Source organism: Streptomyces sp. NA04227, from assembly GCF_013364195.1.
Lineage (GTDB): Bacteria > Actinomycetota > Actinomycetes > Streptomycetales > Streptomycetaceae > Streptomyces.
Map to the genome: position 1 here is coordinate 2,138,208 of NZ_CP054918.1, position 57,671 is coordinate 2,195,878.

Genomic DNA, 57,671 nt, shown 5'->3' on the forward strand with positions numbered 1-57,671 from the left:
GGGCCGGTGATGGACCGGGACGAGGTGGACCGTGCGCTGGCGCGGCTCGGTGCCGAGCACGAGGCGGTGGAGACCTCTCTGCTCGCCCTCCAGGACCATGCCGGACGCAGGCTCCTGGAAGGCGCGGAGCTGACGGGTGTCACGGCCGAGCGCTGGGCGGGCGCCGATGCCGCGATCACCCTGCTGTGGTCGTACTTCGACGCCTACACCGCGGCCCTGCACGAGGCGCGCGAACTGCGCGGCGCCAAGCGCTGGCTGACCCGCGAGGACTTCACCGAGCTGACACGCAGACTGCGCGGCCAGAGCGTGACCGTCCCCGGCGGGGCGGCCTCAGTGCCCGCCGCGATCACCGGCGGGGCCGCGCTGAGCGAGAGCTTCACGCTGGGGCAGCTCGTCGACCGGATGAACAAGCTGTACGCACACTCGCTGGACGTCGTCGTCGCCTCGGACGCCGTCTGGTCCGCGCTGCCCGCCCGGATAGACCTGCTCTCGGCCGAACTCCAGCGCACCCTGAGCCTCGCCAACTCGGTGGGCGTACGCCCCGGAGAGCACCCGGCGGGCGACGACCTCCAGCGCATCGCGCGGACCCTGACCTCGCTGCGCGGCCAGGTGGTGAGCGATCCGCTCGCCTTCTGGCGGCCCGCCGAGGGCAGTTCGGCGCCCGGCGGCGGACGGCCGGACACCGAGCGCTACGACCGTCAGGCGCGTGCCCTGGAGGAGGTACGCCGGGACATCGAGGCGGTGCTCGCCGTCCGCCAGGACGCCGAGAGCCGTCTCGCGCAACTGCGGGACCTGCTCTCGCGCGCGGACCGCACGCTCGCCGAGGCGCGTACCGCGCGCGGTGAAGTGCTCGCGAAGATCGCCGCGTTCGACGTGCCCGCCGTCTCCGGACCGGCCACCGCGCTCCAGGAACAGCTCGCCACGGCCGCCGACTACCGCAGGAACGGCCAGTGGAACCGGCTCTCGCCGCTCCTGGAGAAACTCGAGGTCCGCGCGGAGGACGAACTCCAGCGGGCCCGCGAGTCGTTGACCGCGGTGACGGCACCGCTGGCGGTACGCGCCGAACTGCGCGGCCGCCTCGACGCCTACAAGGCCAAGGTCGCCCGGCACGGGTACGCGGAGGATCCGTTCCTCATGGAGCGCTACGACGCCGCGCGCCGCATGCTGTGGAGCGCGCCGTGCGATCTGCGCGCCGCCGAGGCGGCGGTGCGGCGCTACCAGCAGGCAGCGGCCGAGGCCTTGGAACCGAGGGTTCCCGAACAGGGCGGACCCGTGGACCGGAAGGGGGAATCATGAGCGGACAGTCGTGCCAGCGGCCGGGCTGCCCGGGCGCCTACGAGGACGTGGGCGGCGGTGAGCTCTACTGCGACACCTGCGGGCTCGCCCCCGTGGTCTCGCCCAACGGAATGGTCGGCTCCAGTACGACCGGTGTCACCGGGGGCGGCCACGGCGACGGCGGCTCCGCACCCAGCGCGCGGGCCTCGCACTCGTCGCGCTCCTCGCGCGCCTCCTCCCGTTCCTCGTCGCGTTCGTCGACCTCGCGGCGCTCGGTCTCGGGGCGGCTCTCGCGCGCCCTGTCGGGCCGTTCCTCCTCGCGCTCGGTGTCCGTGCGCAGTTCGGGCAGCAGCAGCGGATCCTCCGGGCGCGGCAGGCTCGGCGTCGGCCTGGTGCAGGTGCCCGACGTGCCGCGGCCCGATCCGCGCGCGATGGTGCAGCAGAACCCGGAGGTCCCCGAGCGCAAGCGGTTCTGCTCGCGGGGCGACTGCGGGGCGCCGGTGGGCCGTTCGCGCGGCACCCGGCCCGGGCGCACGGAGGGCTTCTGCACCAAGTGCGGGCACCCGTACTCCTTCGTGCCGAAGCTGAACACGGGCGACATCGTGCACGGGCAGTACGAGGTGGTGGGCTGTCTGGCGCACGGCGGGCTGGGCTGGGTCTACCTCGCCATAGACCGGGCGGTCTCGGACCGCTGGGTCGTCCTCAAGGGCCTGCTCGACACCGGTGACCAGGACGCGATGGCGGCGGCGATCTCGGAGCGGCGCTTCCTCGCCGAGATCGAGCACGCCAACATCGTGCGCATCTACAACTTCGTCGAGCACCTCGACCAGCGCACCGGCTCCCTCGACGGCTACATCGTCATGGAGTACGTCGGCGGCAAGTCGCTCAAGGAGATCGCCAACGGCCGCCGTACACCGAGCGGCAAGCGCGACCCGCTCCAGGTGGAACAGGCCTGCGCGTACGGCATCGAGGCCCTGGAGGCGCTCGGCCATCTGCACAGCCGCAACCTGCTGTACTGCGACTTCAAGGTCGACAACGCCATCCAGACCGAGGACCAGCTCAAGCTGATCGACATGGGCGCGGTGCGCAGGATGGACGACGACGAGTCGGCCATATACGGCACCGTCGGCTACCAGGCCCCCGAGGTCGCGGAGGTCGGCCCCTCGGTCGCCTCCGACCTGTACACGGTGGCCCGTACGCTCGCCGTGCTCACCTTCGACTTCCAGGGCTACACCAACGTCTACGTCGACTCGCTGCCGGACCCGGACAGCATCGAGGTGTTCCGGCGGTACGAGTCCTTCTACCGGCTGTTGGTACGAGCGACCGACCCGGATCCGGCGCGCAGGTTCGCCTCCGCGCAGGAGATGGCCGAGCAGCTGACGGGCGTCCTTCGCGAGGTCGTCGCGCTCCAGTCGGGGCGCCCGCGTCCCGCGCTGTCCACCCTGTTCGGGCCGGAGACGAAGGTCACCGACACCGAGCTGTTCGCCGAGGTGAACGGCAACGTCTCGCGGCTGGGTCTGCGGGAGGCGCCGAAACGGAGGCTCCCCGGGCTCAAGGGTTCCGCGCCCGCGGCAGCGTCCGCCCAGCTCGCGGCCCCGGCGCCCGGCACTCTCGTACGGACCCTGGACACCCCGGCCGCCGCGCTCGCGCTGCCGGTGCCGCGCGTCGACGCGAACGACCCGAACGCCGGGTTCCTGGCCGGTCTGGTCGCCTCGGCGCCGTCCGAACTGCTCGCCGCGCTGCACTCGGCGCCCTCGGCCTCCCTCGAACTGCGCCTGCGCGAACTGCGGGCCCGGCTCGAAATGGGTGAACTCGCCTCGGCCGCCTCCTCGTTGGCGGAACTGGAGAGCGGCTACCCGGACGACTGGCGGGTGGTCTGGTACCGCGGGGTGACCGCGCTGGCCACCGGCGACCACGAGAACGCGGCGCTGTCCTTCGACGCGGTCTACGACGCCTTCCCCGGTGAGCCCGCGCCGAAGCTCGCGCTCGGGGTGTGCGCCGAGGTGCTCGGGCAGCTCGACAACGCGGCCGAGTACTACCGGCTCGTGTGGACCACCGACCCCAGCTATGTCAGCGCGGCCTTCGGCCTGGCGCGGGTGCAGCTGGCCGTCGGGGACCGGCAGGGCGCGGTGGCCAGCCTCGAATCGGTGCCGGAGTCCTCGATCCACTACACGGCGGCGCGGGTGGCCTCGGTCCGGGCGCGGCTGCGGCAGCGGGTCGGGGTGCCGGAGCAGCAGCACGGCGCGGGCATGCCGATGCCCTTCCTGGCCGAACTCACCGCGGCGGCCGTACAGGTGGAGGCGCTCGGCGGCTACGGCCTCGACGCGGTGCGCCGCGAACGCCTGTCCACCGAGGTGCTGGGCACGGCACTGGACTGGATACTGTCGACAGGCCAGGGGCAGGGCGCCGCGGGAACGCCGGGCGGTCAGCGGACCGTGCTGCTCGGCAGTGAACTGGACGAGCGCGGACTGAGGTTCGGTCTGGAACGCTCGTACCGCACCCTCGCCAGGCTCGCGCAGCGTGGCGAGGAGAGGATCGAACTGGTGGAACGGGCAAACCGTTTCCGTCCCCGGACGTGGGTGTAGTGATGCCGCAGATGGACCAGCCGGCAGCCGGCACGACGTGCCCGAACTGTGCGGAGCCCGCCGAGGCGGAGGACAGATTCTGCGGTGCCTGCGGGCACGATCTAGCGGCGAGGGCGGCTGTGTCCGATCCGGACGACCGCGCGACGGTCGCGCTGTCCGTGACCGGCTCGGCCACGGCGCACGAGCAGGGCGGCACCGCCCGGGAGCACGAGGGCGCCGGGGGCGCGCACGCGGCCGGGACCGAGGTCCAGTGGCCCGAGGCGCCCGAGGTGGACAGCTCCGACCGTCCGGTGCCGGTGCACGACGGCGGTGAGCTGCCCGGCCTCGACTCGGGCGGCGACGAACTGCCGCCCGGCGAAGGGCAAGAGGAGCAGCGGGAGGTACGGCACGACCTGCGCGCCGGGTCCGCCGGGCAGCCGGAGGGCGACGACTACCCACTGGCCGCACCGGCTCCGGCCGATCCCCGGATCAGCGGGCCCGCGGCTCAGGAGACGCCCGCCGCCGGGACCGTCGTGGGCGGGAAGGTGTGTGTGGCCTGCCGTCTGGGCCGGGTCGACACCGACGGCTACTGCGAGAACTGCGGCCACGCCCAGCCCCGGGAACGCGACCATCTGGAAGAGGAGTTGGGCGCCGTCGCGGCGGTCAGCGACCGCGGCCTGCGCCACCACCGCAACGAGGACGCCTTCGCGGTGTCCTCGACCGCGCTGCCGGACGGCTCGGAGGCGGTCGTGGCGGTCGTCTGCGACGGGGTGTCCTCGGCGACCCGCCCCGACGAGGCCTCGCTGGCCGCCTCACGGGCGGCGAACGAGACCCTGCTCGCCGCGCTCCCCCGGGGCACGCACCCGCAGCAGGCCATGCACGAGGCGATCCTGGCGGCCTCCGAGGCCGTCAACTCCCTTGCCGCACCCGGCGAAGGGCACAGCGACCAGAACGCGCCCGCGTGCACCCTGGTCGGCGCCGTGGTCGCCGGTGAACTCCTCACCGTCGGCTGGGTCGGCGACAGCCGCGCCTACTGGGTGCCGGTCGACCGCGCCGCACCCTCGGCCCGGCTCACCGAGGACGACTCCTGGGCGGCGCAGATGGTCGCCAACGGTCTGATGAGCGAGGCGGAGGCGTACGCGGACGAGCGGGCGCACGCGATCACCGGCTGGCTCGGGGCCGACGCCTACGAGGTGGAGCCGCACACCGCGTCGTTCAAACCGGACCGGCCCGGTGTCGTGGTGGTCTGCACGGACGGCCTGTGGAACTACGCCGAGGCGGCCGAGGAGTTGGCGCGGGTCCTGCCCGTGGACGCCTCCCAGCGCCCGCTGCACAGTGCCCAGGTCCTGGTCGGTCACGCCCTCGACGGCGGGGGCCACGACAACGTAACAGTGGCGGTGGTGCCGTTCCCGCCTCCGGCGACGGGGGAAGTATCGGCCTGAGGCGCTCGATGTCCGGCGAAACCGCTGAAAAGGACAAGCGCCCCACGCATGTCTAGGGGGACTTGAAGGATGGCGAATTTCTCGAAGCCGAACGGACCACGGTTCTCGGTCGAGGTGTACCAGAACGAGTACCTGCCCGAGGGCGGCCGCGAGGTCAACGCGATCGTCACGGTGACCGCCACCGGCGGCGGCACGGTGGGCAGTGCGGTCGCCGCACCGCACATGTACCGCCCGGGGGCACCCGACGCGGCGGTGGCGCTCATGGTCGACTGCTCGGGCTCGATGGACTACCCGGCGGCCAAGATGCGCGGCGCGCGGGAGGCGACGGCCGCGGCGATCGACACCCTGCGCGACGGGGTGCGGTTCGCGGTCATCGCCGGTACGCACGTGGCCAAGGAGGTCTACCCGGGCGGCGGGGCGCTCGCGGTGGCCGACACCCGTACCCGGGAAGAGGCCAAGCAGGCGCTGCGCAAGCTGTCGGCGGGCGGCGGTACGGCGATCGGTACCTGGCTGCGGCTCGCCGACAGCCTGCTGTCCCGGGCCGATGTCTCCATCCGGCACGGGATTCTGCTCACCGACGGCCGTAACGAGCACGAGGCGCCGGAGGACCTCAAGGCCGCTCTCGACTCCTGCGCGGGCAGCTTCACCTGTGACGCGCGTGGCGTGGGCACGGACTGGGAGGTGAAAGAAGTCACAGGAATCGCCTCCGCACTGCTCGGCTCGGCCGACATCGTCGCCGATCCACAGGGCCTGACCGAGGACTTCACGCAGATGATGGAGTCCGCGATGGGCAAGGAGGTCGCGGACGTCGCGCTGCGGTTGTGGACACCGCTCGGCGCGGAGCTGCGTTTTGTGAAACAAGTCGCACCGACCGTCGAGGAGTTGACCGACCGGCGCACCATGGTCGGCCCGCGCGCGGGCGACTACCCCACCGGCTCCTGGGGCGACGAGTCCCGCGACTACCACCTCTGTATCGAGGTGCCGAACGCCGAGGTGGGCCAGGAGATGCTGGCCGCCCGTGTCTCGCTGGTGATTCCGCAGGCCGACGGCAGTGTGCAGACCCTCTCGCAGGGGCTGGTACGGGCCGTCTGGACCGAGGACATGGCCGCGTCCACCTCGATCAACCCCCAGGTCGCGCACTACACGGGGCAGGCCGAACTGGCACAGGTCATCCAGCACGGACTCGACGCACGCAAAGCGGGCGATCTGGACGGAGCGACGGCCAAACTGGGGCGCGCGGTCCAACTGGCGGGCGCCCTCGGCAACTCGGATACGGCCAAGCTGCTCGCGAAGGTGGTGGACGTCGTGGACGAGGCGACAGGTACTGTGCGACTGAAGGCGAAGGTCGCCGACTCCGACGAAATGACTTTGGAGACCCGGTCGACAAAGACTGTCCGGGTCAAGAAGTCTTAGCGTCGACAAAGAGCTTCCTGTCCAAGGAGACTTGGCCGGGCCTGCTCGCACGGTGACGCACACGTCCACTGAAACCGGCCCAGCAGGCCGGAGAAGGAGAGGGGGAGGCACCACCATGCCGACCTGCCCGAACGGACACCAGTCGGTCTCCGACGACTGGTGCGAGGTCTGCGGTCACCGCATGGCCGGAGCCGTGCCGCCGCCCCCGCCGCCCGCAGGGCAGCAGCCCGGGCCCTTCGACAACCGGGACAACTGGGCGCCGCCACCGCCCCCGCCCGGCGCGGGTTACGGATATCCGCAGCAGGGCGGCCCTGGTGGCCCGCCACCTCCGCCCGGTGCGGGCGGCCCGCCGCCGCCCCCCGGCATGGGAGGTCCGCCACCGCCGCCGGGAATGGGCGGCCCGCCGCCCGGCGCCGGTGACCGGCACCTGTCGGCCGTACCGGATCTGCCCGGCGAACCTCAGTTGTGCCCGCAGTGCCGCACGCCCCGCGAGGGTGGTGCGCCGTTCTGCGAGGAATGCCGCTGGAACTTCCTGACCAATACGGCCACTTCGTACACGCCCGCGGCCCCGAGCGCGCCGCTGCCCGGCTCGGGTCCCGGTGGCCCCGGTCCCGGCGGCCCGGGTGGTCCCGGCGGTCCCGGTGGCCCGCACCAGGGGCACCCGTTCCCGCAGCAGGCGCCGCCGCCCGGCCAGGACTCGTACGACTACCAGGGCTCCCGCCCGTCGCAGATGAATCGTCCCGCCGAGCAGATCCACGGCGGGCCGCCGCCCTTCGGTGAGCAGCCGGGTGGGCCGGGTCCGGTGCCGCAGGGTCCGGGTGGTCCCGGCCCGATGGGCGGACCGCAGGGGCCTGGTGGACCTGATGGTTTCCCCGGTCCGGGTGGGCCCGGCGGTCCCGGTGGGCCTGGGGCGCCCGGAGGGTTTCCCGGTCACGGTGGGCCTGGTGGTCCCGGCGGTCCGGGTGGGCCGCAGGGGCACGGTGGCCCCGGCGGACCTGATGGATTTGGTGGGCCCGGTGGGCCTCAGGGGCCCGGTGGCCCGCACGGTCCCGGTGGACCCGGTGGCTTCCCCGGTCCGGGTGGGCCCGGCGGTCCCGGTGGACTTGGTGGTCCGGGCGGTCCCGGTCCCGGTGGGCCGCAGGGCCCCGGCAACGAAGGACCGGGCGGACCGCAGGGTCCCGGACTCGGTGGGCCCGGTGGCCCGCAGGGACCTGGTGGCCCCGGCGGTCCTGGTGGCCCCGGCGGACCGCAGGGCCCCGGAGCCCCGCATGCCTTCCAGCAGCAGCCCGGACCGGGTGCGCCGTTCGCGCCGCCCGGAGCGGGTGCGCCGCCGCAGGGTGGTCCGGCCGGACCACCGCCGCCCGGCCAGTCGTTCGCGAACGAGGACGACTGGGTGCTGTCGCCGCCCTCGGCTCCCGCGAACGGCGGTGGCCCCGGGCCGGAGGGCTGGAACGGTCAGGCCGGTGCGCCCGGAACGCAGCCGCCGCAGTCGTACGCGCAGCCGGACAGCTGGACGGTCACGATCGGCCCCGACCGCGAGTACTTCATGGCGATGATGCAGCGCTCGGGTCCGGAGGCCTCGGGGCTCAACCTGCCCGCGTACTCCCCCGAGCAGCAGCGTCCGCTCACCGGCAACCAGCTCACCATCGGCCGCCGCCGCCACTCCACCGGTGATACTCCGGACATCGACCTGTCCGTACCGCCGGAGGACCCGGGCGTCTCGCACCAGCACGCGATGCTCGTCCAGCAGCCGGACGGGTCGTGGGCGGTCGTCGACCAGAACTCCACCAACGGCACCACGGTCAACGGCGGCGAGGAGCCGATCCAGCCCTTCGTGCCGGTCCCGCTCACGGACGGGGACCGGGTGCACGTGGGGGCGTGGACGACGATCACCGTGCGCCGGGGCTGATCCCGAAGCAACCGCGACGGCGACAGCGACAAGAACACCAACAACCGAAGGGCCATGGCCGCGGCGGATCTTCGCCGGGCCGTGGCCCTTCGGCGTTCGCCGACGGCCCAACCGCCGCCCCACACAGGGCTCTTCACAGCCGCCAGGTGTACGGCCCCTCCGGATCGTCCAGCCAGGCCCACTGCTGCTCGCCGTCCACGGTGAGGCCGAAGCGGTCGCGGGAGGGCGCGCGCTCCGCCTCCCAGACGGCCATCGCCTCCTCGGGGTCGAGGGCGCCCGCGCTGAGCTGGGCGAAGAAGTGGAAGCCTTCGTCGGCGAGGAGGCGCGCGGGCACCCCGGCGGGCGGTGCGCTCTCGTCGGGGCGCCCGGGCCCGCGCAGCGGCACGAAGTACGCGGGGGTCGCCAGGAAGCGTCCCTCCGCCCGGCCGGGGCCAAGGACGTCGAGGGCGGCGAGGCCGGTCGCCACCGGCGAGACGATCCGTGCCCCGGGCGCGCACTGCGCCGGCCAGGCCGGCGGGATGGCGGCCAGCGAGCAGGTGGCGATGACCCGGTCGTAGGGGGCGCGTTCCGGGCAGCCGAGGAAGCCGTCGCCGGTCACCACGGTCGGTGCCCAGCCCGCCGCCCGGAGATGGCCGCGCGCGGACTCGGTCAGCTCCTGGTCCAGATCGACGGTGGTGACCCGCTCCTGGCCGACCCGGGCCGAGAGCAGGGCGGCGTTGTACCCGGTGCCGGTGCCGATCTCCAGGACCCGGTCCCCGTCGCGCACCCGCAGTTCGGTGAGCATGCGTGCCATCAGCGAGGGCTGGCTCGCGGAGGAGAGCAGCTCCCCGTCGCGTACCCGGGTGGCCAGCGCCCCGTCCGCGTAGGCCCCGCGCAGCCAGCGGGCCCGCCGGTCCGGGTCGGAGTCCTCGCCCCACAGCCGCTCGAACCCGTCGTCGGCGCCGACGTAGTACCAGGGCACGAAGACATGACGCGGTACGGCCTCGAAGATCCGGCGCCACTCCTCGCCGCCCTCGAAGGCCCCGCTCGACTCGATGCCCCGCACCATCTCGGCGCGGATCCCGGGAGCGGCCGCCTCCAGTTCCTCGTCGGCCAGGTACCGCGCGTACGGCTGCGTACCGGGGGCCTGTGGTCCGTACCTGCCCATGCCTCCACTGTGCGGCGACGGCGGGCGGGACGCGAGACCCCGGGCGGCGCCGGTCGCGGAGCGCGGTCCGGAAAATGGGGGAAGTCCTAGGGCCTTTCGTTTGGATCTGGTCGGTCTGGTCGACGGTTCCTTGCGTTCGACCCGAGCGGGGTCTGGTGCGTGCAGCTGCAAGGCGGAGGATTGAGTCGACGCGGAGCGTCGGCGATTGACGACAACGCCGCAGATGTGCGTGCCAGACCCCGCGCCCCCCGGCAAGATCCAAACGAGAGGCCCTAGGTCCGGGGTCCTCGTACGGCCCATCTGAGACCATGGACGGTGTGAATGAGATTCCGCGCGGCACGCTTCAGGAGCAGACCTTCTACGAGCAGGTCGGCGGCGAGGAGACTTTCCGGCGCCTGGTGCACCGTTTCTACCAGGGAGTTGCCGAGGACCCGGTGCTCCGCCCGATGTACCCGGAGGAGGACCTCGGCCCGGCGGAGGAGCGCCTCGTCCTGTTCCTGATGCAGTACTGGGGTGGTCCGACCACGTACAGCGAGCAGCGCGGCCACCCGCGGCTGCGGATGCGTCACGCACCGTTCGTCGTCGACCGCGCCGCGCACGATGCCTGGCTCAGGCACATGCGTACGGCGGTGGACGAACTGGGCCTGTCGGAGGAGCTGGAGCAGACCCTCTGGAAGTACCTGACCTACGCCGCCGCGTCGATGGTGAACACCGCCGACTGAGCTCATACGTCAACCGAATCCGGCGGTGACACAGCGCGCTGTGTCACCGCCGTTTCGTCTGTCATGGGCGCCGCGTCCGCACTGCGTCGACGTCGCGTCGGCGTCGCTCCGGTTCAGGCCTGCGGCCCGGTCCCTCGTACCGGCATCACGTTCAACTGCCCTGCCCCGGACCGGCGGACCGCCACCGAACCGTGGGCGGTGCGCAGTCGCAGCCAGGGACCGGCCGCGAGCAGCGCGAGGCGGGAGTCCGCGTGCTCGGTGGGTGCGGGGCGCAGGAAGCCGAGTGAGTGTGCGGCGTGCGCGGCGCGCAGCGGCAGCGGGGTGTCGCCGAGGGGGCGGGACCAGATGTCCTGGCCGATCCGGTCGAGTTCCTCGCGGGTGCGCTGTGCGGGCGCCAACCGCTCGGTGCGGGACCGGAATTCGGCGACGACCTCGGCGACGGCCGTACGCAGCGACTCGGCCGGAGGCAGCCCCTCCAGCTCCCGCCAGCCGCCCCGCGGCGGCAGGATCCCGGCCCAGCCGGGGCCGGTGACCGGGTGCGGGACGAGTGCGGTGGCAGCCTGTTCGTCGATGTGCTCCAGGAGTTCACCGGCGGAGGCCGTGATGTCGAGGGCGGCTTCGAGGCCGTGCTCGTACGGCTTCGCGAGCCGGGCGGTGCGGATCGCGAGCACCTGGAAGCTGGGCGGGCGGCCGAAGACGGCCATGGTGGTGCCGGTGGCCTTGAGGCGGACCGCCGCGCCCCGGTCGTAGTGCAGCAGCCGTGCCAGGAAGGCGGCGAGATCCGCCGCCTCCCCGGCATCGGGGAAGTGCACCAGGGGCCCCAGGGCCGTCATGCGACGCGTGCTCCCACGCCGTCGCCCGAGTCGTCCAGGTACTTCTCCAGGAAGAAGCGCTCCTCGTCGGTGATCCGGCGGGGACGCTGCCTGCTGAAGTCGAAGGGGACCACGACCGTGGAGGCCCGGACATAGACCGTGTTCGGCTCGTCGGAGTCCGGCAGGTCCTCGTCCGCACGGTCCTTGATCTCGTACGCGATGGTGAGCGAGGCCGCCGAGATCCTGGTGACCCAGGACTCGACGACCACGGGCTCGTGCCGGTGCACCAGCGGACGCCGGTAGTCGATCTCGTGGCGGGCGACGACGGAACCGCCGGAGAACGACTCGGAACCGTTGCCCGGCGCCAGCCGGAACATGAAGTCGATGCGGGCCTCCTCCAGATAGCGGAGGAACACGACGTTGTTGACGTGGCCGAACGCGTCCATGTCCGACCAGCGCAACGGGCAACGGTAAAGGTGACGAGCCACGGACACTCAGCCCCGGGTCAGCTTCTTGTAGGTGGCACGGTGCGGACGGGCCGCGTCCGGACCGAGCCGCTCGATCTTGTTCTTCTCGTACGACTCGAAGTTGCCCTCGAACCAGAACCACTTGGAGTCGCCCTCGTAGGCGAGGATGTGCGTCGCCACCCGGTCCAGGAACCAGCGGTCGTGGGAGACGACCACGGCGCAGCCCGGGAAGTCGAGCAGAGCGTTCTCCAGCGAGGACAGGGTCTCCACGTCGAGGTCGTTCGTCGGCTCGTCGAGGAGCAGCAGGTTGCCGCCGAGCTTGAGGGTGAGCGCCAGGTTCAGGCGGTTGCGCTCACCGCCGGAGAGCACACCCGCGGGCTTCTGCTGGTCCGGGCCCTTGAAGCCGAAGGCGCTGACGTACGCGCGGGAGGGCATTTCGACCTGGCCGACGTTGATGTAGTCGAGTTCGTCGGAGACGACCGCCCACAGCGTCTTCTTCGGGTCGATGTTCTCGCGGCTCTGGTCGACGTAGCTGATCTTGACCGTGTCGCCGACCTTGATGGTGCCGGAGTCCGGCTCCTCCAGGCCCTGGATCATCTTGAACAGCGTGGTCTTGCCCGCGCCGTTGGGGCCGATGACGCCGACGATGCCGTTGCGCGGCAGCGAGAAGCTGAGGTCGTCGACGAGGACCTTGTCGCCGAACGCCTTGCTGAGGTTCTCGACCTCGACGACCACATTGCCGAGCCGGGGGCCCGGCGGAATCTGGATCTCCTCGAAGTCCAGCTTCCGCATCTTCTCGGCCTCGGCCGCCATCTCCTCGTAACGGGCCAGTCGCGCCTTGGACTTGGCCTGCCGCCCCTTGGCGTTGGAGCGGACCCACTCCAGCTCTTCCTTGAGCCGCTTGGCGCGCTTGGCGTCCTTCGCGCCCTCGACCTTGAGACGGGTCTGCTTGGTCTCCAGGTACGTGGAGTAGTTGCCCTCGTACGGGTAGGCGCGGCCGCGGTCGAGTTCGAGGATCCACTCGGCGACGTTGTCCAGGAAGTACCGGTCGTGGGTGATGGCCACGACGGTGCCCGGGTAGCGCGCGAGGTGCTGCTCGAGCCAGTTCACCGACTCGGCGTCGAGGTGGTTGGTGGGCTCGTCGAGGAGCAGCAGGTCGGGCTGTTCGAGCAGCAGCTTGCACAGCGCGACGCGGCGGCGCTCACCACCGGAGAGCTTGGTGACGGCCCAGTCGCCGGGCGGGCAGCCGAGCGCGTCCATGGCCTGTTCGAGCTTTCCGTCCAGCTCCCAGGCCTCGGCGTGGTCGAGCTCCTCCTGGAGCTTGCCCATCTCCTCCATCAGCGCGTCGGTGTACTCGGTCGCCATTTGCTCGGCGATCTCGTTGAACCGGTCGAGCTTGCCCTTGATCTCGGCGACGCCCTCTTCGACGTTCCCGAGGACGGTCTTGCTCTCGTCGAGCGGAGGCTCCTGGAGCAGGATGCCGACGGTGTAGCCCGGGGAGAGGAAGGCGTCACCGTTCGACGGGTGCTCAAGACCCGCCATGATCTTGAGGACCGTGGACTTACCGGCACCGTTGGGTCCCACGACGCCGATCTTGGCGCCTGGCAGGAAGTTCAGGGTGACATCGTCGAGGATCACCTTGTCGCCGTGCGCTTTACGCGCCTTGCGCATGGTGTAAATGAACTCAGCCAAGAGAAACCGTCCGGCAGCTTGTTTCCTGCAGTGTCATGAGCGACTCCGCCGTATGAAGGCAGACGGACTCCATACTGCCGTACCGGCCACCTGCGGGGGAAACCGCCTGGTAGGGGGCAGCGGCACACCAACTTCGATGCCGCCACGGAAGGCGGCACCCTTACGGCAAGTGACAATCCAGTGCCGCTGGGTGACCCTTCCGCGTCTGGCTGTGGTGCCGTACCGCCCGGCCCTGCACGCGAATCGTCGACTCGCGTACGGGGCGGGCGGGTAGCGGGCCGCGGCCGGGAGGCTCAGTCCTCGGCCGAGCCCTCGGACTCCGGCTTCCTCTTGCGTACGAGGAAGACCGCAGCGCCGCCGAGGACCACAAGCGCGACCGCGACGCCCGCGATCATCGGGGTGGAGTTGGAACTCCCCGAGTCCGCCAGGTCGGTGTCCAGGGCGGTGCCGCCGACCGAGGCCGGTTCGGGGCCGGAGGCGAGCTGGGTCGTGGTGTCGTCGGGCGGCACGACGCCCTGGGTCTTGCAGTCCAGGACGCCCTTGAAGCGCTTGGCGAGGCCGTTCGGGCCGGTGACGGTGAAGTCGTAGGCCTGGTCCTCCTGGAGCGGGACCGTCACGGTCTGCGACTTCCCGGCTTCGATCACGTACTTGAAGCCCATCAGCGCGAAGGTGAAGTCCTCGTCCCCCTTGTTGACCGCGGTGATGTCGACGCCGCCGCTCGCGCAGTTCTTGCGCGCCGACAACGCCGGGACCGCGCCCGATGAGGCCCAGCCGACGGTGGCCGTCGCGCTGACGGTCGACTCGCTCGACCCCGCGAGTATCTGGGTCTGGCTACGGGTCTCCGAGGTGAACGCACGCCCCACGGGCACCGTCGTGGACGCCTGCACGGTGAGTGCCGTACTGCCGTCCATGGCGTCCTTCGGCACGTCGAGGTACAGCTTGCTGCCGTCGCGCGCCGAGGTCACCTCCTTGCCGCGCCCGTCGACGACCCGCACCCCGCTGGCCGCGGAGTCGGCGGGCGGCATCACGCTCACACTGTCCGCGTTGGTACGTACGGTCACGGGCCCGAGCCGGTCCCCGGGCTGCCCCGAGACCGCGGCACCCTCCAGGGCGAGCGAGGCCTTCGGCTCGGCGAGCCCCCGCGCCTTGCGCTGAAGGTAGTCGGCGAGCTTCTCGGCGTCCGGATCGGTGGCCGTGACGTCGGCGCCGTCGGAGTAGCGCCAGATCGCGACCTGCGTACCGGCCGCCGCGTCCTCCTCCGTCAGGCTCCGGGCACCGGCCTTCTTCGCCAGCGCACCGAGATCGTTCACCTGCGGATAGGAGTTCTGCAGGATCCAGCGGATCTTTCCGGAGTTCCGGTTGGCGTGCAGCGAGGTGCCGCTCCAGGCGGTCTCCTGGTACTTGGCGTCCTTCTGCGTCGGGTTGTGCAGGTCGACGCAGTAGGTGAGCAGGGAACCGCCGTTGTCCACCACCATCTCGAACAGTCCGGCGGATATGCGCTGTTGGCGTCCGTCCGCCCGGACGACGGCGTCACCGTGCGTCCGCAGACCACCGAGGCTCGCGGTGGCTCCGCCGTGGTTCTGCGGGTCCTCCTGCGCCGCCGCGGCGCCCGCACCGGCGGCCACCGCGCCTCCCGCCACAATCGCGGCGGTGAACACGGCCGTGACTCTGCGAGCGGGGCGCCGGGGAGCCTCGACGCACGGCGTGGCGCCGTTCGTGCCGGGTTGTGCGCATGCCGCCGAGAACGCAGAAAACACAGAATTCCCCTCCAGGTGGGCGCCCTTGGCTCGGGCTGGTCATACCCACCAGCAGAATCAGCTGCCCCGTGAACCTCTTCCGGCATCCTAGGAGCGGGGCTCCGACCCTTGCCCGCTCTTGACCTGACACAACCGATCCGAATCGCAATCGTTACCGCAGGCAGGTGTGCCGAGCTGGCCTTATCGACAAAGCCATGGACTCAACAGCCCCCGCTCACCGCCCGATTGACGACCTCTTCGCACGGATGGCACGGATCGCACCTATCGCACGGAATATTTCCTTCCGTAAATCTGGAATTGCCCCTTCCGGTAATTCTCGTGAATCGACGGCGCGACGCTCAGGAGTACCCCTGACCGCGCCTGTCATGTAACCGCCGCGGGTTCCTGGTACTGCGGAGCCGCCACCGTGAAGTCCGGGTCCGGTGGCGCCGCCATCGGATGTGCCGTCAACTCCCCTGTCGTACCTTCGACTTGCCCGTCCGCCAGGCCTGGCCCGGCAGGCGCGCCGGCCGGTACCGGTGTCCGCGCGGGTGCGGGCGGTTGCTCCGGCCAGGGTTGCGCGGAGTGCGGCTCCTGCCAGGCCGGGGACGGTGTTTCCTGCCAGGAAGGGCCGGGGGGCGGCTCCTGCCAGGAATGCGCTCCCGGCGCCTGTTCCGACTTCACCCGGCGGAAGGCGGCGGTGCCGCGCGACAGATCGTGGCCGATGGCGGTTGCCTCGATGTCCGCCGAGGACCAGTGCTGGCCCCCGCGTTCGTCGCGTCGCACCTTCAACTTGCCCTGCACCACGACGGGTTCACCCACGGACAGCGAGGCCGCCGTGTTGACCCCGAGCGAACGCCAGGCCCAGACGGTGAAGAAGTTCGTGTGGCCGTCGACCCAGGCGCCCTTGGTGCGGTCCATGTGCCGGGCTGTGACCGCGAGCCTGAAGCGTGTGACCGGGCCGGTCGGCATCTCCCTGTGCACCGGCGCCGTCGCGACGTTCCCGGTGACGCTCACATAGGTCTCGTTCATGTCCTGTCCTCCCTCGAACAGCGCCACCGGTACGCCGGTGACGCCCGCGGACGACGACGGGCCCCTTCCCGTCCGGCTCCGTCCGCGCTCTGTGCACAGACTGCCTCGACAAGAAGGGGCCCGCTGGGGGCTGTGGACTACCGCCGGGTTGTGGACAACTCGCCCACCCGTGAGGGTGGAACCGTGCCGCTGGGAACCTTTCCGGCGGCTCGTGCGTACTGCTCCCGCACCTCCCGGTAACGCAGCAGTTCGGCGGCCACCGGGTCGAGCACCCGCGCCCGGCCGCAGGCCGCGGCCGCCTCCCGCAGCCGCCGCTCCGCCTCCGCCCCGTATCTGCGGGCCGGTCCCCGGGCGGCGATCCGGCAGATCCACTCGACGCACGGCCCGGTGGCGATACCGACGACCATCAGCAGCGCGGGCACCCCCAGATTGGGCGGGCACACCTGGGCGATCTGGGCCAACAGCCAGAGCGCGCCCACGACTTGGAGCAATGTCATCGCGGCTTGTGCGAGCACCGCGGCGGGCCACCAGCCCGGCCTGGGCGGGGCGCCCTCGGGCTCGGCGCTCGCCGCGCTCAACTGGTCGAGCGCCTCGGGCATACCGTCCGCCCCGCGTGCGGCCGCCTCGCGCACGGCCTGCGCCCAGGGCGCCGGAAGCCCTTGGGACGCCTGGTCCGACAGCGTGCGTACGGCCTGCTCGACGCGCTGCCGCGCGGTGGCCTCCGCCTCGGCCGGATCCGGGGTGCTCTCCTCGGCCGGCGGCGCCTGACGGCTCCTTGCCCACTGCCAGAGCCTGAGCCACGGGGTGCCGCAGGCCCGGCCCGCGTTGCGGCGCCAGGCACGCTCGGCCGTCTGCCCCGCCGCGTGGGCGCCCACGGAGTCGGCGAGCAGCGCGCCGAACTCCTCACGGGTCTCCTCGCTCAGTCCGACGCCCGGACCAGGCTCGTACATGGGCCGCAGTCCGGCGGCCGCCGCGTCCAGGTCCGCGGCCACCCGCCGCGCCGCCGCCTCCCGTTCCCGTACCAACTGCCCCAGGCAGTCGCGCAGTTCACCGATCCCGGTACCGGAGAGCGCCGAGACCGCGAGGACCGCGGCCCCCGCCTCCCCGTGCTCGCCGAGCGCGACGCCGTCCTCGTCGAGCAGCCGCCGCAGATCGTCGAGGACCAGGTCCGCGCTCTCCCCCGGCAGCCGGTCGACCTGGTTGAGGACGACGAAGGTGACCTCGGCGTGCCCGGCCATCGGGCGCAGATAGCGCTCGTGGAGCATGGCGTCCGCGTACTTCTCCGGGTCGACGACCCAGATCACGGCATCCACCAACTCCAGGACCCTGTCCACCTGTTCACGGTGTTCCGGTGCGGCGGAGTCGTGGTCGGGCAGGTCTACCAGGACGAGTCCGCACAGGACTTCGGCGTCCGGGCCCTGTACCGGCTTGCGGCGCAGCCGGGCCGGAATGCCCAGCCGGTCCAGGAGCTGACCGCCGCCCTCGCCCCAACTGCACGCCAACGGCAGGGCGGTTGTCGGCCTGCGGACACCGGTCTCGGAGATGTTCACCCCGGCGAGGGCGTTGAAGAGTGCCGACTTGCCGCTGCCGGTGGCCCCCGCCACGGCGACCACGGTGTGCTCGCCGGACAGCCGCCGCCGCGCGTCGGACTCCTCAAGGACCCGCACCGCCTCCCCCAGCTGATCCGCGTCCAGCCGGGCCCGGGACAGCCCCACGAGCTCCCGCATCGCCTCCAGGCGTCCCATCAACTCTCCTGTATAGGCAAGCCCGTTGCCCTCACGTCCACGCAACCCGCCGCCACTGCCCGCGGCCCCGCCCTCGTCGCCACCCTCCGGCGTACGCCGCGCGATCAGCCCGTCGTCCCATACGTCCAACGGGTCGCTGTCCGCATCCGGCGCGGAGGCCACAGGCGCCACTTCGGGCTCAGCCACTTCCTCGGTAACCGCCTCGCCGACCACATCGGCCACCGCCTCGGACACCTCGTCCCGCCGGGACGTCCCGCCCCCCTCGTTCCGGTCACGGTCACGTTCACTGCCACTGCCACGGTCGGTGTCGTCCGTAGTGGCGTTCCCGAGCGGCCGGTACTCACCGAAGGGGCCGAACAGCGCGCTCTTGCCGGGGTGTTGGCGGGCGCTGTGCGCAGGGCGCGGGGCGGCTTCGGGCGGGGTCTTGTCGTGCCGGGTCCTGTCGTGCTGGGGGGTGCCGTGCTGGGTCGTGTCGTGCCTGGCGTTGTCGTCCGTCAGGTGGTCGCGCCTGGGCTTGTTGTCGCTGAGAGGGGTGACCTTGGGGGTGTCGGTGTCGGTAATGGTGTTGGAGGGCACGGGGACGGGAGCGGGGGTGCGGGCATCCGCCTCGGGGGCGGCGTCGCTGAGCTTTTCGTCTCCGGGGCCGTCGTTTCCGGGCCCGTCGTCTCCCAGCCTGTCGACTCTGGAGTCGCCGAGTCCGGGGCTGTCCTCAACTTCGGCTCCCACAGGCTCCGTTGCGACCCCGGGCTCCTCAGGCCTCTCGGGCTCTTGAGACTCCTCGGTCGCCTCAGGGTGAGCAGTCACCGCCGCGATCACCGGTTCCTGCGACTCCTGACCCCCTACGTGTGCAAGGTCCAAGGGCGCCGAAGGCTCAAGCTCCGCCTCCGCCTCGTACTCACCCTCATACCCGTACTCGTCTTCGTACTCGTATCCGTACCCGTCCTCGTATTCGTGCCCGTGGCCGCGCTCACGCTCGCGCTCATGCCCGGACGCCCCCTCCCTCTCCCTCTCGGCCTCAACCTCGCCCTCACCCGAGTCCTCGTACGCCCACAGCCCTTCGTGGTGTTCCTCGGGGCTCGTGGTGCGGTCGTGGGGGCGGGGGCCGTCGACGTGGCGGTCGCCGTGTTCGGGGCGGTCCTGGTGGTCAGGGCGGTCCTGGTGGTCGGGGCGCTCCTGGTGATCCGTCAGGGCTGTCACCGCGGTTCACCTCTCCTTCTGCAGTACGGACAGTGCGGCGATCAGCCCGGCCTGGGGCTCGGGGCGTACGTCGAGGGCGTCGAGGGGGGCGAGACGGCGCTCGCGTTCGGAGTGCAGGACCTTGTCGACGTACTCCGTGAGCAGCGCGGTCCCGCGGTCGCGCAGGCGCAGGGCGGCGAGCGCGCCGATCCGCTCGGCGAGCGTCTCCCCCGCCGAGCGGGCGCGACGGCCGCCGAGCAGTCCGGTCGCGAGCAGCGCGGCGACGGTCTCGGAGTCGGGGGCGGTGCCCTTGTCGAGCAGCCGCACCTCCTCATCGGCGTACTCCTCGACGACCCTGCGCCAGCGCCGTACGGCCAGGCCGATGCGGTGCTCGGCGCCCGCCGGGTCGGGGTCGCGCACCGTCAACCCGGCGGCGCCCGCGGCGGGTTCGTCCTGCCAGGCGTCCGCGATCCGCTCGTCGGCCGCGGTCACCGCGCAGAGCAGGACGGTGCCGAGGCTCTCGACCACCGCGTCGAGGAGTTCGGCGGGCTCGCAGTCGACGGGGTAGCTCTGCCACCGTTTGAGGGCGCCTCCCGCGAGGACCGCGCCTTCCTCCACGCGCTCGCGTACGCGGGCGAGTTCGCGTTCGTAGGCGTCCTCGACGGCTCCGGTCAGGCGCAGGGCGGCGGCGTACTGGGCGGCGACTGCCGAGGCGAGTTCGGGCATCCGCGCGGCGAGGGAGTCGATGGCGCCCTTGGCGGTACGGGCGAGTGCCTGCTGTCGCGCGTGCGGGTCCTCGGCCCGGTGGGCGAGCCAGGCGCGCAGCGGGGCGACCGCGGTGCCCGGCAACAGGCCCCCGTTGCCCGCGGATTCGGGCAGTTCGGGCACGGTGAACCGGGGGATGTCCGCCAGTCCGGCCCGGTCGAGCAGAGCGCCGTACTGGCGGGAGACCTCGGCGAGCACCTGGTGGGGCACCCGGTCGAGCACGGTGACGATGGTCGCGTCGTGCTCCTTGGCGCTGCGCAGCAGATGCCAGGGGACGGCGTCCGCGTAGCGAGCGGCGGTGGTGACCATGACCCAGATGTCGGCGGCGCAGATCAACTCGGCGGCCAGTACGCGGTTGTGGGCGACCAGCGAGTCGATGTCGGGGGCGTCCAGGAGCGCGAGCCCGCGCGGCAGGGTGGCGGCGGTCTCCACGCGCAGGACGCGGTCGTCCTCGTTCCCGGCCGGGCCGCCCTCGGCGTCGAGGAGGTCGGCGAGGCCGGAGAGTCCGTATCCGCCCGCCGGGAGCCGTCCGCCGAAGCCGCCCGCGGCGGGGCGGCCGTCCTCGCCGGGGCCAGCCAGTCCGTGCCCGGCACCGGCCTCGGCACCGGTCGGCACCTCCTGCTGCGGCACCCACACCCTGGTCAGGTCGGGCAGCACGCGCAGGCTGCTGAACCAGTGGTGGTCGTCTGGGTGGCAGACGAGCACCGGGGTGCGGGTCGTCGGGCGGAGTACCCCCGCCTGGCTGACGCGCCTGCCCACGAGCGAGTTGACCAGCGTCGACTTGCCCGCCCCGGTGGAGCCGCCGACGACGGCGAGCAACGGCGCCTCGGGCGCGCGGAGTCGGGGTACGAGGTAGTCGTCGAGTTGCGCGAGCAGCTCGTCCCGGTTGGCACGGGCTCTCGGCGCGCCGGGCAGAGGCAGCGGAAAACGCACCGCTGCGACGCGTTCCCGCAGTTCGCAGAGCGCTTCAAGCAGCTGAGGCCGTACATCCAAGGTCACCACATGCGAAGAATGCCCAATTTTGCTGGCTTTCTGAAGCATATGGGCGCTCCTGCGCGCCGACCGGACGCATCAGGGGTACCGGCGGAGCCGCGACAGGCATAACGACTGCACAACACCCGCCACAACAGGCGCGAAAAGCGATGCGCGATTCGCACCCGCCTGCGATTATCGGGACCGCTTCACCGAACCTCCACAACGTGGTGCGGAGGCGAAGCAAACGGGATGACGACCATGGAGCTCTATCCTTGGTCCCCGACAACGGGCGCGGCCTGCTCACAGACCGCCGTCCGAGCGTCACCGGCCCCCGTAGCTCAGTGGATAGAGCAGGCGCCTTCTAAGCGCTTGGCCGCAGGTTCGAGTCCTGCCGGGGGCGCTCTCTTGTGTACTGGTCAGCCCGCCGGGCGACCACCCCGGCCCGTTCTGCGATGCGGACGAGATCCGGGGTGACACCGGCCAGGATCGTGACGTGCTTCGTGACGTGCTTCGAGGCATTGCTCCCGGACGATGCGACCGGCACTCCCTGCGCCCGCGCCGGGCGCGCGACCTCCGCCCTCGCCGCCCGTACCGGCCAACGCGGCGAAGTGCGTTACCTCTGGAGGAAAGCCAGCAGCACGTCGCGCTCAGGCTGCTCGAAGTGCTGCTCGATCGCCGTGCGGACCGCCCCGGGGACGACCTCGGCGATGTCGGCCAGAACCTGCCTCCTGAGCGCGGCAGGGGCCCATACCGAGGCGTAGACGAGGGTGTCGACCCACTCCGGGTTCGCGTGGATCAGCGCGCCGCTGTGGGCCCAGAGCCACTCGGGGTCGTAGTCGCGGAACGTCAACGGGCTGTCGCTGGGGCCGATACCGGCGAGCGCGAGTTCCTCGGTCAGGCCGAGAGCCGGTGCGTCGACAGGGGCGCCGGTGTCGTCGACGATCAGCAGCCGCTCGTGCAGGAGCAGAGCCGCACCGTCGAGCAGCGAGGACGAGGGCCGGCGCGGGTCAGGGGTCGTGTTCAGCCACTCCCGGCGCCCGGCCACCGAGCCCGTCAGGAGTTCGGCCCCCGCGGCCTCTCTCTCGTTGGTGAAGAAGTCGTAGGCCGCCCGCACCAGGCGCGGGTCCTCGGCGCTCAGCATGCCGGCGACCGCCCGGCTCAGCGCCGTCCGTTCGGCGCCGAGAAGACGGTGGAGCCGGGTGATCCACCGTGCGTACAACTCGACGCCGGGCGGCTCGAACGGCGGACGCAGGGCCGTCTCGACGACCAGAGCGTCCCAGTCGGTGGCGGTCTCCAGCGCTACGCCGTCCAGTACGGCGGGGAGTTCGAAGTCGGGGTGCCCGCCGCACACCCAATCGGTGAACGCCGGGTACAGATCATCCGTTTCGGCCCCGATCCGGTAACTCCAGACCGTGTCCCGACGGTGGCATCCGCAGGTGTAGCGCCGGTGCTCCCCGTCCGGCAGCACCTCCGGCCGCACCGGTTCACCGCAGCGTGTGCAGCGCAGAGCGTTGCAGCCGACAAGGGCGGCCCAGCCGAACTCGAACGGCTCGGTCGGCAGCCAGAAGCGCGCGCCCACCAACTCGGGAAAAGGACCGCAGAACCTCGTCATGCCCCGGTCCCCGTCCTGGCGGGAGCTGTCTCCCCGGGGAACTTGCCGTCCTTGCCGCAGGCGCGCAGCTCCTCCTCGGTGAGAGGCTTGACGTTCCGGTAGATCTCCTGCGTCGGGTCGTACTCACAGCCGAACGGCTCGGCCGCGGCCATGATCTCGACAAGGGTGTGATGGCTGGCCCCGACGAGGAACGCGATGGACGCGAGCCGGGCACCGTACTTGTCCGCGCCGAGCGCCGTGGCGGCGCTCATCATCGTGTTGGTCGTGCCCGAGGGCCCGCCGCCGAGCGGGAGGCTGAGCTTGCGCTGCGCCGCTACCCAGGCGTTCTTCTCGTTGATCATCCAGACCTTCGCGCCGGCCGCCCATTTCAGAGCGTCCCGCTCCTTGTCCCATCCGGGATCGTCCTTGGTGTGCACCGCATTCTGCCGGTCACTGAACTCCAGGCCGGTCTGCGCCACCGTGTGGTCGGTGCGCCCGGTCTCGCCGGGTTCCCGATCCGGGTGCAGTGCCTTCAGCACGTCGTTGCGCCGGACGCGCGCGGCGCCCTGGTGGTGCACCGCCGAGTCCGGCGGAAGGGGCGCGATGTCGCGGGTGGTGACGGACTCCGGGCCCTTGCCGTCCCGCGCCATCGCCCGGCGACGATCCTGCAGGAAGGGCATGTTCAACTGGGCCTCCTTCATGCGCTCGTCGATCTCCGTCCGCTTCGCGGAGCCTGCGAGGTCCCGGGCCAGCACTTCGGTGAAGAAGCGCACGATGTGGGTGTACCGCTCGCTGAGATTGCCCTCGTCGAAGACGGCCATGACGTCGTCGACCGCGGTGCCGACGAAGCCCGACTTCTCGACACCTTCCTGACCGACGACCTTGAAGATCTCGGCCAGTCGCTGATCGGCGTGATCCCATGCGTCGCCCACTCCGCTGCGGATGTACGCCTTGGCCTTCGCGGCCATAACGGCCATGGCGCCGTTGGCGGATGCGTGCGAGGACGCCTTGGCCGCGAGTTTGCGCTCGAACGCCATCGCCTCCGCTTCGAACGCCGGATTGGCGGCCTTCGACTGCCCGCTGGTGTTGGCCCCCAGAGTCAGGCCCTCGTCGTCCATACGCTGGACCATCAGCGCGGCCACCGCGCGGTTGCCCGCACTGGTCTGCATCCGCTGCACCACGGCACGCGCAGCCTGCGGGCGGTCGGCGGTCTCCCCGCCCGTGTCCCGCTCCCGCGTTCCCGACTGCCCGGCGCGCTGGAGCATCTCCGCCACGGCCCTGTTGCCCATACCTCGTTGGAGGGCCATCAGTCCCGGCAGGGGCTGACCACCCCACCCTGCTCGTGCATGAGTCGACGGAGCGCGGCTGGTCTTGTCGTCGTCCCGCTGGTGACGCATAGCTCCTCTTCTCGCAGGCGAGCACCCGGTAACGGGCCATCGATGCGCTCAGGCAGCCTATTTCCGGACCACACTTCGGACTACGTCCCAAAGGGCACAGTCCGGTGGCTTCATGGGCAGAGCCAGAGGGTGCCGGGGTCCGCCGAAGTCGCCGCGACGGCGAGAGCGAGCGGCCCCGGGCGGAGGAACTCCCCCCTCCTCATCACCGACCCGACAACTTCAAGTCCCAAACCCCGTACGAAGGTTCCGGTTCGGGGGACTTGGTGCAGCAGGTGTGCCTGCGGGAGCCTCGTTTGTCACGTGTTCGCCGCAGCGGACGGCTTGAAACCGCCGCTCCCCACGAGGTTCGATAGCTTGAACCGGTCTGTTCCGAAGGCGACTTGCGACACATTCACCTGTTTTCCAGGGTGGCTGGGGGGAACCGAACATGTCGAAGGGCGACCTCGTTCTGAGCCTGGCCGGGCTCGGCGACCTGGCGGACCTCCTGCGGTCGATCAAGAAGCGCATGGACGACACCGGCCAGGTCGACCGCAAGCTGGGCAACGGGGAGCTGGGCTCGAGCTCGGCGTTCGATGCCATGGACGACTTCATGAGCGGCTGGAAGGACGGCCGCAAGGAGATCGACGCCGGTGTCGACGGCGTGGCGCAGATGGCTCAGGACATCGTCGACGAGATAACCAAGCTCGACCTCGAACTCAGAAATGCCCTCCTCAAGCACGAGAATAAGGAGGGCAAGGGTGGAAAGTGAGACCGCCGTCCCCGAGGGCCCCAATGACCCCGAGGACCCCTTCGGCAGTGCCGCTCCGGGGGACGTCATCGGTATCAACATCCAGGTCCCCAGCGCCTGGTACGAGTTCGACGTCCACCCCGCGACGGTGAACCGCTCGATTCGGGAGGCGGTCGCGGAGCGGGTCAGGGAGAAGCCGGAGCTGGCCGGGTATCAGGCCGATCTGGTCAGGACGCTGAAGAAGGTGGCCCGCGAGGCGAGGAAGAACAACGTCGTCTATTCGGGGTCCATGTGCGAGATCGTCGACAGCGAACCGATGGTGGCCAGTGTCACGGTCAGTGTGACCGAGGCCGTGAACGAGACCACGGGCGAGCGCGCACCGACCGGCCTCGACACACTCATGGCGGTACTGGAGCCGATGGCCCCCGGCCGTCGGCCCACCGACCCCTGGCGCCGGGTGTCCGCCGTGGACCTGCCCGAAGCGGGCGCGGCGGCGCGCACCGAAGGCATCGAGGACCTTGAGATCCCCGACGACGACCGCAGCTATCGGGCGGTGATGATGCAGACCTTCGTACCCTTCCCCGGCAGCAGCCCGAAGGTCGCCGTCATCAGCGCCAGTACGCCCCAACTGGCCCTGGCCGAGCCGATGCTGCAGCTCTTCGGCCTCATCACGAACACCTTCCGTTTCGTGCACCGCGCCGATCTCGAGACGGAGAGCTGAGTGCGATGGCCCGCCCCACCGACTGGCACCACCTCGACCTGCACGACGACCCGACGCCCGGCGATCCCTACGAGGTCAGTCTCCAGGGCAAGCGGTACAAGAAGTTCGTCGAGGACATCTCCACGGCGCTCTCGGGCATGCGCTCCGCCTCGAAGGACTCCGTTCTGGAGGAAGCGGCGGGCAAGGCCATCGCCGAGTTCAAGGAGCGCATCGGCAAGCTGCCGGGCCAGTTGCAGAAGCTGCACGACTCGTACGACATCGTCTCGGGCGCGCTGCTGACCTACGCCGGGAAGCTGGAGCAGGCCCAGACAACGGCCGACCACGCGCTCGCCAAGGCCCGTATTCTGCGTGGCGATCTCTCCAGGGCGCAGTCGCGGCTGGACAGCGCCACCACCGAGGCGAACCGTGCCAAGTCCGCGCAGGACAAGCTGAAGGACCCGGCCGTGGGCAGCGCGGAGCCGCCGGAGCCGGAGAAGGTCCGCAAGGCGGCGAGCAACGCCCGGCACGCGAACGAGCACGAGAAGTCGATGCAGTCTCAGGTCGACAGCCTGCACGCCCAGCTCGCGGAGCTGAAGACGAAGGCGGAGGGCGCCGGAAAGGACCAGGACGACGCTGCCGACAAGCTCGTCCACGAGCTCCACGACGCGTCCGACGCCGGGATCCAGAACAAGAAGTGGTACGAGAAGGTCGGCGACTGGCTCGCGAAGGCATGGAAGGTGATCGTGATCGCCGCCAAGATCTTCGTCGCGATCGCCGGGATCGTGCTGCTCTTCGTGGGCGGCCCGCTGGTGTGGTTCGTCCTGGCGGCGGCCTTGATCGTGCTGGCGGACACCATCGCCAAGTTCGCCCAGGGAAAGGCGGGTTGGGGCGATCTCCTGTTCGCCGCGCTGGACTGCGTCCCGGTGCTCGGGAAGCTGGCCATGCTGGCGAAGGCGGGCAAGCTCATGAAGGGCTTCAACATGGCGTTGAAGGTCAGGAAGGCCGAGATCGCCTTCGCCCGCGTGATCAAGGTGTGGCGCACCGGCGCGGACTTCAAGGGCCTGAGCAAGGTCGCCCTCACGTTCGCCAAGGGTGAGCTGAAGACCACGCTCAAGGACGCCTTGAACGGCGGGTGGAGCGAGGTGAAGAAGAACGCTCTGGCCAACCTCACCGGCAATGTGATCGGCGCCGGCACCGGCTCGCTCGTGAGCAAGGGATTCGGCAAGCTGCCCAAGCTGATCAACGACAGCAGCCTGACCAACCTGACGCGCAGGCAGTACGCGGACCTCACCATGACCCTGAACGGCAGGAACCCGCTGGGCGCGGGCATCATCGGCGGCACCGAAGGCTTCGTCACCAGTGTGACCAGGGCGACCGTCAACACCGCCGTCTTCGGAAAGGAATTCGACACGACGGGCATGCTGGTGGACACCGCCGGTGGCTACGGCAACAGCGGTGTCGGGTACAAGCCGGGTATCGGTCCCGCGAAGGCGGCCTTCGGCGTCTGAGAGCTCGCCGGGGCGGCCGTCAGCGGCCGAAGTGGCGGCGTGTGTCCTCGAAGCGGTCCATCGCGTCCTTCACCTGCGTACGGAAGTCGATGACCTCGATGCCGCCGTCCGCCAGGACGCCCGCGTGCTCGGTGGGTCGCGTCACGCGCCCGAGATGGCTGTCCACCAGACTCCGAGCGGCCGACCAGAGGGAATCCGCGACGATCCCCGGCGCCGACTCGTCGATCCGCGACCAGCCCTGGCCGGTCGTCAGGACCTCGTTCTTGAGGGTGAACTTCAACGGCAGCCCGATGTCCGAGCACTTGAACTTGCCGCCCCCGTCCCGCAGCAGCGTCCCCACCCCGTCGAGCAGTTCGACCAGCGCCGGGAAGAGCACGATTCCCATGCCGCCGTCGGGCTGGCGGGCACTTCTCGTGGTGGCGCTCCCGGAGCTGCCGTTGACGTCGAGATGTCCCAGGAACATGCCGTCGCTGACGTCTTCCTGGTCAGTGAGCGGGGTGAACGTGAACTCAGGCACCGGAACCTCGCTTGTGCACTCGGGTCGACTCTCTTTCCACTCCTGGATTTACCGTGCCACGGCGGTTCGATCGGATGCGAACCCGATCCGATCCGTTCGGTTCGGCCCCTCAGGCCGGGCCCCTGGTCCGGAAGCCTTTCCACAGACCGGACAGCAGCCTGCGCCGTTGCTCCTCCTCCGACGGAGGTACGGCGATTCCGGTCGCCTGGGCACGCCTCCAGGACGCCTCGCTCACGCCGTCCGGCCGACTGTCGCGATCGGTGACGTACGTGTGCTGAGGGCGTACCGCCAGCAGGCCCCGAGGGCCGGGCAGCGCGACTACGCACGCGAACCGTGGATCGCCCGCGCACAGCAACCCGGCGGACCTGGCCTCGGTCACCACGCGCCGCCATCGCTTCCCCGGCCCGAACCGCCGAAAGGCGACTTGGACCCGCTTACCCGGATCATCCGGATCCGGGAGCCGGCAGTACTCGGCACCCGCCGGATGGGCCTGCCCGATCGCGGGCAGCTCCTGCCAGGGGTACGTCTCCAACACCCCTCGCATACCGCCCAGTTGCTCCCAGCGAAGCACGGAGACAACAAGCCCTGCGGCCATCACGAGCACGACCGGTACCGCACCGATGTTCACGACGAACTGACTCGCCCAGCCCTGGCCCACCGCGGTCGCCGCCAGTGCGGCGTAGCCGGGGAGGCACAGGGTCCACAGGACCATGGCCGCCCGCGTGCGCCGCCGCTCCCCCTGCCACGCGCGAAGCGTCGCCGGGTCGGCGAGTGCGGCGTCGAGTGCGCGGCTGGTCATCTCGTGGACTCCTCCCCGTACGGCGCGCTTACGTCGGCGCGTACGTGTCCACAGACCAGACCAGGTCGCGTCGGCGAGCGCAAGCCTTCGTCGTCAGCCGCGGCGAAGGCCCTCCTCCTCCCCCCGATCCCCTCAGCGCCGAGCCCCCGCCTGCCCCTCCCCCAACACCCGCGCCGTGGCCCGGTTCGTCGTCGCGTCCTCGATGCAGCCGCGTAGGCGCATCAGGTCGTGCGGCGGCAGGGCGGGGCGGATCACACCGGCGTACACGTTCTTCTCCAGGTGTTGGACGAAGGCGCGGTCGTTGAGGGCGGCGGTGGAGCGGCGGCAGGTCTGCCACAGGTCTTCGGCGGCGAGTTGGAGGGCCTCGGGGGGTTCGGCGCCGCGCATCTCGATCCGGAAGACCACGGTGGTGGCCGCGGCGTCGGGGCGCTCCTGCGGGCGGGTCTGGGTGGCGTCGGCGAGGCCGCCGCGGAGGACGGTCAGGAGGACCACGGCGACGGCGGCCGTGGCGAGCAGGGCGAGGTTGCGTCCGGCGTGGGACGGTGCCACGGGTGACCGGTCCTCCAGGCGGGCGGGCTGGGAGGCGGTGCCCGCGGCGAGGTCTCCGGGGGCGGTGAGGGCGGCCAGTCTGCCCGCCAGGCGGCGTTCGGCGGCCGGGCGTGCGGTGGCGGCGGCGATCTTCTGGACGACGAACGCGACTCCGGAGAGGGCCGCGCCCGCGACCATCAGGACGGGGATGAAGACGAAGGTGCGCTGGGTGCCGTCCAGGTCCTCGGAGCGCATCCAGCGGAAGCTGCCCGGGGCACTGTGCCGGGACTGTTCGAGGCGGCGCCGTACCTCCTCCACGCGGGCGTCGTGTGCGGCCAGCCGGTTCTCCAGGCGGGACAGCCGGGACAGCAGGACCAGGCAGACGAGGAAGCCCTCGACGGCGAGCAGCACCACACCGGCGATGAGGGCCCGTTGCCACTCCCAGCGGTAGAGGTAGAGGACCAGGTAGTACCCGGCGTACAGGGCCGAGAAGGCGCCGCAGAGGTAGGTCACGTACTTCATGCCGCGGCCCCCTCGTCGCTCGTGGCGGGCTGTGGCGGTGCGGGGCGGGCGGTCTGTGTCACCGCTCCGGTCCCGCCGTCCACGGTGAGTTCGGCGCCGGGTGGGAAGCGGTCGACGGCGCCGGGGACACCGACGGCGGTGGGTACGTCGTACTCGCGGGCGAGGACGGCGAGGTGGGACAGGACGCTGCCGGTCTCGGCGACCAGGCCCGCGAGGCCGGGCAGGAGCGGGGCCAGGGCGGGGTCGAGGGTGCGGACGACGAGCACCGGGTCCTCGGGGCGCTCGCCGTGCCCGTCCCAGGCGGTGCCGGTGCCGAAGCCGCCCCCGGCGCCCTGGCCTTGGCCCGCGCCGCGGCCGGTGAGTGTCTCGGCCACCGGGCGGCCCTCGGCGAGGCGGAAGGCCGCGGGCAGGGCCGGCGAGTCGGGTCTGAGGTGGCGTTCGGGCAGGTCGGTCGGGAGGGCGCCGCCGTCCACTATCCGCGTCAACTCGTCCCAGCGCAGGGCGAGCAGAGACGGTCCGGCGAGTGCGGCGTCGCTCTTGCCGAGCCGGGCGCCGAGTTCCCGGACCATCTCCGACTGCATCTCCTGCACCCAGCGGATCCGCAGCCGCAGCCCCTCGCGTACCGGGAGACCGGCCACGCCGCGCGGCAGGCCGGTCAGGTTCATGTGGCCCGGCAGGGCGGCGCGTTCGCCGAGGGTGGGCGGCAGCAGGGACAGCAGGACGGGGTGCCGGGCGAGGAGTTGGTCGTCGCTCGCACCCTGGGAGCGCGTCTCGGCGAGGGTGGCGAGCGCCTCGCCCGCCGCGGTGCCGCCGGAGCCGGGGCCGAGCAGCGCTCCGGCCAGGGATTCCTGCGCGTGCAGCGGGGACAGTACGGCCCGGCCCCAGGACACGGCGTCCAGGAGTTGGCCGCCGAGCATCTGTCGCGGGGCGGGCAACTCGGCGAGCCGCCGGTCGACGTCGGCCATCAGGTCCAGGGCGAGCAGCGGGAGCGCGGACCGCAGGCGTCCCACCCGCCAGGCGGCCGCCGCGCGGCGGGCGCCGGGCAGCGGGTTGACGAAGTCGAGTACGGGGTGGGCGGACGGCACCGCGCCGAGCAGCCGCAGGTCGGCGGCGACGCGGCCGCCGACGGTCGTGACCACCGGCAGCCGGCGGAGCAGCCGCCGGGAAGCCGCCCCGGCGAGGTCGAGGGCGAGGGTGAGGCCGTGGGACATCGGCGCGATCCAGAGGTCCTCCTCCAGTGGCTGGAGGACGCCGGGGAAGGTCTCGGCGACCGGGCCGGGGCCCAGGAGGCGCGCACCGCGCGACGGCCGGGGGGCCATCGCGGTGATCGGACGGGCCTGGAACAGCCACAGCCGCCCGTCGCCGTCGAAGCCGAACTCCATGTCCTGGGGTCCGCCAAACACCCGCCGGGTCTTCTCGGCCAGCCGTGCGAGGCGGGTCAGCTCACCGCGGCCGAGCAGCCGTGCGGATCTCCGCTCGGTGGGATCGGATCCCAACAGCCTTCCGGACCGGGTGAGTTGGTAACTCACCCCTTGGGTGCTGCCGTCCACCAGCTGGTCGGGGCCACCGCTCACGGCGCTGACAAGGAGGCGGTCCGTACGGCCCGCGACCGGGTCCGCCCCGAACATCACCCCACCCTTGGCCGCCCGCAGCATGGGCTGCACCAGGACCGCCATGCCCTCCAGCGGATCGGCCCGCCCCTCGGGCGGATGCAGGACGTGTACGCGCCGGGCCGAGTCGAGCACCGTCTGCACCGCGGTGACGAACTCCTCCCAGCCCCGCACCTCCAGGACCGAGGCGAAACGTCCGGCCATCGAGGAGTTCTCACCGTCCTCGTGCGCGGAGGAGGACCGTACGACAAGCGGCCCCTCGTCCGGCCCGGCCAGCTCGCGCCAGGCGCGGCGCAGCGCCTCCTCCCCGGCCGGGGCGTCCGGCGCCCGCCCCACCGGTACGAGGACGAAGCCGGGCAGCACCGGCAGCCCCGCGACGGCCGCGCGGGCCAGATTGGCCGCCTTGGCGCCGGTGACGGCGAAATCCTCCGCTCGTCCGGTGTCCAGCGCCACCACCGCCAGCAGATGCGCGTCAACCCCCACGTCCCGCCCCTATCTCTGCGTGCGCGAGCAGGCCGGTGGCGGCCAAGCAGGCGCGTTCGGTGTCCCCCGCGAGATACAGACGCCTGATGGCGTCCGGGAGTTGAGAGTGCGTTCACCTTGGGCACCGAATCCGCCACCGAGGGTGCCGCCGCGTGGGAGCGGGCCCGGCGCCCGGGCGCGGCGTAGCGTGGGACGCGGACGTGCCCCGGGGGGATCTCACCTCAGGAGGACGCGATGATGCGGTACACCCGACTGGCCGGGGAATCGGCGGACCACCTCGCCGCCCGCGAGGAACTGCGGCAGGCCGAGATCGCTCTCATGCGGCAGCGCGAAGAGGTCGCCGCCCGGCGGCGGGCGCTCCCCCAGGGACCACCGGTGGACGACTACACGTTCCTGGAGGGCCCCGCCGACCTCGACTCCGGGGACGCGCCGCTGCGCGAGGTCCGGCTGAGCGAGCTGTTCACCGCTCCGGACCGCCCGCTGATCGTCTACCAGTTCATGTACGGCAAACGGCAGACCGAGCCGTGCCCGATGTGCACCATGTGGATCGACGGTTTCAGCCACACCGTCCAGCACCTCACCCGGAACGTCGACTTCGTCGTCGCCGCTGCCGCCGACCCGGTCACGCTGCGCGGCCACGCCCGTCGCCGCGGCTGGCACCGGCTCCGCCTGCTGAGCTGCGGCGACAGCACCTTCAAGTACGACACCGGCAGCGAGGACGAGGACGGCTGGCAGGACTCCACCATCTCCGTCTTCACCCGCGACGAGGACGGCACGATCCGGCACTTCTACGCCACCCACCCGCGGATGGCCGACGACATCGACGAGCGCGGAATCGACCTCTACACCCCGGTCTGGAACCTCCTCGACCTGACGCCGAGGGGCCGGGGGGACTGGTATCCGAGCGTGGACTACTGAGCTTCGGGGCGAGCACCGGGCAGTCAACCGGTCGGTACGGAGCAGTAGTTGGGGCGAGCCGGGCAGGGAGGGTCGATCCTGCCCGGCTCGCCGGTGAGGGAGTGGAGCGGCGTCTCAGTAGTCGATCGTGTGCTTGTTGATGATCTTCTTGGCGTCGCCGTCGACGGGCAGCGGCACGGTGGGCCGTCCCTCGGTGAAGTACTCCTCGAAGGTGCTGCTGCGCTGCTCGGTCATGAGCTGGAGAGTGGCGTCCCAGTCGCCGCCGTCGGGGCCGTCCTCGGCCCACAGGTCGAGCAGCGAGGTGGAGACCCGGGCCTGGACGCTGTCGCCCTTGTCCCAGCCCTCGGTGGTCTCGTCGTTGGTGAAGTCGAAGCTGTCGCCGTTCTCGTAGACCCAGCGGTAGTCGCCGAGGGTGTGGGCCGCGACCGCGTCCGCGAAGCCTTCCGTCCACGCGCAGGTCGGGGAGGATTCCCGCTCGAAGTAGTGCGGGTTGCAGCCGGTGACCTCGGGCCACCACTTCCCGTGGAGCTGCCACTGGAACCAGTGCCCGGCCTCGTGCAGGACCAGGTGCCGGGAGTCGGGCATGTCGGCGTTGAGCAGGACGAAGTCCGTTCCGTGGCTCTCGTCGTCGGAGTTGGACGGGTGGTCCCAGTAGCCGCCCTCCTCGTTGTCCCGGCCCCAGGCGACGGTGAGGGTCTCGCACTCGCCCTCCCCTTGGTGACGGGTGAAGCAGGGCGAGTCCGTACCACGCTTGTCGTAAAGGATGTTGAGGGTGTCGACGACGCTGAAGGCGCGGGCCATCTCCTCGGGCACCTGGACGGTGCCCAGGTCCTGCTCTCCGGAGACCTCCTCGACGCGCTCGCTGTCGAAGGTGTACTCGCTCTCGTCGTCCCAGTTCTTCACCACCCGCCACAGCTCGGCCGAGCTGGAACGGAACCGGACCGAGGCCTGGTGGAGCGAGCCGTCGTGGCAGGCGGCGAAGGTGCCGTCCTTGGCATCGGTGAGTCCGGTGGCGAGCTTCTCGGGCTTACCGTCCGGTGAAGTGGCGCCCCACAGCTCCCAGTTGGCCCTGCGCGCGGGCAGGGCGACCACCGGTTTCTCCGGGCCCGCCTCCGCGTCGTGGTGCTCGTAGGAGAGGGTGCCGTTCAGGCAGTTCCGTGCGCCGGTGGCCTGTGCGTCCGCCATGACGAAGGGGACGGCGGAGGCACCGGCGGCGAGTACCGCGGCGGTGGCCAGCCAGACACCGGGGCTGCGGCGCCGCCCGCGCACCGGACCGTCCGCTCGCTCCCTCGCGGCAGCTCGCTTGCTACGGGGAATTCTCATGTCTGCTCCAGATCGGATGCGTTTCCGCCGGGAGGCCGGGCGGCACCCGGCGAATTCCGCGGTGGGGGGTGCGGACACCTTCGCCAAGGGATTCCGGGGGAGGGAAGAGGGGCGAGGCCGTCAAGTATTAGGCGTTTACGGGTGCTTGGCCGGAGCGCGGCGCATCTGGGCCGCCCGGGCAGGGAGGACCGGCTCGGGAAAGCGCCCGTGAAGCACTCTTGCGTTCCGCGAACAGGTGTCGTTAACCTCCGTTGCCTCTCTGCCTGGTGAGTTCTCCCTTCGGCGTCACCGAATCACCGGAAATGCGGCCATCGAAATGAACGCACCGCACTCTCCGCACCGGCTTACCGAACCGGTTGCCGACGGCTGCGGCCCGCAGTCGCCCCCGCTGGAGGCAGTGCTGCGTACGGGGCCGTTCCACGCGGCGCTGCGTGCGGCCGTGGAGCGGCGCGGGCTGAGCCTCGGCCGCCTGGAGAGCCGGTTGCGGCGGCAGGGCACCCCCGTGACCGCCGCGACGATCAGTGCCTGGCAGTCGGGCAAGTACCGTCCCGAGCGACCGCACGCCCTCGCGGCGCTCGCCGCCCTGGAGACCATCCTGGAGCTGCACCCCGGTGACCTGGTCGCGCTGCTCAAGCCGCCCAAACCCAGAGGGCGTTGGCAGCACAGCTCCCACCGGCGCCCCAGTCTGTCCGCGGCCTGGGCGGGCCGTCTCGACCCGCTCCTGCACTCCGTGGACGCCGCCTGGTCCCGCCATCTGACCAGCCTCAGCAGCCAGCACCGGATGCACTGCGACGCCGAGGGACGGGTGCACCGGATGTGGGACCGCCTCGTGCTGCGCGCCGAGGAGGACGGACCGGACCGCTACGTCCTCGGCTACACCGCCGACCACCCGAGCCCGCCGCCGGTGCTGCGGCCGGTGACTCCCCAGCGGCTCGGCCCGAGCGTCGCCGACGCCGACGAGGGCACCCTGCTCGCCACGCTCCTCTTCGAGAGGCCGCTGGCGCGCGGCGAGACCGTGATCATCGAGTACACGACGGAGCACACCCACGACCGGCCCCGGGCCGAGCAGAGCCTGCTGCATCTGCAAGGCCCCGTCCGCGACTGCGTGTTGGAGGTCTGCTTCGACCCGGCCGCGGTCCCCACCCGCTGCCGTTCCTTCCACTCCCTGCCCACCCACGACGGACTGTCCCCCGAGGCGACAACCGAGCAGCCGCTGCGGATCGGGCCGGGCCTGCGCGCGCACACGGTGGGACTCGACCTGCCCCCGTCCGACTTCGGTATCCGCTGGGACTGGTAGGACGGCAGCCGGCGGGCGGAGGCAGGGCCCAGGCTCAGTCCGGCAGGTTCTGCCGGTACGGCTCCAGCGGCGGGGCGCACTTCGTCGCCACGAACTCCGTGATCGCGTACTCGGCCACCCCCGCGACGGTGAACGGATCGCTGCGGGTGATCTCCTCGATCTTCGCCCGGTCGTCGCCGACCGCCAGGATCACCCCGCCGTCCCGGGGGACCTTGCGGCCCGAGGCGATGAAGACCCCGGACGCGTAGTGGGCGTCCAGCCAGGCGATGTGCTCGGGCAGCGCGCTCTCGATGCGTTCCATCGGCGCGACGTAGGTGAGCTCCAGTACGAACATGATCGACAGGTTAAGCCTGCGGACCCATCCGGCCTCAGTGCACGTGGCCGCTCTCGTCGTGCCCCGCTCCCCCGGCGGCGTCGCCCTCACCGGCCTCGGCGGTTTCGGTGGTACCCGCGCGGACCGTGAAGGCGGCGGTACGCACCTTCCCCTCGTGCCGGAAGTCGAGGAACAGGCGGTACGTACCGGCGCTCGGGGCGGTGGCGGTGAAGGAGATCTCGGGGCCGGGCTTCGTGCTGCCGTCGCCGGGTTCGCCGCCCGGGTGGACGTGCAGATACGCGAGGTCGCCGGAGCGCAGGGCGACCAGGTGGCCGTAGGCGCCGAGGTAGGGCTGGAGGTCGCGGACCGGGCGGCCGTCCTTGGTGACGCGGAGTGTCAGTTCGCGGGCCTTGCCGGGGCGGAGTTCGCCGCCGAGCGTGACCTCGTAGCCGTCGGTCTTCGCGGTACGCGAGGGGGCGGGCGGCGAGGCGGGCGCGGCCGTCCCCGTGACGGCGAGGTCCGCACCGAGCGTCACGCCCTCGGCGCCCTTCACGCCCGGCTTGAAGTCGGCGAAGGCGCGGTAGCCGCCCGCCTCGGGCAGCGTCGTCCGCACGCTCCAGGTGCCGTCCGCGGCCCGCGCCGGGTGCAGATGGCGGTAGACCGTCAAGTCCCTTGAGGCGACGATGAAATGGAGTTCCTTGCCGTGCTCGCGCCGGTACGAGGTCAGCTTGCGGCCCGCCTCGTCGAGGATCGCGAAGCGCAGCTCGGACTCCTTGCCCTCGGCGACCCGCTCGGTGCCGAGCGCCAGCGTGTAGCCCCCTTCGGTGACCTGGAGGCCGCCCGCGGCGGGTGTCCCCGGATCGTCGTGACCCTTGTTCCCGTCCGGATCCGCTCTGCCCGGCTTCTCCGAGCGGTGCTCCCCGTGCGAGGCCGAGCCGCCGTCCGCGACCACGGGGTCCAGGGCCGCACCGGCCCCGTACGCCGTACCGAAGGTCGCGGCCAGAGCCGCGGCGAAAGCGGCGATTTTCAGTCCCGTGTTCATGACGGTCCCCAATGTCGAGAGGTGTGCACAGAGATGTGCGCCGAGGGATGTGGCCGAGAGATGCGAGGAGAATACCCCAGGGGGGTATCAAGTCAAGGTGGGGAGGCAGGAGGGGGCAGACGGGAGACGGCTTGCCAGGGATAGGGGGAGGGGGTATACATGGTGATCACGCGAGATACCCCCAGGGGGTATTGATGATCCGGCACCAGAGCCGGACTCCGCCATCCGCCCACCCCCGCGAGGAGCAGCAATGACCGCCCCCATCACGCCCGTCACCACCGTCGCCCCCGCCTCCGCCACCGCCACCGACAACGCCCAAGTCGAACTCCTCATCGGCGGTATGACCTGCGCCTCCTGCGCGGCCCGCGTGGAGAAGAAGCTCAACCGCATGGACGGTGTCGAGGCGACCGTCAACTACGCGACCGAGAAGGCCAGGGTCACCTTCGGCGCGGGCACGGCGGTCGAGGATCTGATCGCGACCGTGGAGGCGACGGGGTATACGGCGAAGGAGCCGCCACCGGCGCATCCCGGTCCCGGGCAGGGCCACTTGCCGGGCGCGGACGGCGGTGCGGCGAGGGGCGGCGGCGGGTCGGGGGCCGAGGCCGGGCAGTCCGAGGAGGCCGACGGGCTCGGGCCGCTCCGGCAGCGGCTGACGACCGCGGTCGCGCTCGCGGTGCCGGTGATCGCGATGGCGATGGTGCCGTCCCTGCAGTTCACGTACTGGCAGTGGCTGTCGCTCACGCTCGCCGCGCCGGTCGTCACCTACGCGGCCTGGCCCTTCCACCGTGCGGCCTGGACCAACGCGCGGCACGGCGCCGCCACCATGGACACGCTCATCTCGGTCGGGACCTCGGCCGCCTTCCTCTGGTCGCTGTGGGCCCTGTTCTTCGGGACGGCCGGGGAACCGGGCATGACGCACCCCTTCGAGCTCTCCATCTCCCGTACCGACGGCGCCGGGAACATCTATCTGGAGGCCGCGGCGGGCGTGACCGCCTTCATCCTGGCCGGTCGCTACTTCGAGGCACGCTCCAAGCGCAAGGCGGGAGCCGCGCTGAAGGCGCTCCTGGAACTCGGCGCCAAGGAGGTCGCCGTACTGCGCGACGGCCTCGAGGAGACTGTGCCGGTTGCCGAACTCCGCGTCGGGGACCGCTTCGTGGTCCGCCCCGGCGAGAAGATCGCCACCGACGGCACCGTGGTCGAGGGCGCCTCGGCGGTCGACGCCTCGATGCTCACCGGTGAGTCGGTACCCGTCGAGGTGGCCGTCGGCGACCCGGTCACCGGCGCCACCCTCAACGCGGGCGGGCGCCTGGTCGTCGAAGCCACCCGGATCGGCGCGGACACCCAACTCGCCCGGATGGCACGGATGGTGGAGGACGCGCAGAACGGCAAGGCCGCCGCGCAGCGTCTGGCCGACCGTATCTCGGGGGTCTTCGTGCCCGTCGTGATCGCCCTGGCGCTCGGCACCCTCGGCTTCTGGCTGGGCAACGGCTCGGGACTGACCGCCGCGTTCACCGCCGCCGTGGCGGTACTGATCATCGCCTGCCCCTGCGCCCTGGGCCTGGCCACTCCGACCGCGCTGATGGTCGGCACCGGTCGCGGCGCCCAACTCGGCATACTCATCAAGGGTCCCGAGGTCCTGGAGAGCACCCGCCGGGTCGACACCGTCGTCCTGGACAAGACCGGCACCGTCACCACCGGCCGGATGACCCTCCTCGCCGTGCACACCGCGGGCGGCGTCACGGAGAACGAAGTCCTGCGGCTGGCGGGCGCGTTGGAGCACTCCTCGGAGCACCCCATCGCCCGGGCGGTCGCCCAGGCGGCCACCGAGGCACTCGGCACCCTGCCCACCCCCGAGGACTTCGCCAACATTCCCGGCCTCGGGGTCCAGGGAATCGTCGACGGGCACGCCGTACTCGTGGGCCGCGAAGGCCTGTTGGTGGAGTGGGCGATGGAACTGCCCGCCGAACTAAATGAGTTGAAGCGGCGTGCCGAAAAGGCGGGCCGTTCCGCGATCGCGGTCGCCTGGGACGGCGAGGCCCGTGCCGTGCTCGAAGTCGCCGACGCCGTCAAGGAGTCGAGCCCCGAGGCCATCCGGCGCCTGCGTGCCCTCGGGCTGACCCCGATCCTGCTCACCGGCGACAACCGGGCGGTCGCCGAGTCGGTCGCCGCCGAGGTCGGCATCGAGGAGGTCATCGCCGAGGTGCTGCCGCAGGACAAGGTCGACGTGGTCAAGCGGCTCCAGGCCGAAGGCCGCAGCGTCGCCATGGTCGGCGACGGGGTCAACGACGCCGCCGCGCTCGCCCAGGCCGACCTCGGCCTGGCCATGGGCACCGGCACCGACGCGGCCATCGAGGCGGGCGACCTCACCCTGGTACGGGGCGACCTGCGCGCCGCCGCCGACGCCATCCGGCTCGCCCGGCGCACCCTCGGCACCATCCAGAGCAACCTCTTCTGGGCCTTCGCCTACAACGTCGCGGCGCTTCCGCTCGCCGCCGCCGGACTCCTCAACCCCATGCTCGCCGGGGCCGCGATGGCCTTCTCCTCCGTCTTCGTCGTCGGCAACAGCCTGCGCCTGCGGGGCTTCCAGCCGGTGCGCTGAGCCGCTGCCCGCCTCCGCACGGGGCCGGTGACCTGCTACGGAGCAGGTCACCGGCCCCTGCTGGGTGCCCCGCCCCTGCGCCGCGCCCGGACCCCCTCTAGGCTGACCGGTGCAGTAGGTTCGCCCCGTCCGCCAGACGGGATGCGTCGCAAGAGGGAACCCGGTGGGAATCCGGGACTGCCCCGCAGCGGTGAACAGGAACGACCGCCGTCATACGCACTGGGTCCATGGAGGGCCTGGGAAGCGACGGCCAGTAGGTGTCTCGTGTCCGCGAGACGTGCCCGTGAGTCCGAAGACCTGCCAACTGCCCGCGTGCGGAACCTTCCGTGCGCGGACATCCCGGTGACCTCGAGGGCGGGTCGGCGCACACATCGGACACAGCGACCGTGCTATCGCCGCGCGGGTCCCGGCCGTCCGGTCTGTTGCTCCCTTCGCGCTCTCGTCCCGTTCTCCGGGATCTCAGGGATTCGTCTCGCGAAGGAGATCTCCGTGACAGCCAAGTCCGCAGCCGCGGCGGCACGCGCCACCGTGTACGGCTACCCCCGCCAGGGTGGCAACCGGGACCTGAAGAAGGCCATCGAGGGCTACTGGAAGGGCCGCGTCGGCGCCGACGCCCTCCGGGCGACCGCGGCCGAGCTGCGCCGCACCAACTGGCGGCAACTGACCGAGGCCGGTATCGACGAGGTACCGACCGGCGACTTCTCGTACTACGACCATGTCCTGGACACCACCGTCATGGTGGGCGCGATCCCCGAGCGGCACCGTGAGGCCCTCGACGCGGACGCACTGGACGGGTACTTCGCCATGGCGCGAGGCACCCAGCGGGTCGCACCGCTGGAGATGACCAAGTGGTTCGACACCAACTACCACTATCTGGTCCCGGAGCTGGGCCCGGACACCCGCTTTCGCACCGACTCCCGCAAGCAGGTGGCGGAGCTGACCGAGGCCCTGGAACTGGGCCACACCGCCCGCCCGGTCCTGGTCGGCCCGGTCACCTATCTGCTGCTCGCCAAGCCCGCACCCGGCGTGGCCGAGGACTTCGACCCGCTCACGCTCCTGGACCGCCTGCTGCCCGTGTACGCCGAGGTCCTGGCCGACCTGCGCGCGGCCGGTGCGCGGTGGGTGCAACTGGACGAGCCCGCCCTGGCGCAGGACCGGAGCCCGGCCGAACTGAACGCCGCCGGGCGCGCCTACCGTGAACTGGGCACCCTCACCGACCGTCCCCAGCTGCTCGTCGCCTCCTACTTCGACCGCCTGGGCGCGGCCCTGCCGGTGCTGGCGAAGGCACCGGTCGACGGTCTCGCCCTGGACTTCACCGAGGCCGCCGCCGCCAACCTCGACGACCTCGCCGCGGTGGGCGGGCTGCCCGGCAAGCGGCTGGTCGCCGGTGTCGTGAACGGCCGCAACATCTGGATCAACGACCTGTCCAAGTCCCTTGCCACACTGGGCACTTTGCTCGGTCTGGCCGACCATGTGGATGTCGCCGCCTCCTGCTCGCTGCTGCACGTCCCGCTCGACGCGGCCGTCGAACGCGACATCGATCCGCAGATCCTGCGCTGGCTGGCCTTCGCCCGCCAGAAGAGCGCCGAGGTCGTCGCCCTGGCCAATGGCCTCACCCATGGCACCGGCTCGCTCACCGCGGAACTCTCCGCCAACCGCGCCGCCCTCGCCTCCCGGGCGCAGTCCCCGGTCACCCACGACCCCGCCGTACGCGCCCGGGCCGCCGCGGTCACCGACGCCGACGCCCGCCGCTCCCAGCCGTACGCCCGGCGGGCCGCGGCCCAGCGCGAACGTCTCGGCCTGCCCCTGCTGCCGACCACGACCATCGGTTCCTTCCCGCAGACCGGTGAACTGCGCACCGCGCGGGCGGACTTGCGTACGGGCCGGATCGACACGGCGGCGTACGAGGAGCGCATCGCCGCCGAGATCCGCGAGGTCGTGGCCTTCCAGGAGAAGGCGGGCCTGGACGTCCTGGTGCACGGCGAGCCCGAACGCAACGACATGGTGCAGTACTTCGCCGAGCGGCTCACCGGCTACCTCGCCACCCGGCACGGCTGGGTCCAGTCCTACGGCACCCGCTACGTCCGCCCGCCCGTCCTGGCGGGCGACATCTCCCGCCCCGAGCCCATGACGGTGCGCTGGGCCGAGTACGCCCAGTCGCTCACCGCCCGTCCGGTCAAGGGCATGCTGACCGGGCCGGTCACCATGCTCGCCTGGTCCTTCGTCCGTGACGACCAGCCCCTCGGTGAGACCGCGCGGCAGGTCGCGCTCGCCCTGCGCGACGAGGTCAACGACCTTGAAATTGCGGGCACTTCGGTGATCCAGGTGGACGAGCCCGCGCTGCGCGAGACACTGCCGCTGCGCGCCGCCCGGCACCCGGAGTACCTCGCCTGGGCCACCGAGGCCTTCCGGCTGACCACCGGCGGCGTACGGCCGGACACCCAGATCCACACCCATATGTGCTACGCGGAGTTCGGCGACATCCTCGCCGCCATCGACGCGCTGGACGCGGACGTCATCAGCCTGGAGGCCGCCCGCTCCCACATGCAGGTCGCCCGCGAACTCGCCAAGGCGGACTACCCGCGCGAGGTCGGCCCCGGCGTCTACGACATCCACTCCCCGCGCGTGCCCGACGAGGAGGAAGTAACGGCCCTGCTGCGCAAGGGACTTGAGGCGATCCCGGCCGAGCGCCTGTGGGTCAATCCGGACTGCGGCCTGAAGACCCGCGGCTGGCCCGAGACCCGTGCCGCCCTGCACGAACTCACCGCCGCGGCCCGGACTCTGCGCGAAGCCCTGCGCACGGCCGGGGGCTGACGTCCGGCCTGTGCAGGGGGTGGGCTCACCTCCTGCACAGGCCGTCGCCGCCGGGCCGCGCGGCGGGACTACGGCCCGCTCCCGCCAGGCCCCGCCCCGCCCCGCCAAGAGCTCCCCGCGCACGCTGAACTCCGCAGCGCCACGGCCGCGTTCACCGCTCGGTCCACCCGGTCGCCGTGTAGCGTCGAGGACGAGGATTCCCGCGGCTTTCGACGTGCAGGGTCCCCGGGGTCGCCGAGGTTCCCGGGCCGCGGAGGATGCGGAGGGCTCATGTGGTCGGCCCCGGTCTCGGCAGCCGCCTTTCTGCCCCATGTGGTCAGGGCCGCAAGGGAAGCCGGGTTCAGTTCACTGCTCGTGGTCCTCGCGCGCGGTGCCGACGCGGCGCCCCTGCAACGCGAACTCACCCGTGAGTGGACGAGCATCCACGACGTCACCGGGCATCTGGTCGCCGTGCTCTGCCCCGAACCCGCCACCGCCAAGTCGCCGATCACCACCTTCACTTCGATGTCCGGCCGCTTCCTGCGCGACGTGGCACAGATGCACGACCTCAGGGTGTTCCCGCTCGGCGGCGGCTACGCCGAACTGGCCGGGGAACTGGTCATGTCCGTGAGCCGCCACTCCGAGCCCGGTACGCGGATCGACGGACACTCCTACACGGCGGCGCCGTTCACCCCGCGCGAGCACCACCTCGCCTGGACCGAGGCCGCCTCCCGCTGCGCCACCCATTTCGGAATCCCCGAAGCGGACCTGCCCGCCCTCCTGTTGCTCGACTTCCCGGAACCCTCGGCCCTGCTGCTGACCCTGCGGCCGGACTCTCCGCTCTCCCCGTACCGCCTGTGCAAGGAGATCGCCGAGCAACTGGGCTGCACCAAACGCGCCGCCGCGCTGTTCGCCGAGGCCGAGGAACTCGCCCGTGCGGAAGTGCTCTTGGCGGCGAGGGCCGAGCGGGGCGGCGGCAGGGCGGACGGGCCGGCGGACGACGAGGCCGCTGTCGAGGCCGAGCGGGCGCGGCTGCTCGCCGTACTCGACGATCCGCTGTCGGCACACCTGGATGCGGAACTACGTGCCGCCTACGCGGGGTTGGACCAGCACCTGTGCCGCGTCGAGGACGTGGAACCGGACCTCGTCGCCCAATGGCGTACGCGGCTCGGCGAGTTGACGTCGTCCGGAGCACCCGTGACCGTACGGGACGCGCTCCATCTGCTCTTCGACGTGCTCGGCCGGGTACGCGCCGAGGGAAGCGGCGGGCGGCGATGGCTGGGCCTGCACCGCAAGGCGCGGAAGGTGCTCCGTGCGACGGCCGAGGCCCTCGGCGTGGAGCTGGACTGGGATCTGTCGGCCGAGGATCCGGTGGGCGCCGCGCTGGATCGCTTCGACCGGCGCCGGGACCGGTGTCGCGCCAGGGCCGAGGAGGAGCCTCTGGCCCGGGAGCGGGCACAGGTGCTGCTGCGGGGTACGCGGGAGCGGCTGGCCGTCGTGGGACGGGAGCTGTCGGAGATCCGTGACCGGGCCCGGGCGGAGGGCGGGACGGTGGCCGCCGCGGAGCGGGCCGCGCATCGGCTGCTCGGCGTTTCGGCGGCCGAGGAGCGCCAGGGACACGCCGGGCTGGACGGCTACCGGGTCCGGGTGGTCCGGGAACCCGAAGCGGCCGCTCCCCGCGCCGCGCACCCCGCCACTCCCTTGGCCCGGCCGGGCGCCTCGGCCACGGCCAACAACGTCTCGGGCCACGCGGAGCTGCACGGACCCGTGGTCCAGGCCCGCGACATCAGCGGTGGTATCCACATCCACCCGCCGCCGGACCGGACGTGAGCGGGACGCGGCAAAACAGCGGCAACCGGCGCCGAAAAGCGCCGGTTGCCGCATAACCCGTAGGGCTGCCCGGTCAGGCGACCGCACCCGGGAAGGTCGGGTACTCGACCCCGGAGACGTGCTGGACGACCCGGATGACCTGGCAGGAGTAGCCGAACTCGTTGTCGTACCAGAGGTAGAGGATGGCGTTGTCGCCCTCGACCTTGGTGGCACCGGCGTCGACGATCGAGGCGTGCCGCGAGCCGATGAAGTCGTTCGAGACCGCGTCGGGGGCGCTGGTGAAGTCGATCTGGCGCTTGAGCGGCGAGGTCAGCGAGACGTTGCGGAGGTAGTCGAGGACGTCCTCGCGGGTGGTCTCGCGGGCCAGCTGCAGGTTGAGGATGGCGATCGAGACGTCCGGGACCGGGACGCGGATCGAGCTGCCGGTGATCTTCGCCTTGAGGTCGGGCAGCGCCTTGGCGACGGCCGAGGCGGCACCGGTCTCGGTGATGACCATGTTCAGCGGCGCGGAGCGGCCACGGCGCTCGGACTTGTGGTAGTTGTCCAGCAGGTTCTGGTCGTTGGTGAACGAGTGGACGGTCTCCACGTGGCCGCGCAGTACGCCGTACTCGTCCTCCATCGCCTTCAGCGGCGGGACGATCGCGTTGGTGGTGCAGGAGGCGCAGGACAGGATCTGCTCGTCGGGCTTGATCATGTCGTGGTTGACGCCGTGCACGATGTTGGGCACGTCGCCCTTGCCCGGAGCGGTCAGTACGACCTTGTCGACGCCGGGGCGCAGGTGCTTGGACAGGCCCTCGCGGTCGCGCCACTTGCCGGTGTTGTCGATGAGGATGGCGTCCTTGATGCCGTACGCCGTGTAGTCGACCTCGGAGGGGTCGTTGGCGTAGATCACCTTGATCGCGTTGCCGTTGGCGACGATCGTGCTGTTCGCCTCGTCGACGGTGATCGTGCCCTGGAACTGACCGTGGATGGAGTCCCGGCGCAGCAGCGAGGCGCGCTTGACGAGGTCCCCGGCACCGCCGCCGCGGACCACGACGGCGCGCAGCCTGAGGCCGTTGCCGGAGCCCGCCTTCTCGATGAGCAGCCGGGCGACGAGGCGGCCGATGCGGCCGAAGCCGTAGAGGACGACGTCGCGGCCCTCGCGGCGCTCGATCTTGTTCGCCCCGGTGGCACCGGCGACGGCCTCGGCGGTGAACTCCCGCACGGTGAGGCCGCGCTCGTCGCTGCGGTAGGTCGCCGCGAGCATGCCCAGGTCGATCTGGGACGGGCCGAGGTCGAGCTCGGTCAGGGCCTGCAGGAACGGCATCGTCTCGGTGACGGACAGCTCCTGGCCTGCTATCTGCCGGGCGAACCGGTGGGTCTTCAGGATGCTGACGACCGACTTGTTCACCAGGGAGCGGCTGTGCAGCAGGACGGTGACGTCCCGCTCGCGGTGCAGCTTCCCGATGATCGGAATCATCGACTCCGCGATCTCCTCGCGGTGCATCCAGTTGGTGAACGAGTCCTCATTGACAGTCACAGGCTTATCTTTCGAGCTAGGCGACGCTCATATGCTAACGTCCGCCGATTTGATCATCGACGGCCACCTGCCCCGCCCACCTGCCGCCGCGCCGCCGTCGGCCCGCCCATCCGCCCCCGTACGGCCCGGTTTTCGCGGACTCGGCACCCGTACGACAAGGCGCGGCCGGGGAACACTTCGGTGCGGATGAGGCAAAGGTCACATGGGGGCGGAGTGCCGATCCCTGCGGCGGCCAACTCGCAGTCGGCAGCGCCTGCTTGGGCTCCGGCCCGGGACGAGGACCCTTCGACTCGTGTCAACTTGTGTCAACTCGTGCCGGCTGTATCGAGGCAGCGATCAGCCCCGGCTCTTGTCGTTCTCCCGTGCCGGGGGCAGCCGCAGTACGAAGGAGGCGCCGCCGCGGGCGCCGGGGCCCGCGGTGAGGGTGCCGCCGTGGGCGTGGGCGACCCAGGAGGCGATGGACAGGCCGAGACCGGTGGAGCCCGAGCCGCTGCGGAACCGCTCGAACAGGGCGCCCGCCACCTGCGGGGGCAGGCCCGGGCCCGCGTCGTCGACGGTCACGATGCCGCTCGCCGAGACGGTGATCCGCACGTCGGCCGCCTCCCCGGGCGCGTGCCCGTGGGTGAGGGCGTTGCCGAGCAGATTGGCGACCGCCCTGCGCACCAGGTCGGGGTCGGCGAACACCACGGACGGCTCGGCCTCGACGGCGACGCGGTGTCCCTCGGCGGGGGTGTCCGCCACGACCGACTCGACGAGCTGGTCCAGGCGCAGCGGTTCGCGGGCGAGCGTCGCCGTGCCGGACATCAGCCGGGCCCGGGTGAGCAGCCCGTCGACCAGGCCGCCCATGGATTCGGACAGGCGCAGGGTGCGCCGCAGCACGTCCGAGGGGTCGGTCTCGCCGCGCAGCCCGGTCTCGGCGAGCATCCGCAGCGACGCGGTCGGGGTGCGCAGGTCGTGGGCGGCGTCGGCGAGGAAGGCCTCCTGCTGGCCGAGGGCCGCGAGGGCGGGCCGGATGGCGCGCCCGGACAGCAGGTGCCCGACCACCGCCGACATGGCGACCAGGACCGCGCAGGCGCCGGTCACCAGCCAGGCGAGCCGCCGGTGGTCCGCGCGCTGCTCCGAGGCGTCGGACCAGGTGACCAGGGCGCCCTCGGGCCGGGTGTTCTCGTCGGTCTCGGCCGGGTAGTACGGCAGCGCGAACACCCGGACCGGGTCACCGCCCGGGGTGCGCCGGTCGAAGGCCACCTCGCCGTCCTCGCGCACCGCGGCCGCGGCCACGTCCCGTACGACCGAGGAGCGCAGCGGCAGGCAGGGTTTCTCCGGGGCGTGCTCGACGTTCAGCCGCAGCTTCCCGCCGGAGTGCCTGGCCGTGAGGATCGTCAGCGGCGGGCAGTCGGTGTCCACGGTGTCGACCAGGACGCGGGTGTCGAGGCCGCCGTTCTCGTCGATCTCCAGCAGGCCCAGGTCCCAGCTGGTGTCCGCGTTCATGGTCTGGTCGAGCTGCGCCCGCCACCGCTGGGCGTCGCTGCGTACCGCGAAGGCCCCCATGGCCACCACGCCGACGGCGCTGGTGAGCGCGAAGAGCACGGTGATCCGCCGACGGAGCCTGCGCACCCGGGCCGTGGGCGTGAGCGGACGCGAGCGTCGCCGACGCGGCACTCGCACTCTCATCGCGAACTCCCCTGCACAGGCGGCACCGGCACCGGGTCACCATATCCACGCAGATCACCCGTGCGGTAAACGCGCGTCCGTCCCGCTCAGCGGCAGAGCAGCGGGCCGAGGGAGAGGCCGAGGAGGGTGGCACAGTCCTGCTCTTCGGCGGACGGCTCGGGCTCCGGCTCGTTCTTGGCGGGCTTCTCCTCCGCGGCGGGCCGCTCCTCGGCGGCGGAGGGCTCGGGCTCGGCGCTCGGTTCCCGCGGGGACGGCGAACTCTCCGCCTTCTCCTGCCCCTTGTCGCTCGTACCCGGCCGCTCGGTCGGCGCCGCAGCCGACGGCTCGCTCGGCGCACCGGTCGCGGTGTCGCGCGGAGCCTCGTCCTGGGGTGCGGGTTTGGTGTCGTGGGGGTGGGTGGGGCTGGGTGCGGGTGTGGGGGTGGTGGTGCGGGTGGGGCGGTGTGCGGTGGTCGGCTGTGGTGAGGGGATCAGGGCCCAGGCGATGAGGGCGAGGGAGGCGGCGAGGGCCAGGGTGAGGAAGGCGGCGCGGCGGCGTCGGCGGGTGAGGCGTGCGGCGAACGCGGCCCGGGTCTTCTCGGGGACGTAGCGGCGGATGAGGAAGCCGAGCAGGGAGCTGAGGAGTTGCCAGCAGATGAGGAGGACGCCGACGAGGGGGAGCAGGAGCAGGATGATCTGCAGGAGGGCGGAGGCGACGCCGAGGACGGGGTGGGGGTTGTTGAGGGCTTCGTCGGCGAGGTTGTGGGTGGAGTCGAGGGCGGAGGCTGTCCATTGGGGCAGGCGGGTGAGGACGATGGCGAGTTGGACGGCGAGGGCGGGCAGGACGGTGAGGACCCAGACGGTGACGACGATTTGGGGCCAGCGTTTGAGGGCGTCGAGGCGGGCGTCGGCGGGTTTGCGCAGGACGGCGTGTTTGAGGATGGGGCCGATGTATTTGAAGAGGTCGGGGATGCCGACGAGGTCGGAGACGATGTAGTAGCCGTCGAAGCGGAGGGTGGGCAGGAGTTGTTGGGCCATCTCGAGGTTGGTGAAGAGGATGGCGGCGAGGATGACGGGGTTGTGGGTGTTGAGGTAGGCGGCGATGAGGGCGAGGACGAAGATCCCGTTGAAGTAGACGCCGCCGAGGTCGGTGCGTAGGCGTCCGGCGCGGCCCAGGCGGTAGGAGTTGGTGACGTCGGTGTAGAAGGCGGGCCAGACGAGGTAGATGCCGCAGCCCATGACGCCGGGTTTGACTTTGCCGTAGCGGCAGGCGGCGGCGTGGCCGCATTCGTGGAAGGCGGAGGAGGTCAGGGTCAGGGTGACCACGATGAGTACGGAGTTGGGGCTGGCCATCGAGGTGGCAACGGCGGTGCCGACGTCCTGGGAGAGGAACACCCACACCTCGCCGACCAGGACCGTGGCGACGACCGCCATCAGTACCAGTGGTGTGAACAGCCAGGCGAACAGGCCCGCGATGAACCACGTCGCCCGCTCGGAGAGCACCGCTTTACGGAACCGCAGGGTCAGGAAACTGTTCGCCTTCGGAATCTCCGGCGGCGAACCGTCGCTGTACCGCGTGATCCCCAACGGCGCCAACTTCTTGTCCATCAGATACGCGACGTGCTCGGCGGTGAAGGCACGCCCGCTGAGCTTGCCCAGTTCCTCGGCCACCTTCGCCATGACGGCATAACCGCCTTGCGTCGCCCCGGACTTGGCGCGGCGCTTTCCGGCGGGTTCCGGTTCCGCGGTGCGCTCGTGCTCCGCGATGAGTTTCGTGGCCTGGTACAGCAGCGGCGGCAGATGAATGACCTGCCCGTCGAAACGGTGCACCAGATGAGGCGGGACGCGATATCCGGATCCCGTGAACTCGCCGACCAGTTCGGTGCCTTCGGTCAGTCCCGGCACGGGGTAATCGGCAGGCGGTGCGGTCTTTTCCGAGGGGCTGGACACTCGCGTATTGATGACGATCTCCTACGGCGGACTGCCGGTGGTCACGGCCCGGAAAGGCATGACGGCTACTGCACGGACAACGAGCCGCGCACGGTGCCGGTCACGCCCGTACCGGGCACGGCCGGGAAAACAAAAAACGCGGGGGAGGGCGATGCGATCGCCCTCCCCCGCGCCCGAGGAGGAAATACCTCAGTGCGTGGCCGTAGCAGCCGGCACGCAGGTGAGGCTGTTGCTCGGGTTGTTCGAGCCGAGGCCCAGAGCGCCGACGAGGCCCGGGGTTCCGTGAACCTGCTGAGCCTGGCACGCCGAGGTGGAGAGGGCACCGCCGCCGTTGTCACCGCCGCCGACCGCGACAGCGCTGGAGCTCGCGCCACCGGCGTCGTGGCCGCCACCGGCGTTGTTGAACGGAACAACGGTGGACAGGACAGCGCGCTCGGGCAGAAGCTCCCCGGTCAGACCGTCCAGCTCCTCGAAGGTGATCGCGTTCATGCTTTTCCTTTCATGGCCACGGACGGCTTGCCCCGTCCGACGCAATGAGAACTGGGCAAAAGGGTTTTGAGTAACGGCAGTTCACTCGTCCGCGAAAAAACGGGCGAGCTGCTGATTCATTTATAGGACGATCCTTCCGGCGGCACTCTTTCTTCCCGCTCGGCACTTGTCGGTTCTTCACGGCCGATAACCGGTCGATAAACCGGCGCGCGCACCACGCGCCACGCTCGGTCGGCCCGAACAGGGTCGGCGGCGCGAACACGGTCCGTCCTCTCGACTACGGCCGGTAAGGAAGTGGCGGACGGGCGGAGAGGAGGGGCGCGGCCAGGCTCCACGAACGCCCGCCCGTCTACTGGCATGGACATGCTCACCCGCCCCACCTGCGGAAACGTCAGCCCGCCTCCCCCACCGGACGCCGCCGATCGCTGCTGCCCCGTTTTTGGGTGACCATGACTAACGGGGCGCGGATCTTTCGCGCCCGCGAGGTCCGCGAGGCATCGCGACCGGACGAGGCAGGGCCGGACGGCGAGACGCTCAGTGGGGCGAGCCCGGCGAAGGAGCGACGTGGCCGAAGCTCAGGACAGGCGGGACGACGATCGCCATCCGTCGTCGAGGCCATCCCCGACCGGGACGGCGGGCCACGACGGCGGTCCCGTGGCGACCGGGCCACCGGGCGGCGCCGTGACCACGGCGGACCCCGGCGACGACGCGACCACGGCCGACCCGGGCGACGAGCGGTCCGTGGCCGAGGCGATGGCCAAGCTGCTCGGCTGCCCCGACCCGCAGTCGCTGCTCACCACCGCGATGGACGTCTGGCTGACCGGGGTGGGCGCCTCCTCCGGCCTGGTGCATCTGCTCCAGGACGACGGGTGGATGCGGATGGCCATGGGCGTCGGCTACCCCGAGGAGGCGCTCGACTCCTTCCGGCTGATACCCCCGGACGCCGAACAGCCGCTCGTGCGGGTGGCCCGTACCCGCGTCCCGGAACACGTGCTCGCCGCGGAGTACCGGGACCTCTTCCCCGTCGGCGTCTCACCGCGGCGGCCGACCTCCTTCAGTGTGCTGCCGCTGCTCGTGGACGACCGGTGCCTGGGCACGCTCATGGTGCAGCTCGACCGGCTCGATCCGCTGTCCGGTGTGGAGGAGCACGAGCTGACGCTGATCACCACCGTCTGCGCGCACCGGCTCGACCATCTGCTCTCGATGGGTACCGGCGCCGAGAGCGACGAACGGCTCGACCAGGCCCTGCGGCTCATCCAGGGCCGCTCCCGGGCGGCCCGGCTCGAACTGGCCATGACCAACGCCGAGATCGGCTCCTTCGACTGGGACTTCGCCTCCGGGAAACTGATCTGGGACGACCGGATCTGCCGTCTGTTCGGTCTGGAGCCGGAGGAGTTCGACGAACGCCACGAGACCTTCATCGGCGCGATCCACCCGGACGACCGGGAGCAGGTCGAGGAGCTCCTGGAGCGGACCAAGGAGACCGGGATCTACCGGGGCGAGTACCGCGTCGTCTGGCCGGACGGCAGCGTCCACTGGATCGCCGCGGGCGGCAAGGTCGTCTACGACACCCAGGGACGGCCGATGGGCATGCTGGGCGTGGCCCAGGACCGCACCGAGCAGCGCCGCAACGAGGAACTCAGCGCCGCACGCCAGCAGTTCATCCTGGACGTCTCGCGCGCCTTCAGCGACGCGATGTCCACCCAGAGCGTGATCGAGAAGGTATACGAGACCGTCCTGCCGGGTCTCGGCGGCAGCTCCACCGCGCTGTACGTCAGTGAGCGCACCGGGATGCATCTGGTCGGCACCCGCGGGCTGCACGGCGAGTCGCTGCGCCGGCTGGAGCGCCTCACCGCCCTGGACGCGGGCCATCCGCTGCAACGGGAGCTGCGGATGGACCGGCCGATGTTCTTCGGCGACCGCGAGGCCCTGACCGCCTCGGTCTGGCAGCCGGACCTGGTGCCCGAGGAGGAGGTGCAGGCCTCGGCCCTGCTGCCGCTGACCACCGGCGAGGACCTGGTCGGCATCTGGGTCGTCAACTACTCCGAGCCGCACGAGTTCACACCGGAGGTCCAGGTCGCGCACACCGCGGCCGCCGGTATTCTCGGCCAGTCGCTGGCCCGCGCCGAGCAGTTCGACGCCCGGCGCCGCCAGATGAACGAGCTCCAGCAGCTGATGCTGCCGCGCACCATCCCGGACGTGCCGCGCCTGGAGGCGGCGGTGCGCTATCTGCCGGGTTCGCAGGGGCTGCACGTGGGCGGCGACTGGTACGACATCCTCAGCATGCCGGGCGGGCGGGTCACCCTGGCGATCGGGGACGTGCAGGGTCACAGTGCCGAAGCGGCCGCCGTGATGGGGCAGTTGAGGACCTCGATGTGGGCCCACGCCAAGATGGGGCCGACGCCCACCGCGCTGATGCAGCTCGGCAACCACACCCTCGCCGACCTCGACACCGAGCTGTTCGCGACGAGTTGTCTGATCGAGCTCGACCCGGTCAGCGGCGACTACACGGCGGTGCGCGCCGGACACCCGTACCCCTTGGTGGTGCACCCCGACGGGCGGGTGCACGAGCTGGAGGTGCCCGGCGGGCTGCCGCTCGGCACTTTCGCCGACAGCGAGTACCCGGACCTGGACGGGACCCTGCCGCCGGGCGCCATCCTGCTGCTGTTCACCGACGGTCTGGTGGAGCGCCGCGACGCCGACTACACGGAGGCCGTCTACGAGCTGATGCACGCCCTCGCGCAGTGGACGCGGGAACGCCCGCCCGACGGGGATCCGGACGGCGACGGCCCGGAGGGACGGCGTACGGTCGCCGCGGCCTCCGGCGAGGGCGGCCCCGCGCAGTCCATCGCCAACAGCCTCTCCCTGGACGCCCTCGCGGATCTGGTCGTCACGCCCGCGCTGTCGCGCAGTTCGCACGACGACATCGCGGTTCTCCTTGTACGGCGCACCAGTTGAGCCCGGCGGCGGTCAACACCCGCCCGCACGGGTGGGGTTGTCCCCACCCCCGGTCCGGGGGCCGTCCGGCTGGGTCCGCGAGGGCCCCGGCGGAAAGCTGGAGCCATGACCGAGACCACGCCCCCGCTCTTCGCGCACGCCGCGCCGCGGACCCCCGCCGCCCACCTTCCCCGTAGCGCCAAGGCCCCCGCCTTCGGGCACGCCCTGGTCTATCTGCTCGCCGGATTCCCGCTCAGCCTGGCCGTGTTCGTGGCCGCGTGCGTCGGGGTCTCCTTCGGCCTGGGCACCCTGGTCGTCTGGCTCGGCCTGCCGGTGCTCGCCGGAACCCTCGCCCTGGCCCGGCGGCACGCCGCGCTGGAGCGGCGCCGGGCCGAGGCGGTCACCGGACGGGCCATGCCCGCGCCGCGCTACCGCGAGAACCACGCGACGGGCGTGCGCTGGATGTTCCGCTCGCTCGCCGACCCGCGTGCCTGGGCGGACCTGAGCCATATGTTCCTGGGGCTCGTCCTGCGTACGGTCACCTTCTCGCTGGCGCTGACCTGGACGGTGGGCGGCCTCGGCGAACTCCTCTACGGCACCTGGTCCTGGTCGCTCCCGCGCGACGGGGGCGAGGAGGGCCTGCTCGACCTCGCCTTCGGCATCTCCTCCCGGGCCGCCGACATCGGCTTCCACACCGGTGTGGGCGTGCTGCTCCTGGCGACGGCCGTGCCGATGGTGCGAGGACTCGTCGCCCTGGAGGTGGGCCTGGTGCGGGCGCTGCTCACGGGCCGGCGCTGACTCAGCTCGCCCGTACCCGCTGCGGCACGCCCCACGGGTTGTCGTCCCGCAGCGGCTCGGGCAGCAGTTCCTCCGGGGCGCCCTGGTAGGCGACCGGTCGCGTGAAGCGTTCGAGAGCGGCGGTGCCGACCGAGGTGCCGGCCGGTGCGGTGGTCGCGGGGAAGGGGCCGCCGTGCTGCATGGCATGGGTCACCGAGACGCCGGTGGGCCACTGGTTCCACAGCACGCGGCCACTGCGGTCTGCCAAGACCCCGGCAAGTGAGGTGAGTTGGGTCGCCTCAGCGGGTTCGGCGTGCACGCTCGCGGTCAGTTGGCCGGGCATGCGGCTCAAGACTTCTGCCAGCTCCCCGAGTTGGCGGTAGGTCACGACGAGTCCCAGCGGGCCGAAGCACTCCTCGGCGGCCTCCTCGCCCGCCGCGACGAAGGACTTCAGGTCGGTCGCGAGGAGCCGGGGCGCGGGGGTCTCGTCGTCGGCGGGCCGGACGAGGGTACGGACGCCGGGCAGTGCGGCGAGGCGTCGCGCCCCGTCGAGATAGCCCTGGACGAAACGGTCGCCGAGCATCGGCGCGGCCTCGACTCCGCGCAGGGCCGAGGCGATCGCGTCGACGAGACCGTGGTCCTCGGCGGGGACGAACAGCAGCCCGGGGTTGGTGCAGAACTGTCCGGCGCCCAGGGTGAGCGAGCCGACGTAGCCGGAGGCCAGTTCGGCCGCGCGGACGCGCGCCGCCTCCTCGGTCACCACGACCGGGTTGACGCTGCCCAACTCCCCGTAGAACGGGATCGGTTCGGGTCGTTCGGCGGCGATACGGGCGAGGGTGAGCCCGCCGCGCTGGGAGCCGGTGAACGCCGCCGCGCGCAGGGCGGGATGACGCAGTGCCTCGATCCCCTGCTCCTCGCCCTCGATGAGCGCGAACACGCCCTCGGGCGCGCCCGCGCGGGCCAGCGCGTGGTCGATCAACTCCGCTGTCAGCCGCGACAGTTCGGGGTGACCGGGGTGGGCCTTGACGATCACCGGGCAGCCCGCGGCCCAGGCGGAGGCCGTGTCGCCGCCCGCGACACTGAAGGCGAACGGGAAGTTGCTCGCGGCGAAGACCAGGACCGGGCCGAGCGCGGTGCGGTAGCGGCGCAGTTCGGGGCGGGGGCCGGTCGGCCAGGCCGGATCGGCGCGGTCGATGCGTACGTCGTAGTGCTCGCCCGCCCGCGCCTCGGCCGCGAACAGGCCCAACTGGAAGGTGGTACGGGTGAGTTCGCCGTTCAGGCGGGCGGGGCCGAGCCGGGTCTCGGCATCGGCCGCCGCCACCAGGGCCTCCCGTTCCTCCTCCAGGGCCTTGGCGACCGTGGTCAGGGCGTGGGCCCGCAGATCCGGCGGGCTCGCGGCCCAGCTGGGTGCGGCCTCCGCCGCGGCGGCGGCGAGTACGCGGTCGGTCGGAGTGGGGTTCACGTGTGTCTCGGTCCTGTCCTGTGGAGTGAGTGGGCTGCCGGTTCGCACGTACTCGGCGCACGTACTCAGAGCACGTGTTCAGAGCACGAAGCCCTGCGGGAACGGGTCGCTCGGGTCGAGCAGATAGTTCGCCGTGCCGGTGATCCAGGCGCGGCCGGAGAACTCCGGTACGACGGCGGGGAGTTGGCCGACCGTGCTGGTGCCGACGAGGCGGCCGGTGAAGCGGGTGCCGATGAAGGACTCGTTGACGAAGTCGGTGTGCAGGGGGAGTTCGCCGCGTGCGTGGAGCTGGGCCATCCGGGCGCTGGTGCCGGTGCCGCAGGGTGAGCGGTCGAACCAGCCGGGGTGGATGGCCATGGCGTTGCGGGAGTGCGCGGCGTCGGAGCCGGGGGCGAGGAACTGCACGTGCTTGCAGCCGGAGATGGCCGGGTCCTCGGGGTGCGCCGGACGGCGGTGGGTGTTGACCGCCTCCATGACGGCGAGGCCCGCGCTCAGGATCTCGTCCTTGCGTGCCCGGTCGAACGGCAGCCCGGTTTGGGCGAGTTCGACCACGGCGTAGAAGTTTCCGCCGTACGCCATGTCGTAGCGGATCTCCCCGAGGCCGGGCACCGGCACCCGGGCGTCCAGCTCCAGCGCGAAGGCGTCCACGTTGCGCAGGGTGACCTGCTCGGCGACGCCGTCCCGTACCCGCACCCGCGCCTCGACGAGTCCGGCCGGGGTGTCCAGGCGGACCAGTGTCTCCGGCTCGGTGACCGCCACCATGCCGGTCTCCACGAGCACGGTCGCGACACCGATGGTGCCGTGGCCGCACATCGGCAGGAAGCCGCTGACCTCGATGTACAGCACGCCCCAGTCGGCGTCCGGGCGGGTCGGCGGCTGGAGGATCGCCCCGCTCATCGCCGAGTGGCCGCGCGGTTCGTCGACCAGGAAGCGGCGCAGACCGTCCAGGTGCTCCACGGCGTACCGGCGGCGTTCGGCCATGGTGTCGCCGGGGATCGGGCCGACGCCTCCGGTGACGACCCGGGTCGGCATGCCCTCGGTGTGCGAGTCGACCGCGCTGATGCTGCGGACCGCGCGCATCAGGCGGCGGCCTGCCGTTCGAGGGCGGCGATCGCGCGGGCCATGTCGGCCTCCACCCCGGCCCGCAGGTCCGCGGCGAGCGGTCCGCGCGGCGGGCGGCAGGGGCCGCCGAAGCGCCCGACCTTCTCCATGCCCAGCTTGATGGCCTGTACGAACTCGGTGCGCGAGTCCCAGCGGAAGGCGGCCACCAGCGGCTCGTACAGGGCGCGCGCCTCGGCGAGGCGGCCCTCGGTGGCGAGCGCGAACAGCCGGGCGGACTCGGCCGGGAAGACATTGGGGAATCCGGCGAACCAGCCGGTCGCGCCCATGAGGAGGCTCTCCAGGACGACGTCGTCGGCGCCGCTGACGACCTCCAGGCCGGGGGCGCTCTCACGGATCTCCAAGACCCGCCGTACGTCGCCGGAGAACTCCTTCACGGCGGCGATGTTGTCGATCTGGGCGATCTCGGCGAGCAGGTCGGGGGTCAGGTCGACCTTGGTGTCGAGCGGGTTGTTGTAGACCATCACCGGCAGCCCGACCGAGGCGACGGCCTCGAAGTGCCCCAGAATCTCCGCCCTGTTGGCGCGGTACATGGTCGGCGGCAGGCAGAGCACACCATCCGCGCCGTCCTCGGCCGCGATCTCGGCCCAGTACTTGGCCTGGTGCGCGCCGACCCCGTGCACGCCGACGACGACCTTGCCCGCGCCGCCCACCGCCTCGACGGCGGTACGGGCGACCCGGCGGCGCTCCTCGTCGGTCAGCGAGGAGTACTCGCCGAGCGAGCCGTTGGGCCCGACACCGTCACAGCCGTTGTCGACCAGCCACTTGCAGTGCTCGGCGTACCGGTCGTAGTCGACCGCGAGCCCGGCCGGTGCGGCGGGATCCTCGGCGTACGGCAGGGCCGTGGCCACCACGACGCCGCCGAGCGGACCGGTCTTGGGCTTGTTGTCGATGGTGCTCAACTGGACTCCTTGGTAAGGGGGTTGGGGGTACTGGACTGGGGGTGGCCGGTGCCGTCGGGCTCGGGCTCGCGTTCCGGTTCGGGTACGGGGGCGGGCCCCGCCGCGAGTTCGCCGAGGCGGATGGGCTGGGCGAGTGGGCGGCGGTGGATCGCCGGCGCGGGCAGGCCGTCGGTGTCGTGGCCGTCCGGGGCGGGGCCGCGCAGCCGGGCGGTGAGTTCGGTGACGGTGGGGCCGCACATCCGTGCCTGGCAGGGGCCGAGTCCGGCGCGGGTGGCGAGTTTCGCGGTACGGGCGGCGGCGCCCGCGGGTTCCTCGGCCGCGCGGCACAGCGCCCCGTACGGGGTCTCCTCGCAGCGGCAGACCAGGGTTTCGGGGCGCAGCCAGCCGGGCCAGGCGGCGCCGACGGGGTGGGCGCGGGCGAGCCGTTCGGCGAAGGCGCGGCCCTGGTCGCGGCTGCGGCGCAGGGCCCGCAGCGGCCGGGCGCCGACGGGGCCGCCCGCCGCGTACCAGCCCGCGAGCGCGCCCTCGGCCCGCGCCGCCGGAGCGCCCGCGATGCCCGTGATCTCGCCCGCCGCCCAGACCCCGGCGACGGAGGTGCGCTGGTCGCCGTCGACCCGGACGAACTCTCCGGCCGGGGTCGAGTCGACCAAACAGCCCGCTGCCACCGGGAGTTCGAGCTGCGGACTGAATCCGTGCGCGACACAGACGGCGTCCACCGCGACGGTCCGCTCACTGCTCGGCACCACCGACCAGTCCGGCCGCAGCCGCGCGGTCACGACCTCCTCCACACGGCCCTCGCCGCGCGCCTCGACGACCGTACGGCCGGTGCGGTACGGGACCCGGTGGCGCGCCAACGCGCCCGCGTACTCGACGAGTTCAGCCGTCTTGCCGACCTGCGCGGCCAACTGCCAGGGACGGTGCGACCATCCCCGTACGAGCGTGGCAGGGGTGCTGGCCTCAAGCACCTCCCGCACCCGGGCGCCCGCTTCGAGCAGCGAGGCGGCGACGGGCAGCAGGAAGGGGCCGCTCCCGGCGACCACGACCCGGTCGCCGACCACCACCCGCTCACCCTTGGCCAGCGCCTGCGCGGCTCCGGCGGTGAACACACCGGGCAACTCCCAGCCGGGGAAAGGCAGTACGCGGTCGTGGGCGCCGGTGGCGAGGACCAGGGCGTCGGGGTCCAGGGTGTGCCGGGTGCGTCCGGAACCGTCGGCCGGGCCGTGCAGCACGTGCACACGCGGCGGCTTGCGCTCGCCCGGGCCCCGGCGTTCCAGGGCCCAGACGGAGGTCTCGGCCCGCCAGGTGCAGCGCGGGTGGCCGAGCAGCGCGCGGCGCAGCCGGGCGAAGTCCCGCCAGCCGTGCTGGAGCCGCTCGGGGCGGGCGGCCTCGTACTCCTCGGGCAGCATGCGGTGGTACTGGCCGCCCGGGTCCGGCGCCGAGTCGAGCAGGGTGACCTCGGCGCCCGCGGCGAGGGCGGACCGCGCGGCGGCGAGACCGG

41 protein-coding genes, 1 tRNA gene and 1 riboswitch (2 of these 43 cut by a window edge) are annotated in these 57,671 nt (G+C 71.8%); of the genes, 17 read left to right on the top strand and 25 right to left on the bottom strand.

What is annotated here, in order from left to right; all coding sequences use genetic code 11:
- The 5 genes from HUT18_RS08875 to HUT18_RS08895 form a co-directional block, all read left to right on the top strand.
- A protein-coding gene (locus HUT18_RS08875; RefSeq protein WP_176099343.1) for a hypothetical protein crosses the window boundary here: on the top strand, positions 1–1,296 show its 3' portion. The gene continues 21 nt to the left of window position 1, outside the view; 1,296 of the gene's 1,317 nt are visible here — the last part of the coding sequence; the start codon falls outside the window, past its left edge; it ends in the stop codon at positions 1,294–1,296.
- The gene (locus HUT18_RS08880; RefSeq protein WP_176099345.1) at positions 1,293–3,860 is read left to right on the top strand and encodes a serine/threonine-protein kinase; all 2,568 of its coding nucleotides are present in this window, start codon (positions 1,293–1,295) and stop codon (positions 3,858–3,860) included. The genes HUT18_RS08875 and HUT18_RS08880 overlap by 4 nt, the downstream gene beginning before the upstream one ends.
- Before the next feature lie 2 nt (positions 3,861–3,862).
- On the top strand, positions 3,863–5,281 hold the full coding sequence (locus HUT18_RS08885) for a PP2C family serine/threonine-protein phosphatase (RefSeq protein ID WP_176099346.1): 1,419 nt from the start codon (positions 3,863–3,865) through the stop codon (positions 5,279–5,281).
- A gap of 69 nt (positions 5,282–5,350) precedes the next feature.
- Positions 5,351–6,694, top strand: a complete 1,344-nt coding sequence (locus HUT18_RS08890) for a VWA domain-containing protein (RefSeq protein WP_176099348.1) — start codon at positions 5,351–5,353, stop codon at positions 6,692–6,694.
- Between the two features lie 115 nt (positions 6,695–6,809).
- A complete protein-coding gene (locus HUT18_RS08895; protein WP_176099350.1) occupies positions 6,810–8,603 on the top strand; it encodes an FHA domain-containing protein in 1,794 nt (597 codons plus the stop codon).
- A 133-nt stretch (positions 8,604–8,736) separates the two neighbouring features.
- On the opposite strand, the gene HUT18_RS08900 is transcribed toward HUT18_RS08895, so the two are convergent.
- Positions 8,737–9,651: a methyltransferase domain-containing protein gene (locus HUT18_RS08900; RefSeq protein ID WP_254878953.1), complete on the bottom strand. Its 915-nt coding sequence runs from the start codon at positions 9,649–9,651 to the stop codon at positions 8,737–8,739.
- Positions 9,652–10,058: 407 nt separating this feature from the next.
- On the opposite strand from HUT18_RS08900, the gene HUT18_RS08905 reads away from it, so the two are divergent.
- A complete protein-coding gene (locus HUT18_RS08905) occupies positions 10,059–10,472 on the top strand; it encodes a globin (protein ID WP_176099353.1) in 414 nt (137 codons plus the stop codon).
- A 113-nt stretch (positions 10,473–10,585) separates the two neighbouring features.
- Here the strand turns inward: HUT18_RS08905 and HUT18_RS08910 are convergent, their stop codons facing one another.
- The 7 genes from HUT18_RS08910 to HUT18_RS08940 all read right to left on the bottom strand — a co-directional run bounded on the left by HUT18_RS08910 (position 10,586) and on the right by HUT18_RS08940 (position 20,899).
- Positions 10,586–11,305 (bottom strand): hypothetical protein, encoded by a 720-nt coding sequence (locus HUT18_RS08910; protein WP_176099355.1) that lies wholly within the window; start codon positions 11,303–11,305, stop codon positions 10,586–10,588.
- The gene (locus HUT18_RS08915; protein WP_176099357.1) at positions 11,302–11,772 is read right to left on the bottom strand and encodes a thioesterase family protein; all 471 of its coding nucleotides are present in this window, start codon (positions 11,770–11,772) and stop codon (positions 11,302–11,304) included. The genes HUT18_RS08910 and HUT18_RS08915 overlap by 4 nt, the downstream gene beginning before the upstream one ends.
- Before the next feature lie 6 nt (positions 11,773–11,778).
- Entirely contained in the window at positions 11,779–13,443 is a 1,665-nt protein-coding gene (gene ettA / locus HUT18_RS08920; RefSeq protein ID WP_176099359.1) for an energy-dependent translational throttle protein EttA, read from the bottom strand.
- 293 nt (positions 13,444–13,736) lie between these two features.
- Positions 13,737–15,101 carry a Cys-Gln thioester bond-forming surface protein gene (locus tag HUT18_RS08925; RefSeq protein WP_254878490.1) on the bottom strand — a complete coding sequence of 455 codons (1,365 nt, stop codon included), beginning with the start codon at positions 15,099–15,101 and terminating at the stop codon, positions 13,737–13,739.
- Between the two features lie 462 nt (positions 15,102–15,563).
- Positions 15,564–16,211 (bottom strand): single-stranded DNA-binding protein, encoded by a 648-nt coding sequence (locus HUT18_RS08930; protein WP_176099362.1) that lies wholly within the window; start codon positions 16,209–16,211, stop codon positions 15,564–15,566.
- Between the two features lie 137 nt (positions 16,212–16,348).
- A complete protein-coding gene (locus tag HUT18_RS08935) occupies positions 16,349–18,142 on the bottom strand; it encodes a YfjP family GTPase (protein ID WP_254878954.1) in 1,794 nt (597 codons plus the stop codon).
- Between the two features lie 1,017 nt (positions 18,143–19,159).
- Entirely contained in the window at positions 19,160–20,899 is a 1,740-nt protein-coding gene (locus HUT18_RS08940) for a dynamin family protein (RefSeq protein ID WP_176099364.1), read from the bottom strand.
- 300 nt (positions 20,900–21,199) lie between these two features.
- On the opposite strand from HUT18_RS08940, the gene HUT18_RS08945 reads away from it, so the two are divergent.
- A tRNA-Arg gene (locus HUT18_RS08945) sits at positions 21,200–21,272 on the top strand.
- A 213-nt stretch (positions 21,273–21,485) separates the two neighbouring features.
- On the opposite strand, the gene HUT18_RS08950 is transcribed toward HUT18_RS08945, so the two are convergent.
- Positions 21,486–22,484, bottom strand: a complete 999-nt coding sequence (locus tag HUT18_RS08950) for a zinc ribbon domain-containing protein (protein ID WP_176099366.1) — start codon at positions 22,482–22,484, stop codon at positions 21,486–21,488.
- The gene (locus HUT18_RS08955; RefSeq protein WP_176099368.1) at positions 22,481–23,770 is read right to left on the bottom strand and encodes a hypothetical protein; all 1,290 of its coding nucleotides are present in this window, start codon (positions 23,768–23,770) and stop codon (positions 22,481–22,483) included. The genes HUT18_RS08950 and HUT18_RS08955 overlap by 4 nt, the downstream gene beginning before the upstream one ends.
- Before the next feature lie 517 nt (positions 23,771–24,287).
- Between HUT18_RS08955 and HUT18_RS08960 the strand changes: the two genes are divergently transcribed.
- From HUT18_RS08960 to HUT18_RS08970, 3 genes are read left to right on the top strand one after another with little or no spacing between them, the layout of a single operon-like run.
- Entirely contained in the window at positions 24,288–24,608 is a 321-nt protein-coding gene (locus HUT18_RS08960; RefSeq protein WP_176099370.1) for a hypothetical protein, read from the top strand.
- A complete protein-coding gene (locus HUT18_RS08965; protein ID WP_176099372.1) occupies positions 24,598–25,308 on the top strand; it encodes a hypothetical protein in 711 nt (236 codons plus the stop codon). The genes HUT18_RS08960 and HUT18_RS08965 overlap by 11 nt, the downstream gene beginning before the upstream one ends.
- A gap of 5 nt (positions 25,309–25,313) precedes the next feature.
- The gene (locus HUT18_RS08970) at positions 25,314–26,795 is read left to right on the top strand and encodes a hypothetical protein (protein ID WP_176099374.1); all 1,482 of its coding nucleotides are present in this window, start codon (positions 25,314–25,316) and stop codon (positions 26,793–26,795) included.
- Positions 26,796–26,814: 19 nt separating this feature from the next.
- Here HUT18_RS08970 and HUT18_RS08975 read toward each other — a convergent pair whose 3' ends face one another.
- The 4 genes from HUT18_RS08975 to HUT18_RS08990 form a co-directional block, all read right to left on the bottom strand.
- Positions 26,815–27,312, bottom strand: coding sequence for a hypothetical protein (locus HUT18_RS08975; protein ID WP_176099375.1), 498 nt, complete (start codon positions 27,310–27,312; stop codon positions 26,815–26,817).
- Between the two features lie 109 nt (positions 27,313–27,421).
- Complete coding sequence (locus tag HUT18_RS08980) at positions 27,422–28,111, bottom strand: hypothetical protein (RefSeq protein WP_176099377.1); 690 nt, start codon at positions 28,109–28,111, stop codon at positions 27,422–27,424.
- 132 nt (positions 28,112–28,243) lie between these two features.
- Positions 28,244–29,161, bottom strand: a complete 918-nt coding sequence (locus tag HUT18_RS08985; RefSeq protein WP_176099379.1) for a hypothetical protein — start codon at positions 29,159–29,161, stop codon at positions 28,244–28,246.
- On the bottom strand, positions 29,158–31,254 hold the full coding sequence (locus tag HUT18_RS08990; RefSeq protein ID WP_176099380.1) for a PEP/pyruvate-binding domain-containing protein: 2,097 nt from the start codon (positions 31,252–31,254) through the stop codon (positions 29,158–29,160). Before HUT18_RS08990 ends, HUT18_RS08985 begins: the two co-directional genes overlap by 4 nt.
- A 234-nt stretch (positions 31,255–31,488) precedes the next feature.
- On the opposite strand from HUT18_RS08990, the gene HUT18_RS08995 reads away from it, so the two are divergent.
- Positions 31,489–32,172 carry a DUF899 family protein gene (locus HUT18_RS08995; protein WP_217710473.1) on the top strand — a complete coding sequence of 228 codons (684 nt, stop codon included), beginning with the start codon at positions 31,489–31,491 and terminating at the stop codon, positions 32,170–32,172.
- A 114-nt stretch (positions 32,173–32,286) separates the two neighbouring features.
- Here the strand turns inward: HUT18_RS08995 and HUT18_RS09000 are convergent, their stop codons facing one another.
- Entirely contained in the window at positions 32,287–33,495 is a 1,209-nt protein-coding gene (locus tag HUT18_RS09000) for a metalloprotease (RefSeq protein ID WP_217710474.1), read from the bottom strand.
- Between the two features lie 316 nt (positions 33,496–33,811).
- Between HUT18_RS09000 and HUT18_RS09005 the strand changes: the two genes are divergently transcribed.
- Complete coding sequence (locus HUT18_RS09005; protein WP_176099382.1) at positions 33,812–34,792, top strand: transcriptional regulator; 981 nt, start codon at positions 33,812–33,814, stop codon at positions 34,790–34,792.
- A gap of 34 nt (positions 34,793–34,826) precedes the next feature.
- On the opposite strand, the gene HUT18_RS09010 is transcribed toward HUT18_RS09005, so the two are convergent.
- Positions 34,827–35,126: a YciI family protein gene (locus HUT18_RS09010; protein WP_176099383.1), complete on the bottom strand. Its 300-nt coding sequence runs from the start codon at positions 35,124–35,126 to the stop codon at positions 34,827–34,829.
- Positions 35,127–35,160: 34 nt separating this feature from the next.
- Positions 35,161–36,147, bottom strand: a complete 987-nt coding sequence (locus tag HUT18_RS09015) for a hypothetical protein (protein WP_254878491.1) — start codon at positions 36,145–36,147, stop codon at positions 35,161–35,163.
- A gap of 340 nt (positions 36,148–36,487) precedes the next feature.
- Here HUT18_RS09015 and HUT18_RS09020 point away from each other — a divergent pair, with 340 nt between their 5' ends.
- The 3 genes from HUT18_RS09020 (at position 36,488) to HUT18_RS09030 (ending at position 43,369) form a co-directional block, all read left to right on the top strand.
- Positions 36,488–38,746 carry a cation-translocating P-type ATPase gene (locus HUT18_RS09020; RefSeq protein ID WP_254878955.1) on the top strand — a complete coding sequence of 753 codons (2,259 nt, stop codon included), beginning with the start codon at positions 36,488–36,490 and terminating at the stop codon, positions 38,744–38,746.
- 99 nt (positions 38,747–38,845) lie between these two features.
- Positions 38,846–39,066, top strand: a riboswitch (cobalamin riboswitch).
- A 169-nt stretch (positions 39,067–39,235) separates the two neighbouring features.
- Positions 39,236–41,560, top strand: a complete 2,325-nt coding sequence (gene metE, locus HUT18_RS09025) for a 5-methyltetrahydropteroyltriglutamate--homocysteine S-methyltransferase (RefSeq protein WP_176099387.1) — start codon at positions 39,236–39,238, stop codon at positions 41,558–41,560.
- 270 nt (positions 41,561–41,830) lie between these two features.
- Positions 41,831–43,369, top strand: coding sequence for a hypothetical protein (locus HUT18_RS09030; protein ID WP_176099389.1), 1,539 nt, complete (start codon positions 41,831–41,833; stop codon positions 43,367–43,369).
- 73 nt (positions 43,370–43,442) lie between these two features.
- Here the strand turns inward: HUT18_RS09030 and HUT18_RS09035 are convergent, their stop codons facing one another.
- From HUT18_RS09035 to HUT18_RS09050, 4 genes are all read right to left on the bottom strand, one after another.
- Positions 43,443–44,888 (bottom strand): glyceraldehyde-3-phosphate dehydrogenase, encoded by a 1,446-nt coding sequence (locus tag HUT18_RS09035; RefSeq protein WP_176099390.1) that lies wholly within the window; start codon positions 44,886–44,888, stop codon positions 43,443–43,445.
- Positions 44,889–45,224: 336 nt separating this feature from the next.
- Complete coding sequence (locus HUT18_RS09040) at positions 45,225–46,559, bottom strand: sensor histidine kinase KdpD (RefSeq protein WP_176099392.1); 1,335 nt, start codon at positions 46,557–46,559, stop codon at positions 45,225–45,227.
- A gap of 86 nt (positions 46,560–46,645) precedes the next feature.
- Positions 46,646–48,442 (bottom strand): hypothetical protein, encoded by a 1,797-nt coding sequence (locus tag HUT18_RS09045; RefSeq protein WP_176099394.1) that lies wholly within the window; start codon positions 48,440–48,442, stop codon positions 46,646–46,648.
- Positions 48,443–48,676: 234 nt separating this feature from the next.
- On the bottom strand, positions 48,677–48,976 hold the full coding sequence (locus HUT18_RS09050) for a hypothetical protein (RefSeq protein WP_176099396.1): 300 nt from the start codon (positions 48,974–48,976) through the stop codon (positions 48,677–48,679).
- 681 nt (positions 48,977–49,657) lie between these two features.
- On the opposite strand from HUT18_RS09050, the gene HUT18_RS09055 reads away from it, so the two are divergent.
- Positions 49,658–51,934: a SpoIIE family protein phosphatase gene (locus HUT18_RS09055; RefSeq protein WP_176099398.1), complete on the top strand. Its 2,277-nt coding sequence runs from the start codon at positions 49,658–49,660 to the stop codon at positions 51,932–51,934.
- 105 nt (positions 51,935–52,039) lie between these two features.
- A complete protein-coding gene (locus tag HUT18_RS09060) occupies positions 52,040–52,711 on the top strand; it encodes a sensor domain-containing protein (protein ID WP_176099399.1) in 672 nt (223 codons plus the stop codon).
- Position 52,712: 1 nt separating this feature from the next.
- Here HUT18_RS09060 and HUT18_RS09065 read toward each other — a convergent pair whose 3' ends face one another.
- From HUT18_RS09065 to HUT18_RS09080, 4 genes are all read right to left on the bottom strand, one after another.
- A complete protein-coding gene (locus HUT18_RS09065) occupies positions 52,713–54,152 on the bottom strand; it encodes an aldehyde dehydrogenase (NADP(+)) (RefSeq protein ID WP_176099401.1) in 1,440 nt (479 codons plus the stop codon).
- A 78-nt stretch (positions 54,153–54,230) separates the two neighbouring features.
- Positions 54,231–55,232 (bottom strand): proline racemase family protein, encoded by a 1,002-nt coding sequence (locus HUT18_RS09070; protein WP_176099403.1) that lies wholly within the window; start codon positions 55,230–55,232, stop codon positions 54,231–54,233.
- On the bottom strand, positions 55,232–56,173 hold the full coding sequence (locus tag HUT18_RS09075) for a dihydrodipicolinate synthase family protein (protein ID WP_254878492.1): 942 nt from the start codon (positions 56,171–56,173) through the stop codon (positions 55,232–55,234). The genes HUT18_RS09070 and HUT18_RS09075 overlap by 1 nt, the downstream gene beginning before the upstream one ends.
- Positions 56,170–57,671 carry the 3' portion of an FAD-dependent oxidoreductase gene (locus HUT18_RS09080; RefSeq protein WP_176099405.1) on the bottom strand. It continues 40 nt past the right edge of the window, so the window shows 1,502 of its 1,542 coding nt (coding positions 41–1,542); its start codon lies off the right edge, out of view; it ends in the stop codon at positions 56,170–56,172. The genes HUT18_RS09075 and HUT18_RS09080 overlap by 4 nt, the downstream gene beginning before the upstream one ends.

Excerpts from the sequence above, each read along its gene's own strand:
- HUT18_RS08880 (WP_176099345.1), top strand. The coding sequence starts at position 1,293 with ATGAGCGGACAGTCGTGCCAGCGGCCGGGCTGCCCGGGCGCCTACGAG.
- HUT18_RS08885 (WP_176099346.1), top strand. The coding sequence starts at position 3,863 with ATGCCGCAGATGGACCAGCCGGCAGCCGGCACGACGTGCCCGAACTGT.
- HUT18_RS08890 (WP_176099348.1), top strand. The coding sequence starts at position 5,351 with ATGGCGAATTTCTCGAAGCCGAACGGACCACGGTTCTCGGTCGAGGTG.
- HUT18_RS08895 (WP_176099350.1), top strand. The coding sequence starts at position 6,810 with ATGCCGACCTGCCCGAACGGACACCAGTCGGTCTCCGACGACTGGTGC.
- HUT18_RS08900 (WP_254878953.1), bottom strand. The coding sequence starts at position 9,651 with ATGGTGCGGGGCATCGAGTCGAGCGGGGCCTTCGAGGGCGGCGAGGAG.
- HUT18_RS08905 (WP_176099353.1), top strand. The coding sequence starts at position 10,059 with ATGGACGGTGTGAATGAGATTCCGCGCGGCACGCTTCAGGAGCAGACC.
- HUT18_RS08910 (WP_176099355.1), bottom strand. The coding sequence starts at position 11,305 with ATGACGGCCCTGGGGCCCCTGGTGCACTTCCCCGATGCCGGGGAGGCG.
- HUT18_RS08930 (WP_176099362.1), bottom strand. The coding sequence starts at position 16,211 with ATGAACGAGACCTATGTGAGCGTCACCGGGAACGTCGCGACGGCGCCG.
- HUT18_RS08950 (WP_176099366.1), bottom strand. The coding sequence starts at position 22,484 with ATGACGAGGTTCTGCGGTCCTTTTCCCGAGTTGGTGGGCGCGCGCTTC.
- HUT18_RS08955 (WP_176099368.1), bottom strand. The coding sequence starts at position 23,770 with ATGGCCCTCCAACGAGGTATGGGCAACAGGGCCGTGGCGGAGATGCTC.
- HUT18_RS08960 (WP_176099370.1), top strand. The coding sequence starts at position 24,288 with ATGTCGAAGGGCGACCTCGTTCTGAGCCTGGCCGGGCTCGGCGACCTG.
- HUT18_RS08970 (WP_176099374.1), top strand. The coding sequence starts at position 25,314 with ATGGCCCGCCCCACCGACTGGCACCACCTCGACCTGCACGACGACCCG.
- HUT18_RS08980 (WP_176099377.1), bottom strand. The coding sequence starts at position 28,111 with ATGACCAGCCGCGCACTCGACGCCGCACTCGCCGACCCGGCGACGCTT.
- HUT18_RS08985 (WP_176099379.1), bottom strand. The coding sequence starts at position 29,161 with ATGAAGTACGTGACCTACCTCTGCGGCGCCTTCTCGGCCCTGTACGCC.
- HUT18_RS08995 (WP_217710473.1), top strand. The coding sequence starts at position 31,489 with ATGATGCGGTACACCCGACTGGCCGGGGAATCGGCGGACCACCTCGCC.
- HUT18_RS09000 (WP_217710474.1), bottom strand. The coding sequence starts at position 33,495 with ATGAGAATTCCCCGTAGCAAGCGAGCTGCCGCGAGGGAGCGAGCGGAC.
- HUT18_RS09005 (WP_176099382.1), top strand. The coding sequence starts at position 33,812 with ATGAACGCACCGCACTCTCCGCACCGGCTTACCGAACCGGTTGCCGAC.
- HUT18_RS09010 (WP_176099383.1), bottom strand. The coding sequence starts at position 35,126 with ATGTTCGTACTGGAGCTCACCTACGTCGCGCCGATGGAACGCATCGAG.
- HUT18_RS09015 (WP_254878491.1), bottom strand. The coding sequence starts at position 36,147 with ATGAACACGGGACTGAAAATCGCCGCTTTCGCCGCGGCTCTGGCCGCG.
- HUT18_RS09020 (WP_254878955.1), top strand. The coding sequence starts at position 36,488 with ATGACCTGCGCCTCCTGCGCGGCCCGCGTGGAGAAGAAGCTCAACCGC.
- HUT18_RS09030 (WP_176099389.1), top strand. The coding sequence starts at position 41,831 with ATGTGGTCGGCCCCGGTCTCGGCAGCCGCCTTTCTGCCCCATGTGGTC.
- HUT18_RS09040 (WP_176099392.1), bottom strand. The coding sequence starts at position 46,559 with ATGAGAGTGCGAGTGCCGCGTCGGCGACGCTCGCGTCCGCTCACGCCC.
- HUT18_RS09050 (WP_176099396.1), bottom strand. The coding sequence starts at position 48,976 with ATGAACGCGATCACCTTCGAGGAGCTGGACGGTCTGACCGGGGAGCTT.
- HUT18_RS09060 (WP_176099399.1), top strand. The coding sequence starts at position 52,040 with ATGACCGAGACCACGCCCCCGCTCTTCGCGCACGCCGCGCCGCGGACC.
- HUT18_RS09070 (WP_176099403.1), bottom strand. The coding sequence starts at position 55,232 with ATGCGCGCGGTCCGCAGCATCAGCGCGGTCGACTCGCACACCGAGGGC.